The organism is Paenibacillus sp. sgz302114, from assembly GCF_056120345.1.
In genome coordinates, this window is sequence record NZ_JBVYOI010000019.1 from 1 (window position 1) to 55,348 (window position 55,348).

Consider the following 55,348-nt stretch of genomic DNA (forward strand, 5'->3'; position numbering starts at 1 on the left):
CCCGATCTTACAGGCAGGTTGCCTACGTGTTACTCACCCGTCCGCCGCTAACCTTGTCCCGAAGGACAAGATCCGCTCGACTTGCATGTATTAGGCACGCCGCCAGCGTTCGTCCTGAGCCAGGATCAAACTCTCCATAATAGGCGAAATGGCAGAGCCATTTGCGCCAAATGAATTTGCTTGTTAGCTCATTCAAAAAACTAGCTCGTCAGAAACACTTTCGCCAGATGGCGATCGTCGTTCCGACGTATTTTTATGACCTTTTGACAGGTCGCTCATTGTTCAGTTTTCAAGGAACAAATTAATTCTTTTATCGCTTGTCTGCCGTATGTCTCAGCGGCGACTTGATTAATATATCACACCGCCCACAAACAATGCAATACTTATTTTCATTTTTTTTATGCACATGTGAATTACCCTATAAATCAGCGGTAAGTACGCATATTAAGCGCGTAACGGGACAGTTCTTTCGGGGAGGCCATGCGGGCATACATCCTAAAAATCACTTTATAACGTTTAGCAATTGCAGTCTTGATGTCACCGTCTAGCCGGGAATCGTTCAAATCGAGCAGCATTTCGTCTAGTTCTTTGCGAAGTACATAGTCTAGTTCTTTACATTCTTTGTCGTTGAACAATATTCCGAGCATAACGTGTTGCGGCCTCCTTCATTAACTAGCCCAAGTGAAAACGGCTGTCGCCGTCCGACCTTCGGAGGCAAAAGCTAACGTTTCACGGAAAAATCTAAGAAGGTATATCAATTCTTAGATTTGATGCAAAACGGCGGCTATCGCATGTCGCGATAACCGCCGCCTTATTGTTATGCTCAAAAATTGGAAATTTTATTACTTACCCAATAACCAGACCGTCACGGTGCTCTCGATCACCGCTGCAAGAGCAAGCATAACGGTGAGTAAAACCATGACCGGCAGTGTGCGCATCACGAACCCCTCGAGCTGCTGCGACCAGCCTGGCCTTCTGGTTAGGACCGAACCCAGGCCTTGTAACATTATTTTCCCAAAACGCAGTCCGTATGCGCATGCAATGACAATCGCGGAGAGCTCAATAACTCCGTGTGGCAGTAACCCTTTGAAGATGATCGTAAATACCGCATCCCCGCCCTGCTCCGCAGTCTTATGAACCAAGTAGCCAAGAATCATCCCATTAATCGCTAGGAATATGATGGGCACAATGCCGAAGATAGCGCCTATGTACATAACCAGTATCGCTTTAATGACGTTATTGAAGAAAATAAACACCATTAAGAATAGTGTCGGATGGTTGCTGGAGTCGATATTTTGCGCAACATTCTTTAGCCCGTTCAGTTGTCCGTGGACAAAAGCATCAAGATCCGGATTCGTAGCTCCTACAACCATCCCGGCGAGCAGAAAGATCGTGCTAAATGCAATATAATGACGCATCGTCTTCAAATGGCGGAATATCTCTGTAGGGGTAAACATGACGCTATCGTCACCTCTTTGAGCAGATTTTGGGCCGAGCTGTAATAAGTTGATGGTACGAGCATATCTTGTACTAGAACAAGCCTAATTAGAGAGGAGTGTACGAAAATAATGAATATGTTTTATGTGATGAACGGACGAAAGCTTAAACGTTATTTTCTGTTGACAGTCGGAATTATCTTTGCTGCCGGCGTTATTTACGCTGAGAAGGACAATATTACGGTGTTTGCCCCTGATCAGCCTGCGGCCATCTACAGTGTCCCGACGGATAAGAAGGTTGTCGCGCTTACGTTCGACATTAGCTGGGGAGAAAAACGGACTGAGCCGATCCTTGAGGTGCTGAAGCAAAAAGGGGTTAAAAACGTGACCTTCTTCCTCTCCTCCCCTTGGAGCCAGACACATCCTGACATTGTGAAGAAGATCGTCGATGCAGGGTATGAAATCGGCAGCCACGGCCATAAGCACGGCAATTACAGCACGTTCAGCGATGAGGAAATCCGCACGCAGATCGAGACGGCTCAGAATATCCTCACACAGGTAACCGGTAAAACGCCAAGCCTCATTCGTATGCCTAACGGTGATTTTGATAAACGGGTGCTTCGTATCGCGGAGCAAATGAATTATAAAGTGATTCAGTGGGATACGGATTCACTTGATTGGATGAACATCGGTACGGAAAAAATTATTAATCGCGTCGTGAGTAAAGCTCACCCTGGCGATATTATTCTGATGCATGCCAGCGATTCGGTAAAACAAACGCATGAAGCGCTTCCGGCCATCATCGACCAGCTGCGCAGCAAGGGTTATGAATTCGTGACTGTATCTGAGCTTATTGCTCAAACGGAGCTGCAAGGCAAAACGGTGCAGGATAAAGCAACGATGTACCATCAGCAGCTCGACGCTTCAGCAGAAAATTAATACCGAGCATTTAATACGGATCATTAAACGGCTGGTTTCGCACTCGATGCGGAATCAGCTGTTTGCTCTTTGCGAACGAGGCGGTGCAGAAGCAGCACTTGATAAGCGTTGCACGCAAACATCGGCACAACCATGAAGATCATGGCATTCACGTTGGCTCCCTCGCCTTGGAGCGCTTTCCAGGATTCAATTACAGTAACTACAATTTGCAGGAACAGAGTTGGAATAAAAGCGTTATTATTCGTCAACTTGGACTTGTAATACGCAACCCCGTAAGCACCAGTCGCCAAGCCTAGCGGCAGCACCCAGAAAATCCAGTCATTGTTTAAGCTTGTCCGATCCTGGTACAGCAAATAACCGACGCCTCCTAGGGCGAATAGTGCTGTATATGCTTGCAGCGCATTCCAAAGGTAGCTCTTGCGCAAGACGCTCAGCGCAATGTAATTCAGCGTCAGGTAAGAGAAGAAGCCCATCTGGCTGAAAGCGCCGAACAGCAGGCCCACTAGTGCCATCATTCCAGCATTAAAGCCCGCTGCTTCCACGCCTATAAATCCGAACGAGCGGTCAGTCCACTGCATCAAGCTGCCGACAACGGTTGTCACGACGGCGCCGACTGCCATTGTGCTCCAGAATAAGAAAAACCATTTTCGTAAATTCACGTTAATTCAGCTCCTAAACAATTTGTGCGAAACGCATCTCGAACCGTTCATACGGCTCTATTTTCACGCAAGTTTAATCATCCTTCATTGTACCACGCCACTTTCAAAAAGCTACGTGCCGTCCATGATAATACGATGAACATTGTCGCATACTACAGCTAGAAGAATGCCGCATTTCCAGAAGGGAGACAGTGCCATTATGCTCAAACGTTTGTCATGGGTTGGTACCATCGCCATCATAGCATCGTTGCTATCCGGCTGCGGATCCGAGCCATCAAGCTCATCAAGCCAGCCAATAAGTTATAAAGACATGAAATCGATGGTTATCGACATACTTAAAACAGAGGATGCCCAAAAGGCGCTTCAAGAATCAGCATCAGCGACTACTGGGAATAACGGTAGCAGCGCGCGAATTCTGTCCGTACAAGACCAAGAGCAAATGCGGATGGCTGTAAAAGAAACGCTAGTCGCACCGGAATACAGTAAAACCATTGAGAAGCTGATGACCGACCCCCGCTTCGCCGGCGATTTTGCAAAGGCGGTTAATAAGCAGAATAAGCAGATCCACAAGGATTTACTTAAGGACCCGACTTATCAAAAGGATCTTATCCAAGTGATGAAGAGCCCTGAGATGGATAAAATGATTTTGGAAGTGCTGCAAAGCACGCAATATCGCAAGCAAGTCATGTCGATTATGACGGAATCCATGCAAAGCCCGCTCTACCGGTTGGAAATTCTCGATTTGCTCAAAAAGGCGGTTCAGGAAGAGCTTAAGCCGAAGCCTGATGAGAAAGTGACCAAGCAGAAGGATAGCGGCGGTGGCGACAGTGGCGGTGATCAAGGCGGCCAAGGTGATGGCGGCGATAGCGGTGACGGAATGGGTGACTCCGGTGGCGGCGGTTAATAAGTTTGATCGCTTAGCAGGATAAGTGGATAAGTACGGTACAGTGAACAAGTGATGCGGGCTAATGAGTGGATAAATGAGGGAATGAAAAAAGAAGCCAACATTTTATGCACAGTTGTGCAGAATGTTGGCTTCTTTGTGTGATGTGGCACTAAGGGCGTTCGCTTATGCTTCGCATTTCGCGATAACTGCGTCTGCCACATCCAAATAAATACGGCCTGTATCTGTATCGGCTTTATAGACCGAAGGTGCAAAATCCGGTTCTGTTGCTAAGTTATCCGGAGCACCGAGCGGGATTTGCGCAAGCAGATCGGCATTCAGCGACTCAGCCAATCTGCCTCCTCCTCCACGGCCAAACACGTATTCGCGCTCGCCGCTCTTGCTGATATAGTAGGACATGTTCTCTACGATACCAATAATCTCGTGTTCGGTCTTAATGGCCATTGCGCCAGCTCGAGCAGCAACGAAGGCTGCTGTCGCATGCGGCGTTGTTACGATGATCTCTTTGCTCTGCGGGATCATTTGGTGGACATCAAGCGCTACGTCGCCAGTGCCCGGAGGCAGATCCAGCAGCAGATATTCCAGCTCGCCCCATGCAATCTCCGCAAAGAAATTGCGGAGCATCTTGCCGAGCATCGGTCCACGCCATACGATTGGGGCGTTATCTTCTACGAAGAAGCCCATCGACATCACTTTAACGCCGAATTTCTCGATCGGGATTACACGCTCGTTCACGACTTCAGGGCGTTCTTCAATGCCCATCATATCGGGCACACTGAAGCCATAGATGTCGGCGTCGATAATGCCGACACGCTTGCCCTTGCGGGCTAAGGCGACCGCGAGATTGACGGTCACCGTGGACTTGCCGACGCCGCCCTTGCCGCTCGCGACGGCGATGAAGTGCGTCCCGCTGCTCTCGCTTAGCAGCGGGTTCGCCTCAAGCCCGGCCCCGTGACCGCGTACGGGGCCCGCGGCGGCGGAAGCGCCGGCAGCGCTTGCTGCGCCAGCGCTAGCGCTGCTCGCCGCCTGCGGCGCGGCCTCGCTGGTCCGAAACCGGAAATGCACGGTTTCGGCGCCAGCTGCGGCAAGCGCTTCGCGCAAGCTCGCCTCAAGCGCGCGCTCCGCGCTCGCGGCTGCACCGATGACCGTCATCGATACATGACGGTCTTTCACTACAACATCGCGGAAGGCTAAGCTAACGCCTTCCGTTTTATGAGGAGCCGCCACAATCTCGGCGGCTTCAATTACGTTCTCACGGGTCAACATGTATTCTCGTCTCCTCTTGTCCCTGAATTCGTTCCTGTTACAGCTAAAGGACATGTACTGGCTCTATTATAACAAGACAATGCCTACCATCCAACCTCCATAAGCGCGTTAGATGAATAAGTTAGCTCTACCCCTTAGGCGAAGCTCCCCATTTCTCGCCTGCTGTGAAACGCAGAACGCCCTGATAGATCGACGCAGCCACCTTCTTCTGATACTCAGTATCTGCAAGCCTGGAGGCCTCCCCTGGGTTCGATAAGAAGCCCACCTCGACAAGCGCACTAGGCACGTCCTTCATTGCCTTAAGCAAATAGATCGTATTCACCGTTGCAGCTAATCGGTCCGTGTTTGCGAGATTGCGCCGGATTTCATCCTGAATAAGCGAAGCTAGAACAGCATTATCCGGCAGACTCGGATAGAAGAATGTCTGCGCGCCAGACCACCTTGGTGATGGGATGCTGTTCATGTGGATGCTAAGCAGCAAGCTTGCTTTCTTGTCCTTCACAAACTGCGCTCGTTTCACCAAGTCCTCTGTCTTACGCCGGCTTATCTTAGCGGTTCCTTCATCCGCAAGATCGTAATCGCCTTCTCTGGTCATGACAACGATGGCGCCGGCTTGCTGCAGATAATCCCGAAGCTGCAGAGCAATCGCAAGATTCAGGTCTTTCTCAACGAGCCCCTGCTTACTGACTGCCCCTCCATCTACTCCGCCATGTCCTGCATCAATGGCGATCACTTTGCCGGATAACGGTAAGGTCCAATACGTCCAGGTGCGCGTAGCCGGCACCTCCTGCGTAAGCAGAATCACAGTCAGCATAACAGCTACGACACCTAGCGTGATTCGCATCGCACCCCGATACGTGATCCAGACAACGAATCGTTTCCGAACTCTGGTCATACAAAAAGCCACCCCAATCTCCATCCGATGATCATGCACAGATTGTCCTGTGCTCTTTATCATCCTATGGGACGAGGTGACCTGTTATGCGAACAACTAAGCAAAAACGCCCTTGCCGTCTTGAAACGGACAAAAGCGTTTTGTAGGGTAAGCTCTGTTAATTCACAGGTTGCTCCGCCATGCCTTCAATAAGGATCTTAGCAACCTCTGGACGGGAGAATTCCGGCGGCGGGCATACGCCATCACGCAATAGTGCGCGAACTTTCGTACCGGACAGCGTCAGATGATCCGCTTTATCGTGTGGGCACGTCTTGCTCGAAGCCATATTGCCGCACTTCGTGCAGAAGAAGCTGTGTTCAAAATAAAGCGGGATAATACCCAGCTCATCCGCTGTGAACGAACGGAGCAGCTCCTGTGCTTCATACGTACCGTAGTAGTCGCCTACACCGGCATGATCACGGCCAACGATGAAATGCGTGCAGCCGTAGTTTTTGCGAACCATCGCATGGAAAATCGCTTCACGAGGTCCTGCATAGCGCATTGCTGCCGGGAATACACCGAGGAACGTACGATCCGCCGGGTAGTAGTTCTCAAGCAGCGCGATGTAGCTCTTCATACGTACATTCGCTGGAACGTCATCGGATTTCGTTTCGCCAACAAGCGGGTTCAAGAAGAGCGCGTCAACGATCTCCATCGCAGCCTTCTGAATGTATTCATGAGCACGGTGGACCGGATTACGAGTCTGGAAGCCAACGACTGTGCGCCAGCCCTTCTCTTCGAAGATCTGTCTCGTTTGAGAAGGATCAAAATAAAATTCGTTAAATTTCTCCGGCACTGGACGGTTCAACACTGTAATCGGACCACCTACATAGGTAGAAGGGCGCTCGAGAAGCTTCGCTACGCCTGGGTGCTCGATATCATCAGTCTTAAACACGTTCACAGCTTCATGCTTCTGATCAACGCTGTAGATGCTCTCGATATCAATCACACCGTACACCGTATTGTCTTCGCCAATAAGTGCTGCACGCTGCCCTGTGGACAGCTCAGCTGCCTTTGCTTCTTCAACAGCAAGTGTAATTGGAATACTCCACACAGTGCCATCTGCAAGGCGCATACGCTCTACAACCGAGCGGTAGTCCGATTCATTCAAGAAACCTGTAAGCGGCGAGAACGCACCTACGCCAATTAGATCCAAATCCGAAATTGCCCATGTCTTCACGATAATGACTGGTAAGGATGCTGCTTCTGTTAGAAGCGCATCGCGTTCGACGCCTGTTGCGATTCGGTTGACGAGTGCGCCGCCATGCGGCTTAATGCTGGTCATGTATGGCCTCCTGTAATAGGGAGTTTGACGGAGTCAAACTCTCACTGCTATTGGTAATTCTGCTTTTTTATTTATGCAATCCGCACTCTGTTTTCTCTTGACCCGACCAACGTCCTGCACGAGGGTCTTCGCCCGGCATTACTTGACGTGTGCAGTATTCGCAACCGATGCTTGGGTAGTGATTATCATGAAGCGGATTGTAGTATACATTGTTCTCACGGATGTATGCCCAAACATCTTCCGATGTCCAGTTTGCAATTGGATTGAATTTCACGAGACCAAACTTCGTATCGTATTCAATCTTCTTCGCGTTCGCACGGGTCGGCGCTTGGTCACGACGAATGCCAGTAATCCATGCTTCATATTTGGATAGGATTTGAGTAAGTGGATCTACTTTACGAATGTTGCAGCATTGAGTTGCATCCGACTTCCACAGCTCCTCACCGAATTGAGCAGCTTGCTCTTCAGGTGTAATAGCCGGCTTCACTTCTACGAACTTCAAATTGTAGATTTCTGCCATCTTATCACGCGTTTCATACGTTTCTTTGAAGTGAAAGTCTGTATCCAGATAGAAAATATCTGTATTCGGACTGATCTTCTGCAGCATATCAACCAGTACGACATCTTCCGCACCAAAACTGCATGCAAATGTAATGTTCGGGAATGTTTCTACTGCAAACTTCAAGATCTCCTGCGGCGTTGCATTTTCCAATAGCTCAGCTTGCTCTTTAATGAGCGCTTCTTTTTCAAAAAGATTCATGATGATTTCCTCCATCTCTTAATTCCTAGTAAACTAATCTACATTAAATTATACGTCCATTAATCAAATTGTTCAATAATTATAAATACGCAAAAACATGAAAAATGCCTTCTCCGCATAAGCAGAGAAGGCATTGTGAGAAAAATATTAACGTTTCGAGAATTGTGGTGCACGACGAGCTGCTTTAAGACCGTATTTTTTACGCTCTTTCATACGTGGGTCACGAGTCAAGAACCCAGCACGTTTCAAAGCTGGACGGAATTCTGGGTCAGCTTTGAGCAATGCACGGGAAATACCGTGGCGAATTGCGCCCGCTTGTCCGGAGATACCGCCACCGTGTGCGATAACCAAGATGTCGTATTTGCTTGCAGTCTCAGTAAGAGCAAGCGGTTGTTTCACGATCAGCTTCAGTGTTTCCAAACCGAAGTAATCACTCAGATCACGTTTGTTAATAATGATTCGTCCTTCACCCGGCACGAGACGTACACGTGCTACAGAGTGTTTACGACGACCGGTTCCATAGTATTGAACTTGTGCCATGAACCTGTCCTCCCTCTAATTAACCGCGAAGTTCGTAAACTTCTGGATTTTGTGCTTGATGTGGATGTTCCGAACCTGCATAAACTTTAAGCTTCATCTTCATTTTGTCGCCAAGGCGATTTTTAGGAAGCATACCGTGAATCGCTTGCTCCAGAACTTGCTCTGGTTTGTTCTTGATCATGTCTTGGGCTGGAGTAACTTTCAATCCGCCTTGGTACATGGAGTGACGGTAGTACATTTTGTTTTGCAGCTTCTTACCTGTCAGGTGGATCTTCTCAGCGTTGATGACAACAACGAAATCACCAGTGTCAACGTGAGGTGTAAATTGTGGTTTGTGTTTGCCGCGGATCAGGGCTGCAGCTTCGCTCGCAAGACGACCAAGCGTTTTGCCTTCTGCGTCAATGACGTACCATTTGCGTTCAACTTCATTTGGCTTAGCCATATAGGTAATGCGCATGGATGTTCCTCCTTCTTCATTCAAACAATCGGTTCATGTATGATGTTATGTGACCTTTACAGATGATGCTGAATCGACCATCGGTCTCCTCGAGCCAATCATCTCTAAACGGCTCGATTACTCTTTTAATTGCTAGTGTTTATACGGCGATCTCAGTCGGGGCTGTGGGAGAGCCACTAAGAAAGCACAAGTTATATTCTACTACAACGAATAGGCAAGTGCAAGTGATTTCTTTGGACACGATACATGTGATTAGCTGGTAATGCTCGTCAATTATCGTATTCCACTTCCCACAGCGTGAGGCCGTGAGCCATAGCCGTAGGCCCAGCCTTGGTTCGGTCCTTCGCAGCCAGAATGCGGACAACATCATCCACAGTAAGCCTGCCTTCACCTACCCGCAGAAGGGTCCCTACAATGATTCGAACCATGTTGTACAGGAAGCCATTCCCCGTAATAAAGAGATCCAGCTTCCCTTCGCTCTCGTCCAACCGAGCTTTGAGTACCGTTCGCACATGGGTGCGTTTCGTCGATCGTTGCGATGCGAATGACGTAAAGTCATGCTGGCCCACCAGCTTCGCAAGCGCAGCTCTCATCTCTGACAGATGAAGAGGCATGGGATAATGAAACCGATAATGCCGTTCAAACACATCCGCAAACTTGTTCGTATCAATGGAGTATCGATACGTTTTCCGTTTAGCACTATAACTGGCGTGAAAATCAAGGGGAACTTCATCCGCTCTCAACACAGAGATATCATCCGGCAATCTAGAGTTGATTGCCAACGCCCACCGATGCACTGGAATTGGTGAAGACGTCAGGAAGTTAATGACTTGCCCACGAGCGTGAACACCGGCATCTGTTCTTCCCGACGCTGTAATATTTACGTTTTCCCCTGTTAACGCGACAATCGCCTGCTCCAGAATATCTTGAACCGTATTACCGATCGGCTGTGTCTGAAAGCCATGGTAGGAAGTACCTACATAGCTGATGACCATCCGAATGTTTCTCATCCCATATCTCCTCTCTACCCTAGACGTCAACCCATGGGCAACAAAAAAAGGTGGCCGCAAGGTCCACCCTTCGTTTGCTACGCGCGGTCTACCAGTTCCAAGTAAACCATAGGCGCCGCGTCACCGCGACGAGGTCCTAGTTTCAAGATACGCGTATAACCGCCTGGACGCTCCGAGTAACGAGTAGCCAGTTCGGAGAACAATTTTTGGATTGCATCTTGCTCACCCGCAACAAGAGACTCACGGCGAACGAAAGCTGCTACTTGACGACGCGCATGAAGGTCACCACGCTTAGCAAGCGTGATCAGCTTCTCAGCGATTGGACGAAGTTCTTTCGCTTTCGCCTCAGTCGTTTGAATACGCTCATACAAGAACAAGTCAGTAACGAGGTCGCGGAACAATGCTTTCCGGGAGCTAGCGTCACGGCTCAATTTTGAATATGCCATTCGAATTTCCCCTCCTTAAAACAGTCTATAGACATCTAGTCTGCGCTGCTTTTTATTCTTCCATGCGGAGGCCAAGACCGAGTTCCTCAAGCTTCTCTTGAACTTCTTCCAAAGACTTGCGTCCGAGGTTGCGGACTTTCATCATGTCTTCTTCCGTCTTCGTGATCAGCTCTTGAACGGTATTGATACCTGCACGTTTGAGACAGTTATAAGAACGCACGGACAGATCGAGTTCTTCGATCGTCATCTCGAGCACTTTCTCTTTCTTGTCTTCTTCTTTTTCAACCATGATCTCAGCATCTTTCGCTTCGTCAGTCAAACCAACGAATAGATCCAGATGCTCAGTCAAAATTTTGGCGCCGAGGCTTACAGCCTCTTCCGGACGAATGCTTCCGTCGGTCCAAACCTCAAGTGTGAGCTTATCGTAGTTAGTCACTTGACCAACACGAGTGTTCTCAACTGAGTAGTTCACACGAGTAATCGGCGTGTAGATCGAATCAACAGGGATGACGCCAATTGGCTGATCTTCCCGTTTGTTACGATCTGCTTGCACATAACCGCGTCCGCGATTAGCGAATACTCGCATGTGGAGACGTGCACCGGAGGCCAGCGTCGCGATATGAAGATCAGGGCTTAAAATCTCGACATCGCTGTCTGCGCGAATATCGCCAGCCGTAACGTTGCCTTCGCCTTCCGCATCAATTTCCAATACCTTCTCTTCGTCGGAATGGATTTTTAGCGAGAGGCCTTTGAGATTCAGGATGATTTCAGTTACGTCTTCCATCACACCTGGAACCGTAGAGAACTCATGAAGTACACCGTCGATTTGAACAGAGGTTACCGCTGCACCAGGCAGCGACGACAACAGAATTCTACGCAGGGAATTCCCTAGCGTTGCTCCGTATCCGCGTTCAAGCGGTTCAACGACGAACCTTCCGTACGTGCCATCCTCATTCAGTTCTACGGTTTCGATTTTCGGCTTTTCGATCTCAATCACTAATAGAACCCTCCCTCAAAACGTCGCTCCGTTACCATTATCGCGGTTGCAGTCAAATCATGTAGTATGGCAAACCTTCACAACCATTATTCACAAGTTGGATTAATTTGATACCACAAATATTGACTATACGCGACGACGTTTTGGCGGGCGGCATCCGTTGTGTGGAACCGGAGTTACGTCTTTAATAAGGTTAACTTCTAGACCAGTTGCTTGAAGTGAACGAATTGCTGCTTCACGACCTGCGCCTGGGCCTTTAACCATTACTTCGACAGTTTTCATTCCGTGTTCCATTGCCGCTTTAGCTGCGGATTCTGCAGCCATTTGAGCTGCGTAAGGCGTGCTCTTACGGGAACCTTTAAAGCCGAGGTTACCCGAGCTTGCCCAAGAAATCGCGTTTCCGTGCGGATCTGTGATCGTTACGATCGTATTATTGAATGTCGAGCGGATATGCGCTACGCCAGTATCAATATTTTTACGGTCACGACGTTTCGTACGCACCACTTTTTTTGGTTTTGCCATTATCGGTTATCCCTCCTTCTTATTTCTTCTTGTTCGCTACAGTCCGACGAGGACCTTTACGAGTACGAGCATTTGTTTTAGTCCGTTGACCACGAACCGGAAGACCACGACGGTGACGAACGCCACGGTAGCAACCGATCTCGATCAGACGCTTGATGTTAAGCGAGATCTCACGACGAAGGTCGCCTTCTACTTTAACAGTCTTGTCGATTGTTTCGCGAAGTTGGCTAACTTCATCTTCAGTCAGATCGCGTACACGAGTATTTTCGCTAATACCAGTCGCTTCCAAGATCTTGTTAGCAGTTGTTCTGCCAATACCGAAGATGTATGTCAGAGCGATGACAACGCGCTTATCACGCGGTAAGTCTACACCAGAAATACGTGCCATGTATCGTTATCCCTCCTTTATCCTTGTTTTTGTTTGTGTTTCGGATTTTCACAAATAACCATAACATTGCCTTTGCGGCGAATGACTTTACATTTCTCGCAAATCGGCTTGACCGAAGGTCTTACCTTCATTGTGATTACCTCCCGATATCTTTCGTGGGTAGACCGCTTAGCAGCCTACTTCCGATAGGTAATGCGTCCTCTAGACAAATCATAAGGCGACAACTGAATGACTACTTTATCTCCAGTCAGAATACGGATGAAATGCATTCTGAGCTTGCCCGATACATGAGCGAGAATCTGATGTCCGTTCTCCAGCTCCACCTTGAACATAGCGTTTGGTAGTGGTTCAATAACCGTACCTTCGACTTCAATGACGTCTTCTTTAGCCAAAGTCAGTCTCCTTTCCCTTGCAAAGCCTTCTGAATAGCATAACGCATTTTTGCGTTTGTTACACGGCCGGTTTCCCGCATGCTGTCAGCCACTTCTGAGCTGACTTCCGGTTGCATCAGAAGATGCAGTACGTTCTTCTTCTTCGATTGATCGAAGCGCCGCTTGTCACCATCTGCCACAAGAACAAAACGTTCATCCAGAATCTGAATGATAACGGCAAATGTGCCTGCGTCCTTCCCCCGAAGCACCTTCACAAGTCGGCCGATCTCCGGCATATATTCCAATGCGCTCAACCTGCCTGCTCTCTGGATAGGGTTAATATCTCGCAGCCATCTGCAGTGACAGCCACCGTATGCTCGAAGTGAGCACACCATGTACCGTCCTCAGTAACGACTGTCCAATTATCCACCAGCGTACGCACATATCGCTCACCGATGTTGGCCATCGGCTCAATCGCCAGAACCATTCCTGGTTTAAGACGCGGTCCGCGATCGGGTAATCCATAGTTCGGAATTTGCGGTTCTTCGTGCAATTCTGCACCAATGCCATGCCCCACAAACTCACGAACGACAGAGAAACCAGCAGCTTCGATCACTTGTTGAATCGCATGCGAGATGGTAAACAAACGAACATCCGGCTTCACGAGTGCGAGCCCTGCATACAGTGACTTCTCTGTAATGTCGAGTAGCCTCTGGGACTCTTCACTTATCTCGCCCACACCATAGGTCCAAGCCGAATCGCCATGAAACCCTTTATACTGTGCGCCGATATCAATGCTGATGATGTCACCATCGTTCAGCTTGCGTGGTCCAGGAATGCCGTGTACCAGCTCATTGTTTACAGAAGCGCAGATGCTGGCAGGAAATTGATTGTACCCTTTGAAAGAAGGTGTGGCGTCCTGACTGCGAATGTACGATTCAGCAATGTCGTCCAATTCTTTGGTTGTTACACCGGGACGAATCGCTTGTTTAAGCACTTGATGCGTTTCCGCAACAATTTGACCAGCTCTTCTCATATATTGCAATTCCGACTCGGATTTGCATATGATCATTCCGCTGTTCCCCGTAGGCAGCTTACGATATCAGTCGTAACTTCGTCGATTTCCTTCTCGCCGTCTACTTCACACAAAACGCCTTTGCTCGAGTAGTACTCAAGCAGTGGAGCAGTTTTGGAGATGTATTCGTCAAGACGCGTGCCTACTTTTGCTTCCGTATCGTCTGACCGCTGATACAGCTCACCGCCGCATTTATCACAAACGCCTTCTTGCTTCGGCGGGTTGAACATAACATGGTAAGTGGAGCCGCATGATTTACAAATGCGACGACCGGTCAGACGCGCAAGCAGTAGACCGCGGTCAACTTTGAGGTTAACGACGTGATCGATACTGCGTCCCATTTCAGCCAACATCCCGTCCAGTGCCTCAGCTTGCTGAAGCGTGCGTGGAAAACCGTCAAGCAGGAAGCCTCCGTTGCAATCCTCTTGCGCAAGACGATCACGAACGATGCCGTTCGTAATTTCATCGGGAACAAGTAGACCTTGATCTACGAATTCCTTTGCCTTTACACCAAGTGGAGTACCTTGCTTCATTGCTAAACGGAAAGCATCACCAGTGGAGATATGAGGTACTTTGAAAGTATCTACAATACGTTCCGCCTGTGTGCCTTTACCTGCACCTGGAGGGCCCATGAATAAGATGTTCATTAGCGTGTTCCTCGCTTTAAACATAATAGGCTCGGCCGGGTCCCGCCACATGCTACATGCGCGGAAGCCCGCTAGCGAACCTACAGTTATTTATTGATAAACCCTTTGTAGTGGCGCTTGATCAATTGCGTCTCGATCTGCTTCATCGTATCCAGTGCTACACCGATTACGATTAGCAGCGAGGTGCCGCCTAGCTTCACGTCACGAGGCAGATCTGCGAGCGTACCGAACAGAACCGGCAAGATCGAGATAAGCGATAAGAAAATCGCACCGCTGAGCGTGATTCGCGACATAACGCGTGTAATGTAGGAAGAAGTCGGTTTGCCCGGACGAATGCCTGGGATATATCCGCCATTCTTCTTCATTTGATCAGCCATCTGCACCGGATTGATTTGCACGAACGTGTAGAAGAACGTGAAAGCGATAATCAGGATTACGTACAACACCATACCAAGTGGTTTGTCATACGGCATGTGTTCTTGAACCCATTTAGCCCAAGCGTGCGTCGACCAGAAGTTCGCGATCGTGATCGGGAACATCAGAAGCGATACTGCAAAGATTACAGGAATAACACCTGCACCGTTTACTTTGAGCGGAATGTGAGTCGATTGACCACCGTACATTTTCCGACCAACGACGCGTTTAGCGTATTGAACCGGAATTTTACGAATCCCTTGTTGAACGAAGATAACTCCGACTACGATTGCAATGATTGCAACGATAATCGCAACTACCTTTATGATGCTGAGGAAAATCGAACCTTGCACATCCACGAACTCTTGTTGGTAAATCGAACGTGCATGTGAAGGAATTCTAGCTACGATCCCGGCAAAGATCAGGACCGAGATCCCGTTACCGATGCCTCTCTCTGTGATTTGCTCTCCGAGCCACATGAGGAAGGCAGTTCCTGCCGTAAGGATTATCGCAATCATAATATAATCCGTAGAAGTTGCATTCGGGATCATATCGAGCGAATATAGCCGATTAAAACCGATCGCTGTACCGAAACCTTGGATCAAACCAAGAATAACGGTACCGTACCGAGTGATTTGAGCAAGCTTACGTTTTCCGTTCTCGCCTTCCTTCGCCCATTCAGCGAATTTAGGGATTACGTCCATCGACAACAATTGTACGATGATCGACGAGGTGATGTAAGGCATGATCCCGATCGCGAAAATCGAGAACTGGAACAGTGCCCCACCGGAAAACGTATTGAGCAAACCAAACAACTCAGAACCGGCCTGATCAGTTTGCGTAAATACATCTTTGTTAACACCAGGAACCGGGATGAATGAACCGATCCGGTAGACCAACAAGATGAACAACGTGAACAGGATCCGTCTGCGAAGGTCTTCCACTTTCCAAATGTTGGACACGGTCTTGAACAATTAGATCACCTCGGTTTTACCGCCGGCAGCCTGGATTTTCTCTACCGCAGATTGAGAGAACTTGCTTGCTTTTACCGTAAGCTGAACAGTGATTTCGCCATTACCCAAGATCTTGATTCCGCTCTGTGGGTTTTTAACGATACCTTGCTCAAGCAGTAGCTCAGGAGTTACCTCTGTGCCAGCTGCAAAGCTATTCAACTCATCGATGTTCACAATCGCATACTCTTTACGGAACGGGTTGTTAAAGCCGCGTTTAGGCAAACGACGGTACAATGGGTTTTGACCGCCCTCGAATCCTGGGCGAACACCGCCGCCGGAACGAGCATTTTGACCTTTGTGACCGCGACCCGCAGTTTTACCGTTACCGCTACCGATACCACGGCCTTTGCGGAAACCCTCTTTACGAGAGCCCTCAGCTGGTTTGAGATCATGCAGTTTCATCGTGCGTTGCACCTCCTTAATGTTTTGCGGTGTCTTGCGACATCACTTGTTACTACAATATTGCTACGCCCTGTATGGCGATTAAGCTTGTACTTCTTCCACTTTAATCAAGTGGCTGACATGAGTAATCATGCCACGGATAGCCGGGCTGTCACTGTGGACAACCGATTGACGAATTTTGCGAAGACCAAGCGTAGCAACTGTCGCACGCTGCTTCTCGTTACGACCGATCAGGCTGCGAACGAGGGTGATTTGCAATTTTGCCATCGTATTCTCCTCCTTAGCCCAAAAGCTCTTTCACGGTTTTACCACGAAGTTTAGCAACGTCCTCGGCACGTTTCAGACGGGAAAGTCCTTCCAGTGTCGCGTTAACCATATTCATGGAGTTTGAAGAACCAAGCGATTTGGTCAGAATGTCGCCAACACCAGCAAGCTCAAGAACGGCACGAACCGGTCCGCCTGCAATTACTCCAGTACCTTCAGAAGCTGGTTTCAGCAATACGCGGCCAGCGCCGAAGTGTCCAAGTACTTGGTGTGGAATTGTTGTTTTCACGAGTGGAACATGAATCAGGTTTTTCTTAGCGTCCTCGATACCTTTGCGAATTGCATCAGGTACTTCGCCCGCTTTACCGATTCCTGCGCCAACATATCCTTTACCGTCGCCTACAACTACTAGAGCGCTAAAGCTGAAACGGCGTCCGCCTTTTACTACTTTCGCTACACGGTTGATTTGAACTACTTTTTCAGTAAGTTCCAATGCATTGGGATCTATACGCAAGTCGAGTTACCTCCTTCATAAGTATTATCTTTTAGAATTCAAGACCTGCTTCACGAGCTGCATCAGCCAGTGCTTGAATTCTTCCGTGGTACAAGTATCCGCCGCGGTCAAATACGACTTTGTCAACGCCTTTCGCTTTAGCGCGAGAAGCAATCACTTCACCGATTTTACGAGCAGCTTCAATGTTACCACCATTGCTGAATTGTTCTGCAATTTCTTTATCGAGCGTAGACGCAGATGCGACCGTTACGCCTTGTACATCATCAATCAATTGTGCATAGATGTGCTTGGAGGAACGGAATACAGAGAGACGTGGACGCTGCGTAGTTCCGCTGATTTTCTTACGCACACGCAGGTGACGTTTAAGACGTGCTTTGTTCTTATCGCCTTTTGTAATCATTCGTTGTACACTCCTTTCTCAGTCCTTATGAAGCTATCCGATCAAGCAGCGCGGTTAAGCAGCTGCTTATTTCTTCTTACCAGCTTTACCTTCTTTACGAAGGATACGCTCGCCTTCATACTTGATACCTTTACCTTTATACGGCTCAGGCTCACGTACGGAGCGGATCTTCGCAGCAGTTGCACCAACGAGTTCTTTGTCGATACCTTTTACGATGATTTTCGTGTTCGCAGGAACTTCGAACTCGATGCCACTCTCAGGAGTGATTTCCACTGGGTGCGAGTAACCAACGTTAAGTACGATTTTCTCGCCAGTTTTGTTTGCACGGTAACCAACGCCTACTAGCTCAAGGTTCTTAACGAAGCCTTCAGTAACACCACTAACCATGTTAGCAATGACGCTGCGAGTTGTACCGTGCAGGGAACGATGCAATTTATTGTCAGAAGGACGCTCAACAGTAATGACGCTGTCCGCAACTACCACTTTCATATCCTTGTGAAGTTCGCGGCTCAGTGTACCTTTAGGTCCTTTAACAGTGATTACGCTGTTGTCCAGGTCGATGTTTACACCACCTGGAACTTGAATTGGTTTACGGCCAATACGAGACATTGTTACACCTCCAATCGTTGTGACAGTTAATTACCAAACGTAGCAGACAACTTCGCCGCCGGATTTAACTTGGCGAGCTTCTTTGTCAGTCATAATTCCTTTAGATGTGGAAATGATCGCCATTCCCAAGCCACCCAGTACGCGAGGCACTTCAGTGCTCTTCGTGTATACGCGTAGACCCGGTTTGCTGATGCGTTTCAGCCCCGTAATTACACGCTCTTGGTTCGGGCCGTATTTCAAGAAAATACGGATAATCCCTTGTTTGCTATCTTCGATAAACTCAGCATCGCGGATAAAGCCCTCGCGTTTCAAAATTTCTGCGATTTGCTTCTTAACTTTAGAAGCAGGCATTTCTACCGTCTCATGACGCACAACGTTTGCGTTGCGAATGCGTGTAAGCATATCTGCGATCGGATCAGACATAACCATTGTGTAAACCTCCTTCCCGAACTAGGCTGATTACCAGCTTGCTTTTTTAACGCCAGGTATCTGGCCTTTGTATGCTAATTCACGGAAACAAATCCGGCAAATTTTAAACTTTTGCAAAACGGAATGCGGACGGCCGCAACGTTCGCAGCGTGTATAAGCCTGCACTTTGAATTTAGGAGCACGTTGCTGCTTAACCTTCATCGAAGTTTTTGCCACTTGGTATTACACCTCCTGTGGATTACTTCGTAAACGGCATGCCCAATTGGGTCAGCAGTTCACGAGCTTCTTCGTCCGTTTTTGCCGTCGTGACGATGACGACGTCCATACCACGAACTTTATCAACTTTATCATACTCGATCTCCGGGAAGATCAATTGCTCTTTCAAGCCCAGTGTGTAGTTACCACGGCCGTCGAACGCTTTGTTCGAAACACCGCGGAAGTCACGTACGCGAGGAAGAGTAACGTTGAACAGTTTATCAAGGAAGTAGTACATACGCTCACCGCGCAGTGTTACTTTAACCCCGATTGGCATGTTTTCGCGAAGTTTGAAACCTGCGATCGACTTTTTCGAGCGAGTTACGACAGGTTTTTGACCAGCGATCAAGCGCATATCTTCAACAGCAGCGTCAAGCACTTTGGAGTTCGAAACAGCTTCACCAACACCCATGTTGATAACCACTTTCTCGATCTTAGGTACTTGCATAACTGTTGTGTAATTGAACTTCTGCATTAGAGCAGGAGTGATTTCATTAAGAAAACGATCTTTCATTCTTACTGCCATGTAACGTGAACCTCCTTTCCGTATCGGTTAATTAATCAATAACCTCGCCGGACTTCTTAGCGATCCGGACTTTTTTACCGTTATCAAGCACTTTGTAACCGATCCGAGTTACTTTACCGCTCTTAGGATCGATGTGCATAACGTTGGATACATGAATCGCCGCTTCTTGCTCGATAATGCCGCCTTGCGGATTAGCTTGCGATGGACGAGTATGTTTTTTCACCATATTGACGCCTTCGACGAGTACGCGGTTTTGACGCGGATACGCAGCAATAACGCGGCCTTTTTTGCCTTTGTCTTTACCCGTAATGACCATAACCGTGTCGTCTTTTTTAACGTGCAATTTATTGTTGTGAGATTCCAACACTTTTTTCAACCGTGGCATGAGTTACACCTCCTGCGTGCCCTGCGCCTTCAGCGCAAGATACTAATTAGATAACTTCCGGAGCAAGCGATACGATTTTCATGAAGTCGCGGTCGCGAAGTTCGCGAGCTACTGGTCCGAAAATACGTGTGCCGCGCGGGCTCTTGTCTTCTTTTACGATTACAGCTGCATTCTCATCAAATGCGATGTACGATCCGTCTTTACGGCGAACCGCGCGTTTAGTACGAACGATAACCGCTTTTACTACGTCACCCTTTTTGACAACGCCACCGGGTGTTGCTTGTTTGACGGAGCAGACGATCAGATCGCCGATGTGGCCTACACGACGTCCAGTACCACCTAGTACACGAATGCACATAAGTTCTTTCGCGCCGGAGTTGTCAGCGACGGCCAAACGCGTAAATGGTTGAATCATTTCAACGTCCTCCTTTCGAGAAAATGCTTCTTAAAGCATTCTTAGAAAATAACAGCAGCTTCAACGATTTCGACTAAACGGAACCGTTTATCTTTCGAAAGCGGGCGAGTTTCCATGACTTTGACGACATCGCCAATCTTAGCCTGGTTGTTCTCGTCATGTGCTTTGAATTTTTTCGTATATTTAATACGTTTGTGGTATAGGTCATGCTTCTTGTACGTTTCAATCGCAACTACGACTGTTTTGTCCATTTTGTCAGACACTACTTTACCGATTAGAACTTTGCGCGCATTACGTTCGCTCATGTTCATCCTCCTTCCATACATTCGTTATCGGTCACGGGTATAAGCAGATTAGCTGCTAATTCCGAGTTCTCTTTCACGAAGAACGGTTTTGGCACGAGCTATGTCCTTACGAACATCGCGGATGCGAGTTGGGTTTTCCAGTTGGCCGGTAGCCAATTGAAAACGAAGGTTGAATAGCTCTTCTTTGAATCCAGCGACTTTCTGTTCGAGTTCAACAGAGGTAAGGTTGCGGAAATCGTTAGCCTTCATTTGCTTCACCACCCACTTCTTCGCGTTTCACGAACTTCGTTTTTACTGGAAGTTTATGTGCTGCAAGACGCATAGCTTCACGTGCGATCTCTTCAGAAACGCCAGCAAGCTCGAACATTATTTTGCCCGGTTTTACGACAGCAACCCATTTTTCTACGTTACCTTTACCGCTACCCATCCGAACTTCAAGAGGCTTCTGAGTAATCGGTTTATCAGGGAAAATCTTAATCCATACTTTACCGCCACGTTTAATGTAACGAGTCATCGCGATACGCGCTGCTTCGATTTGACGGTTAGTGATCCATGAAGGCTCAAGTGCTTGCAGACCGAATTCGCCGAATACTACTTCAGCGCCGCCTTTTGCACGACCTTTCATATGACCACGTTGTTGTTTACGATGTTTGACACGTTTAGGTACCAACATGATTAGTTGCCTCCTTCCTGTGGAGCTTTCTTCTTAGTTGGAAGGATTTCACCGCGGTAGATCCATACTTTAACGCCGATACGGCCGTAAGTTGTATGAGCTTCCGCTGTTCCATAGTCAATATCCGCACGCAGCGTATGAAGAGGAACTGTACCTTCGCTATAGCTTTCCGAACGAGCGATCTCAGCGCCACCAAGACGGCCGCTAACGGCAGTTTTGATACCTTTCGCGCCAGAACGGAGCGTACGTTGGATCGATTGTTTCATTGCACGACGGAAGGAAATCCGGCGTTCAAGTTGTTGTGCAATACTTTCAGCTACGAGAACCGCATCCAGCTCAGGATGTTTAATCTCGGAGATGTTGATGTGCACTTTTTTGCCTTTAGCAATTTTCGAAAGCTCGGAACGAAGTGTTTCAACTTCGGAACCGCCTTTACCAATTACCATACCAGGCTTAGCTGTATGAATAGTAACGTTAACGCGGTTAGCTGCACGTTCGATTTCGAACTTGGAAACTGCCGCATCTTTAAGCTTGTTCTTCAGGTGCTCACGGATTTTTACGTCTTCCATAAGCAAGTCGCCGAAGTCTTTACCAGCGTACCATTTGGACTCCCAATCACGGATAATACCGATACGAAGTCCGACCGGATTTACTTTTTGTCCCACACGTTTTCCCTCCTTATTTTTCGGATACCACCAAAGTAATGTGGCTGGTTCTCTTATTAATTCGGCTAGCACGGCCCATTGCGCGCGGGCGGAAACGTTTCATTGTTGGTCCTTGGTTCACAAATACTTGTGAAATGACCAATTTGTTCACGTCCAATTGGTAGTTGTGCTCCGCGTTTGCGATAGCGGAATTCAGCAACTTCTCAACGATTGGAGATGCTGATCTTGGCGTGTGACGCAGGATAGCGATTGCTTCGCCAACTTGCTTACCACGAATCAAATCAACAACCAATTGAGCTTTACGAGGTGCAATGCGGACGTGATTAGCGAACGCTTTAGCTTGTTGCATGGATGAACCTCCTCTCAAACTTTATGACCTTAACTATTTAACCGATTAACGACGGCCTGTCTTCTTGTCGTCGTTACCGTGACCTTTATATGAACGTGTTGGCGCGAACTCACCGAGTTTGTGGCCAACCATATCTTCTGTCACATATACCGGCACGTGTTTTTTACCGTCATAAACAGCGAACGTGTGTCCGATGAATTGCGGGAAAATTGTAGAACGACGCGACCAAGTTTTGACAACAGTCTTCTTTTCCGTTTCGTTCAGAACTTCAACTTTCTTAAGCAGGTAGCCGTCGATAAACGGACCTTTCTTCAAACTGCGACCCATGGATGATCCTCCCTTCACGCTATTGTTACGTGGGCGCCGTGCGCTAAGCAGATGACGCCGAGGTGCCTATTACTTCGTACGACGACGAATAATGTATTGGCTCGATGCTTTCTTCTTCTTACGCGTTTTAGCGCCGAGAGTTGGTTTACCCCATGGCGACATAGGCGATTTACGTCCGATTGGTGCACGGCCTTCACCACCACCGTGTGGGTGATCGTTAGGGTTCATTACAACACCACGAACTTCAGGACGTTTACCCAACCAACGGGAACGGCCGGCTTTACCGATTTTCACGAGTTCGTGATCTTCGTTACCAACAGAACCGATTGTTGCACGGCATTTCTTCAGGATACGACGTACTTCACCAGACGTCAAGCGAATTGTAACGTAATGCTCTTCTTTACCAAGAAGTTGAGCATCAGTACCGGCAGCACGAACCAATTGCCCGCCTTTACCAGGTTTCAACTCGATGTTGTGGATAACTGTACCTACTGGGATGTTTTCAAGTGGCAATGCGTTGCCGATCTTGATGTCTGCACCCACGCCGGATACGACTTTATCCCCAACTTTCAAACCTTTTGGTGCGATGATGTAGGCTTTCTCGCCATCCACATAGTGGATAAGTGCGATGTTGGACGTACGGTTCGGATCGTATTCGATCGTCGCGACGTTACCTACGATACCGTCCTTATTACGTTTGAAGTCGATGATACGGTATTTACGTTTGTGGCCGCCACCGTGATGACGAACCGTAATTTTACCTTGGTTGTTACGACCAGCTTTTTTGAAAAGCGGCGCAAGAAGCGATTTCTCCGGTGTGCTTGTCGTGATCTCTTCAAATGTCGAGACGGACATACCACGACGCGCTGGAGATGTCGGTTTATACTTCTTAACTGGCACTTCGATTCCCTCCTTAACCGATATCTTGTTTAATCACGTTGACCTTATGGCCCGAACGTAAGATTAAACTGTTTCGAAAAACTCAAGTTCGTTGCTGTCAGCGCTCAGTTGCACGATCGCTTTTTTCCACTCGGACGTATATCCGCTGTGTTTGCCATAGCGCTTAGGCTTAGCTGGCATGCGAAGCGTGTTTACGCTTGTTACTTTTACTTTGAAGATCGATTGAATCGCGAGTTTGATCTCAGTCTTGTTCGCACGAAGATCAACTTCGAAAACATAGCGTTTGTTCGCCATGAAATCGCTCGTTTGTTCCGTGATAATCGGGCGCTTGATAATATCGCGTGGATTTTTCATTACGCAAGCACCTCCTGTACTTTTTCAACTGCTTCTTTAGTGATAATAAGCTTGTCGTATTTCATAACATCGAGAACATTGATGCCATCGGCTACAACGAACTTCACGTTAGGAAGGTTACGAGCGGAAAGAGCTACGTTATCTTCGTAGCTAGCTGTAACAACAAGTGCTTTACGAGCCACTTTCAGGTTGTTCAAGATCGCTGCGAATTCTTTAGTCTTAGGAGCTGCAAATGTCAGTTGATCAAGAACGATAATCTCGTTATCAATAACTTTAGATGACAATGCAGATTTGATCGCTAAGCGACGAACTTTTTTAGGAAGTTTGAAGCTGTAGCTGCGTGGAGTTGGTCCGAACACTGTACCACCGCCAACCCATTGTGGGGAGCGAATGCTACCTTGACGTGCACGACCTGTACCTTTTTGTTTCCAAGGTTTACGTCCGCCACCACGTACTTCGGAGCGGCCTTTCGTCTTGTGCGTGCCTCTGCGCTCAGAAGCTTGCTGCAACAATACTGCGCTATGCAATACGTGAACGTTAGGTTCAACACCGAATACTGCTTCGGACAATTCAACCTCGCCAACTTGCGATCCATTCACGCTAAAAAGTGCTACTTTCGGCATTTCATGTTCCTCCTTTCTTTAACGATTATTTCTTCACCGTAGATTTAACTTTAACGAAGCTATTTTTAGGGCCCGGAATGGAGCCTTTAACGAGCAATACGTTGCGTTCAACATCAACGCGTACGATTTCAAGGTTTTGAATCGTAACTGTTTCGTTACCCATGTGACCTGGAAGGTGTTTACCTTTAGGAACGCGGTTCGCTTGAATCGAACCCATCGAACCTGGTCCACGGTGATAACGGGAACCGTGCGCCATTGGACCGCGGCTTTGATTCCAACGTTTGATGTTACCTTGGAAACCTTTACCTTTGGAAGTTGCCGTTACGTCAACAAACTCGCCAGCTGCGAATACATCAGCCTTAATCTCTTGGCCAACTTCATATTCAGCGATGCCGCGGAATTCACGAACGTAGCGCTTAGGAGCCGTTTCGGCTTTTTTCGCGTGGCCGATTTCCGGCTTGTTTGCTCTGTTTACTTTCTTGTCAGAGAAACCTACTTGAACGGATACATATCCATCATTCTCTTGGTCTTTCTTCTGCAAAACAACACAAGGACCTGCTTCGATTACCGTTACTGGTACTACGTTACCTTCAGCGGTGAACACTTGCGTCATGCCAAGTTTTTTACCTAAGATACCTTTCATGTTGACACCTCATTTCCTTTCGGTTTTCAAATGTACTTTATTACAGTTTGATTTCGATATCTACACCGGATGGTAGATCCAAGCGCATCAACGCATCAACCGTTTGCGGTGTTGGGTTAACAATATCGATCAAACGCTTATGAGTGCGCATTTCGAATTGCTCCCTAGAATCCTTGTACTTGTGTACCGCACGTAGAATGGTGATGATTTGCTTCTCAGTCGGAAGCGGAATCGGCCCAGACACGCCTGCACCGGAACGTTTCGCAGTTTCAACAATCTTCTCTGCGGATTGATCCAGAATTCTATGATCGTATGCTTTCAAACGGATACGAATCTTTTGCTTTGCCATTTCAAAGTCCCTCCTTCTATCGCCCAATTTAGTATCGGACATACTCCGTAAGAAAACCCGTCACGCCCCTCATGGCAAAGGAGCCTGGTGTGTCGGCAACCTCTTACATCATCGCAACGTCACAGACCAACAGACAATATTATATCGAATTCTCTGGGCGAATGCAACTAAAATGTTTGCTTCTTTAAAAGAAATGATTGGATGACATCGTTGTGTTCCGCGCCGTGAAATATGGCCTGCGGCTGCTGTTGTTATTCTGTTGCTTCATTATAAAAGAAATTAGTGATAACAACTGAATTGCAAAGGCAGCACGTAAACTCTCCGGCTCATATTTCACTCTGCTGCACAACTCATCAAACTTCTTCATTAAACTTCGCTCAGTGAGAAAGTCATAATAAAAAGTGGCTCTAACCATCAGCCACTTTCCGATTCGATCATTGTCATTGCTGTGTTCGCTGATTGCTTTAATCAGCACGTCTTTGTCTTCACCTATAATAATGAATCCAGACCAAAACCGCAAACCTCAAATTATAGAAAAAAAACAAACCCTCACATAAGTGAGGGTTTGCTGCGATCTGCAGCTTTCGCCGCAGTTCATTATTTTTGGATGGATGCTACTGCACCTGCACCAACTGTACGACCGCCTTCACGGATCGCGAAGCGAGTACCATCTTCCAGAGCGATTGGAGCGATAAGCTCAACCGTAACTGTGATGTTGTCGCCAGGCATAACCATTTCAGTGCCTTCTGGCAAAGAGATGATACCTGTTACGTCAGTTGTACGGAAGTAGAACTGTGGACGGTAGCCTGTGAAGAAAGGCTTGTGACGGCCACCCTCTTCTTTAGTAAGAACGTAGATTTGAGCTGTAAAGTTCGTGTGTGGTTTAACGGAACCCGGCTTAGCAAGTACTTGACCACGCTCGATGTCTTTACGGTCTACACCACGAAGCAATGCGCCTACGTTGTCACCAGCTTGTGCGGAATCAAGCAATTTGCGGAACATCTCAACGCCTGTTACTACGCATTTGCGAGTTTCTTCAGCAATACCGATGATTTCAACTTCGTCAGATACTTTAACTACGCCACGCTCAACGCGTCCTGTAGCAACTGTACCACGACCTGTGATTGTGAACACGTCCTCAACTGGCATAAGGAACGGCTTGTCAGTATCACGTTGTGGAGTTGGGATGTAAGTGTCGACTTGTTCGAACAATTCAACGATTTTGTCAGCCCACTCGCCATCTGGGTTTTGAAGTGCTTCACGAGCAGCACCACGGATGATTGGAGTATCATCGCCTGGGAACTCGTATTCGCTAAGAAGGTCGCGAACTTCCATCTCAACGAGTTCAAGAAGCTCATCATCTTCAACCATGTCGCATTTGTTCAGGAATACGACGATGTAAGGTACGCCTACTTGGCGGGACAAAAGGATGTGCTCGCGAGTTTGCGGCATAGGGCCGTCAGCTGCGGATACAACCAGGATTGCGCCGTCCATTTGAGCAGCACCAGTGATCATGTTCTTAACGTAGTCGGCGTGACCTGGGCAGTCAACGTGAGCGTAGTGACGGTTAGGCGTCTCATACTCAACGTGAGCTGTCGAGATCGTGATACCGCGCTCGCGCTCTTCTGGAGCTTTGTCGATTTGGTCGAATGCTACAGCAGCACCGCCGTATCTTTTCGAAAGAACTGTAGTGATTGCAGCAGTCAACGTTGTTTTACCGTGATCGACGTGGCCGATTGTACCGATATTAACGTGTGGTTTATTACGTTCAAATTTAGCCTTAGCCATTGAACTAATTCCTCCTTAATTATAGAGAAGATTATGTGATCGGCCGGAAGGCCCCGAGTGAGGTTTATCATCCGGCCAAAGTACAACTTATATCATCCGGGCCATTAGGCTGCTATTAAGCAGAACCTTTGGACTTGGACACGATTTCTTCCGAGATCGAACGTGGTACTTCTTCATAGTGCGAAAGCTCCATGGAGAATACGCCGCGTCCTTGTGTACCGGAACGAAGAACTGTGGAATAACCAAACATCTCAGCCAGAGGCACCTTAGCACGAACGATCAACGCACCATGGCGTGTGTCCGAACCTTCGATACGTCCACGACGGGAGCTCAGCATACCCATTACGTCGCCCATGTACTCTTCTGGTACAGTTACTTCTACTTTCATGATAGGCTCAAGCAGGATTGGGTTACATTTCTCTTTCGCTGCTTTAAGCGCCATCGATCCAGCAATTTTGAACGCCATCTCCGAGGAGTCAACGTCATGGTAGGAACCGTCGACAACGACTGCTTTGATATCAACAACCGGGAAGCCGGCAACGACACCATTTTTCATCGATTCTTCGATACCTGCTTGAATTGGAGCAATGAACTCACGCGGAATCGAGCCGCCCACAGTTTTGTTTTCAAAGACAAAACCTGTACCTGGCTCAAGCGGTGAGAACTCAACCCAACAATGACCGAATTGACCGCGTCCGCCGGATTGACGAACGAATTTACCTTCGACCTTCGCAGCTGTCTTAAACGTTTCACGGTAAGCAACTTGTGGTTTACCAACGTTTGTTTCAACTTTGAATTCACGAAGCATACGGTCAACTAGAATCTCAAGGTGAAGCTCACCCATACCTGCGATGATCGTTTGGCCGGTCTCTTCGTCCGTGTGAGCACGGAACGTAGGATCTTCCTCAGACAGCTTTTGAAGAGCAATACCCATTTTGTCTTGGTCAGCTTTAGTCTTAGGCTCAACCGCGAGCTGGATAACCGGCTCAGGGAAGTTCATCGACTCAAGGATAACCGGGTTTTTCTCATCACAAAGCGTATCGCCTGTAGTTGTATCTTTCAGACCTACTGCAGCCGCGATATCACCGGAGTAAACTTCGCTGATTTCTTGACGGCTGTTAGCGTGCATCTGAAGGATACGACCGATCCGTTCACGTTTGTTTTTCGTTGCATTCACAACGTAAGAACCGGAGCTAAGTACGCCGGAGTATACGCGGAAGAACGTCAATTTACCTACGTACGGGTCAGTCATGATTTTGAACGCCAATGCTGCGAACGGTTGGTCGTCAGCAGACTTGCGAATCGTCTCTGTACCATCTTCAAGGTGACCCTTGATATCAGGAACATCGACTGGAGACGGCAAGTAGTCAACAACAGCGTCAAGCATCAATTGAACGCCTTTGTTACGGTACGAGGAACCAACGATTACTGGGAAAATCTTAACTTCGCAAACGCCTTTACGAAGTGCAGCTTTGATCTCAGCAACAGTGATTTCTTCGCCTTCGAGATATTTCATTGTAAGCTCTTCATCAAGCTCAGCAATTTTCTCGATCATTTCCAAGCGGAGTTCTTCCACTTGGTCTTTGTATTCTGCAGGGATTTCAATTTTCTCCGGATCTTTACCAAGATCGTCTTTGTATTTGTAAGCAACTTGATCAACCAAGTCGATTACGCCAACAAAGTCGTTCTCAGCACCGATCGGCAATTGAATTGCAACTGCATTTGCGTTAAGACGCAGGCGCATATCTCTAACTACGTTAAGGAAGTCTGCGCCGATAATGTCCATCTTGTTGACGTAAGCGATACGCGGTACACCGTAACGGTCAGCTTGACGCCAAACTGTTTCGGATTGCGGCTCTACGCCTTCTTTTGCACTGAATACACCTACGGCCCCGTCCAATACGCGTAGGGAACGTTCAACTTCTACTGTGAAGTCAACGTGACCTGGGGTGTCGATAATATTGATGCGGTGACCATTCCATTGAGCAGTTGTAGCAGCGGATGTAATTGTGATACCGCGCTCTTGTTCTTGCTCCATCCAGTCCATCGTAGCTGCACCTTCGTGCACCTCGCCGATTTTGTGGGTACGGCCTGTGTAGAACAGGATCCGCTCTGTAGTAGTCGTTTTACCAGCATCGATATGCGCCATGATCCCGATATTACGCGTATTTTTCAAGGAGAACTCTCTTGCCATAATTCAGTCTCCTTTCGATTAAGCAAATCCTACCAACGGTAGTGGGCGAATGCTTTGTTCGCTTCAGCCATTTTGTGCGTATCTTCGCGTTTTTTCACGGATGAACCAGTGTTATTGGAAGCATCGATGATTTCTGCTGCCAAACGCTCTTCCATCGTTTTCTCACCGCGGTTACGTGAATAGTTCACGAGCCAACGGAGACCAAGCGATGTACGACGTTCAGGTTTAACTTCGATTGGTACTTGGTAGTTCGAACCGCCTACACGGCGAGCCTTTACTTCAAGTACTGGCATGATGTTCTTAATTGCTGCTTCAAAAACTTCCATAGGGTCTTTGCTTGTACGTTCGTTGATGAGTGTAAACGCATCATACAGAATCGTTTGTGCAACACCGCGTTTACCATCGATCATGATACGGTTGATCAGACGAGTTACAAGCTTGCTGCTGTAAACCGGATCTGGCAACACGTCACGTTTCGTTACTGGACCTTTGCGTGGCATGTGGAAGTCCCCCTTTCTTCTAGTTTTACATTTTAGGATGAGGTTAACCGCGAACGGCTATGCCTTCATTATTTTTTTACTTTTGGACGTTTTGTTCCGTATTTGGAACGAGCTTGTTTACGGTTGTTAACACCAGCAGTGTCAAGCGCGCCGCGAACGATGTGGTAACGAACACCCGGAAGATCTTTTACCCGGCCGCCGCGTACCAATACTACGCTATGCTCTTGAAGGTTATGACCGATACCGCCGATGTAAGCAGTAACCTCTACGCGGTTCGTCAAACGTACACGCGCATATTTCCGCAAAGCGGAGTTCGGTTTCTTAGGAGTCATAGTACCTACACGAGTACAAACACCACGCTTTTGAGGTGAGCTTAGGTTTGTTTCTTCACGTTTCAGTGCATTGAAGCCTCTTTGCAAAGCCGGCGATTTCGATTTAACGACTTTCGCTTCACGGCCTTTACGAACGAGTTGGTTAATTGTTGGCATGTTGCATCCCCCTTCCTCACTTAGTAAAGCTTTTCAAGACATATTGGCTATTAAGCCCACAGATCCAGGCGGTTCATAAAGAGACAAACGAAAGTTTCTACCTTGTCTTCCAACTTGGTAAAAACGATATTTGCTTTATTCGATTTCCGGAATAACCGCTGCCATCGCTGCGCCAACTTCGATACCGCAGGTTTCCCCAAGGCTCTTCATTGTTTCAGACCATGTGATTGGCACTCCTGCTCTCTCGCAAAGCTGAACAATATTGTTCTTTAGCCGCGGATCTGCATCTTGCGCAACATAGACTGTAGTGGCGAGACGTTTCTCGACCATCTTCGTCGTTTGTTTACTACCTATAATAAATCGCATCATAACCATCCTTCCAGGTCAACCATTATGACAGGTGAAGAGGTTGTGCGATCAGGCACACTACGACATATTAGCACTTCGCCTAACAATATGTCAAGCATCTTACCCATGAAATTCGTGTAAATTAATGGGTGCAGAGTTTTTCAGTGCATGACGGCTCAAAGAGCGACTAAACGGATGTGTACGAATACACAGCCGCTCAGCACGCTCTTCGCCTTCATGCTTTAGATCATGCATCTAAGTCGATTATGACTCTACAGGCACGCTCTCTGCTTCTGCTTGTTGCTCTTCAGGGCTTAGCACATCATCCATACCGGCAACATGTACGCTGCGATAACGCTGCATACCTGTACCTGCTGGGATTAGCTTACCGATAATAACGTTCTCTTTGAGACCTAGCAGCTGATCGACTTTTCCTTTGATTGCTGCATCCGTCAAGACACGAGTTGTCTCTTGGAAGGAAGCTGCGGACAAGAAGGAATCTGTCTCAAGCGATGCTTTGGTAATACCAAGCAATACCGGTTTCGCAACAGCTGGCTCTTTGCCAGCTAGAATCGCTTCACGGTTATTCGCTTCGTACTCATGAATATCGACGAATGCACCTGGCAACAGCGGCGTGTCGCCTGCTTCAACGATACGAATCTTACGAAGCATTTGCTTAACCATAACTTCGATATGCTTGTCGTTGATTTCTACCCCTTGGTTCCGGTATACGCGTTGAACTTCTTGTAGAATGTAGTTCTGAACGCCACGGATACCTTTGATACGGAGCATATCCTTCGGATCGATCGAGCCGTCTGTCAGTTCATCGCCAGCTTCAATCTGTTTGCCTTTAACGGCACGGATACGCGAACCAAAGGTAACGGTGTATACCTTCGTCTCGGCTTCACCTTGGACTTCGATTTCACGGCGGTCCTTCGTCTCACGGATGTCTTTAATGACACCATCGATTTCAGAAATGATCGCTTGCCCTTTCGGGTTACGTGCTTCGAAGAGCTCCTGGATACGCGGCAAACCTTGCGTGATATCATCGCCGGCAACACCACCGGTATGGAATGTACGCATTGTGAGCTGTGTTCCTGGTTCCCCGATCGATTGCGCTGCGATAATACCGACCGCTTCACCGATTTCAACGAATTTACCTGTTGCCAGGTTACGTCCGTAACAGATCTTACATACGCCATGACGCGCACGGCAGCTGAGTACGGAACGGATTTGCAAGCTTTCAACACCTGCAGCAATTAGTTCCTCAGCTTTATTCGAGTCAATCAATTGATTGCGGGAAAGGATAACCTCACCCGTTTGCGGATTGCGAACAGTTTCGAAGGAGTAGCGGCCTTCAATACGGTCGTACAGGTCTTCGATAACCTCTTTACCGTCTTGAATTTTGCTAACTCTAAAGCCTTTATCTGTTCCGCAGTCATCCTCACGTACGATAACGTCTTGTGCAACGTCAACGAGACGACGAGTCAAGTAACCTGAGTCAGCTGTACGCAGAGCTGTATCGGCAAGACCTTTACGCGCACCATGCGTCGAGATGAAGTACTCGAGAACTGTCAGACCTTCACGGAAGTTTGATTTGATTGGCAACTCGATGATACGACCGGACGGATTGGCCATAAGACCACGCATACCGCCGAGCTGTGTAATTTGCGATTTGTTACCCCGTGCTTTGGAGTCCACCATGAGCATGATGGAGTTGTAACGATCCATCGACTTCATGAGGATATCGGTAATTTGGTCTTTCGTCTTACTCCAAATTTCGATAACACGGTCATAACGTTCTTCGTTCGTAATCAGACCGCGACGGTATTGATTCGATACGATCTTAACTTTATCTTCGGATTCTCTCAGGATTTCCTGTTTCTCCGGCGGCACGATAACGTCGGCTACCGCAACAGTAATACCCGCACGTGTCGAGTATGTGAACCCAAGTTGTTTAATGTGGTCAAGCATGATGGATGTCCGCGTTGTGTGGTACTGACGGAAACACTCAGCAATGATAAGACCGAGATATTCCTTACCTACGCCGCCAACAGTTGGCAGGCTATCCATAAACTTCAGTAAGTCAGCGCCTTTTTCATGGACAAAATACTTATCCGGAGTTCCGTTCAGCAGGTTCACCTTTGTAGGCTCATTGATGTACGGGAAGTCAGCAGGATAAATTTCGTTGAAAATGACTTTACCAACAGTTGTGCAAATCAGCGCCTTCTGCTGTGCATCAGTAAAGGACGTTTTCTTAAGCACTTTAACTGGAATAAAGATACGTGCGTGCAACGATACGATACCGCGTTGATACGAGGAAATCGCCTCGTTAACGTTAGCGAATACCGAACCTGCACCTTGCGCCTCTTTGTTATCCATTGTCAGGTAATAGCTACCTAGAACCATATCCTGGGAAGGTGTTACGACCGGCTTACCGTCTTTCGGGTTCAAAATGTTACCCGATGCGAGCATCAGCAAACGCGCTTCTGCTTGCGCTTCAGCGGAAAGCGGTACGTGAACAGCCATTTGGTCACCGTCGAAGTCAGCGTTGTAAGCTGTACAAACGAGCGGATGAAGTTTAATGGCACGGCCTTCAACAAGAATCGGTTCAAACGCTTGAATACCCAAACGGTGAAGGGTTGGGGCACGGTTCAATAGAACCGGATGCTCCCGAATTACTTCTTCAAGCACATCCCATACTTCAGGGCTCACTCGTTCAACTTTACGTTTCGCACTCTTAATATTGTGCGCGAGACCTTTGTTGACAAGCTCCTTCATTACGAACGGTTTGAAGAGCTCGAGCGCCATTTCTTTTGGCAAACCACATTGGTACATTTTCAAGCTAGGACCGACAACGATAACGGAACGACCGGAATAGTCAACCCGTTTACCGAGCAAGTTCTGACGGAAACGACCTTGTTTACCTTTAAGCATATGGCTGAGCGATTTGAGCGGACGGTTACCTGGACCCGTTACTGGGCGGCCACGGCGACCGTTATCTATTAATGCATCAACCGCTTCTTGAAGCATACGCTTCTCGTTCTGCACGATAATATCCGGCGCACCGAGATCGAGCAGACGCTTCAGACGGTTGTTACGGTTAATAACACGGCGATACAAGTCATTCAGGTCAGACGTTGCAAAACGACCGCCATCGAGTTGTACCATCGGACGAAGCTCTGGAGGAATAACAGGCAGCACATCAAGAATCATCCATTCCGGCATGTTGCCGGAGTTACGGAATGCTTCGATGACTTCAAGACGCTTAATCGCACGATTACGACGCTGGCCTTGAGCAGTACGAAGATCTTCTTTCAGTGTTTCAAGCTCACGCTCAACATCAATGTCTTGGAGCAATTTCTTAACTGCTTCAGCACCCATGCCAGCATGGAAGCCATACCCGTATTTCTCACGGTAACTGCGGTATTCTTTCTCCGAGAGCAGCTGCTTCTTCTCAAGCGGCGTATCTCCTGGATCAGTTACTACATAAGATGCAAAATAGATAATCTCTTCAAGCGAACGAGGAGACATATCTAGCGCAAGCCCCATACGGCTCGGAATTCCTTTGAAGTACCAAATATGAGATACAGGAGCTGCAAGCTCAATGTGACCCATACGCTCACGGCGAACCTTCGCACGTGTTACTTCGACGCCACAACGGTCACAAACGACGCCTTTATACCGTACACGTTTGTACTTACCGCAATGACATTCCCAGTCTTTCGTCGGCCCGAAAATCTTTTCGCAGAAAAGACCTTCTTTCTCCGGTTTCAAAGTCCTATAGTTGATCGTTTCCGGTTTCTTAACTTCTCCGCGGGACCACGATCGGATCTTATCCGGAGATGCCAATCCAATCTTCATATACTCGAAGTTGTTCACGTCCAACAAGGAGCAACCCTCCTTCGTCCTGGTTCACTTTGTTCTTGCTGCTTACATGTCTTGAGCCAGCAGAACGCCTCTATTTAGAGAGACTTCCGCCGGCTTGATCCGCCCGTGAAGAAGGATCGACATTGTTTATGACATTAAACAGTAGTGCGGCCTATGATTCAGCGCCGACCTCTGCACCTTCTAGATTGAGGTTGAGCTTGTCAGATGCTCCGTCATCCTCATCGTCCATCTCTTTCATTTCGATCTCTTCTTCGTTCTCAGATAGGATTTTAACATCCATACCTAAACTCTGAAGCTCTTTGATCAAAACTTTGAACGATTCAGGCACGCCCGGTTCTGGAACGTTCTCGCCCTTCACGATCGATTCGTACGTTTTGACACGGCCGACAACATCATCGGACTTCACTGTCAAAATCTCTTGCAGCGTATATGCAGCGCCATATGCTTCAAGCGCCCAAACTTCCATCTCCCCGAAACGCTGACCGCCGAACTGAGCTTTACCACCCAGCGGCTGTTGAGTAACGAGCGAGTATGGACCAGTGGAACGAGCATGGATTTTATCATCAACCATGTGCGCCAGTTTGATCATGTACATGACACCAACGGTAACTTCACGCTCGAACGGTTCGCCGGAGCGTCCGTCGTATAGAATTGTTTTACCGTTACGCTGCATGCCCGCCTCTTCCATAGTGTCGAATACGTCATACTCTCGAGCACCATCGAATACCGGAGTTGCAGAGTGAATACCAAGATGCTTACAAGCCATGCCAAGATGAACCTCGAGAACTTGACCGATGTTCATACGGGATGGTACGCCGAGCGGGTTAAGAACAACCTCTACTGGCGTGCCGTCTGGCAGGAACGGCATATCTTCTTCCGGAAGGATACGAGCGATGACACCTTTGTTACCGTGACGTCCCGCCATTTTGTCCCCTTCGGAGATCTTACGTTTCTGAGCAATATAGGCACGAACGAGTTGGTTAACGCCTGGTGGCAGCTCGTCACCGTTCTCGCGCGTAAATACTTTAACGTCAACGACGATACCGTCAGTACCGTGAGGTACACGGAGGCTCGTATCACGAACTTCGCGCGCCTTCTCACCGAAGATTGCATGCAGCAAACGCTCTTCAGCCGTCAGCTCTGTCACACCTTTAGGCGTTACTTTACCAACGAGAATGTCTCCGGCGCTAATCTCAGCACCGACACGGATGATGCCACGCTCGTCAAGGTTACGGAGCGCTTCTTCACCGACGTTCGGAATGTCGCGTGTAATTTCTTCAGGTCCGAGCTTCGTGTCACGCGCTTCAGACTCATATTCCTCAATATGAATCGACGTGTACACGTCCTCTTTAACGAGCTTCTCGCTAAGTAGAATCGCATCCTCGTAGTTGTAGCCTTCCCACGTCATGAACGCAACGACAACGTTACGTCCGAGCGCCAATTCGCCCATTTCTGTAGAAGGACCGTCAGCAAGGATATCGCCTTTCTTAACGATGTCGCCTTTATGGCAAAGCGGACGCTGGTTAATACATGTACCTTGGTTCGAACGCATGAACTTATGCAGCTTCATCTTCACAAGGTCGCCTGTAACCGGCTTGCCATCTACCATTTCAACACGACGCAGCCAAATCTCGTTAGCAGATACGCGTTCAATGACGCCATCGTGCTTGGCAACGATACATACGCCGGAATCCTTCGCAGACTTATGCTCCATTCCTGTGCCGACAAGCGGCGCTTTCGGAATAAGAAGAGGCACAGCCTGACGTTGCATGTTGGAACCCATGAGCGCACGGTTGGAGTCATCGTTCTCGAGGAACGGAATGAGTGCCGTCGCGACGGATACAACCTGTTTCGGCGATACGTCCATGTAGTCAACGCGTTCGGTTGGCATGGTCAAAATATTGTCCGCCTGCTTGTTGTAACGAACGATAACCGCATCATCTACGAATTTACCTTCTTCGGTAAGTTTCGCATTCGCTTGCGCGATAACGTAGTTATCCTCTTCATCAGCAGTCAGATATGCAATTTGCTCCGTTACTATAGACACCTTAGGATCAACCCAGCGGTATGGAGCTTCAATAAAGCCATATTCATTAATGCGCGCAAATGTCGACAAAGAGTTGATCAGACCGATGTTCGGTCCCTCTGGCGTCTCGATCGGACACATACGGCCATAGTGAGAGTTATGAACGTCACGAACCTCGAAGCCCGCGCGCTCACGAGTCAAACCGCCCGGTCCGAGTGCGGACAGACGACGTTTGTGCGTAAGTTCAGCAAGCGGGTTCGTTTGATCCATAAATTGCGACAATTGAGAGGATCCGAAGAACTCTTTAATCGACGCAATAACAGGACGAATGTTGATAAGCGCCTGAGGTGTAATCGCATTCGCATCCTGAATGGACATCCGCTCACGAACAACACGCTCCATACGGGACAAACCGATACGGAACTGGTTCTGGAGCAGCTCGCCAACGGAACGCAAACGACGGTTACCCAAGTGGTCGATATCATCCGTGCTACCAACACCATGAAGCAAGTCAATGAAGTAGTTGATAGATGAGATAATATCAGCAGGCGTAACATGCTTAACTGCTTTGTCAATAATACCATTTGCAATAACTTTGATGATTTTACTATCATCCAGCGGAGAGTATACGCTGATCGTCTGCAATGGAATGCTATCAGCATCAAGCACACCGTTCGCAACGTGATAGGTTTTGAAGCCTACGTTGTTCTCCAAATGTGGAATGAGATCATCCAGCAAACGACGGTCAATCATTTGGCCAGCTTCAGCGAGAATCTCTCCTGTTGCCGGATCGACTAATGTTTCCGCCAGTCGTTGGTTGAACAAACGATTCTTGATGTGAAGCTTCTTATTAATCTTGTAACGTCCAACGTTAGCCAGATCATAACGCTTCGGATCAAAGAAACGAGCTACTAGCAAGCTCTTAGCGTTATCCAATGTCGGCGGCTCGCCTGGACGAAGTCTTTCGTAAATCTCGATAAGCGCTTTTTCCGTGGAATCGGTGTTATCCTTATCCAGCGTGTTGCGGATATATTCGTCATGGCCCAGCAATTCCAAAATTTCAGCATCTGTTCCAAAACCAAGCGCACGAAGAAGAACCGTCACTGGAATTTTACGAGTACGATCGATACGGACATAGATGATGTCCTTCGCATCAGTCTCAAGTTCCAGCCAAGCACCACGGTTCGGAATCACAGTTGCTGTATAGTTTTTCTTGCCGTTTTTGTCCACTTTCGTACTAAAGTACACGCTTGGTGAACGAACCAATTGGCTGACGATAACACGTTCCGCACCATTGATAATGAATGTGCCCGTTTCGGTCATCAGCGGGAAATCGCCCATGAACACTTCTTGCTCTTTCACTTCGCCGGTTTCTTTGTTAATGAGCCGCACTTTCACACGCAGCGGAGCTGCGTAAGTAACGTCGCGTTCCTTCGACTCATCGACTGAGTACTTAGGCTCACCAAGTGAATAATCGATGAACTCAAGCATCAAATTACCTGTAAAATCCTGAATCGGCGAGATGTCTTGGAAAAGCTCAAGCAAGTCCTTCTCCAAAAACTTCTCGTACGATTTTTGTTGGATTTCAATCAGGTTCGGAACTTCGAGCACCTCGCGGATGCGGGCATAGCTTCTACGTGTGCGACGCCCATACTGAACAAGTTGTCCTGCCAACTTAACCTCACCCCTCATGTCTGCTTCACAGAAAGTGAACAATGACCTTGTATAAACAAGCTTAAACAGTTCGCTGTTACTACTCGCTCATGAATTTGACTCATTCACTCACAAGCAAGAAACATCGAACGTTTCACATTGTTAAAATCAGCTTTGCATCTTTAAGCAAAATACTGATTCAAATAAAGAAAAGCCCTTATCGAGAGTTCGAAAGAAGAGCATACCTCTGTCAGTCATACCTTTACAGCATAGACCGTAAAAGTCTCATATCAAGTAATTTTGACCCAAAATGTAAACATTATACGTCATTTGCGTGTATTCTATACGTTAAAATACCGCTTGACATTTTAGTTCACTAAAGACATTGTGCCCATTTTAATACTGACATTTTATAATGATATCACATTAGAAAAGTCAAGTCAACAAAATGTTCATTTCTATGCTAGTCTTCTTTCACCGACCTAAATATACGATAACCCTTGTCCTTGGTTACCTCTTCGACATTACCGAATATCGTTTCGAGCTTCGCTTCAGCAGATGGCGCACCTTGCTTCTTCTGAATAACCACCCACATCGCACCGCCTGGAGCTAACAACTTCGCACCTTCTTCAAAGATACGGTGGACAACATCTTTACCCGCCCGAATTGGGGGATTCGTAATGATGGTATCGAAGGATCGGCCTTGCACACTCTCATAGATATCGCTTTGCAACGCAATTGCATTCGTAACGCCATTCAGCTTCGCGTTCTCATTCGCGAGTCCGATCGCACGCTCATTGATATCAATCATCGTTACTTTACCTTTACTTGCTAGCTTCGCTGCTGTAATCCCAATCGGCCCGTAGCCGCAGCCAACGTCCAGTACATTCGCCTGCTCACCTAGCTCAAGCGCTTCAAGCAGCACTCTACTGCCATAATCGATGCCCGTCTTTGAGAATACGCCGGCATCCGTCATGAATTTCAGCTTATAACCACGGATCTCCGTCTCTAGCTGATGGCGATCATGCTCTGTACTTGGTTTGCGCGTGTAATAATGGTCTGCCACGAAAGCTTCCTCCTTCAACAGAACAGTCCTATAAATTAAGGAAACCCCTTGAAGCAAGTGCTCCAAGGGGTTCGCCCGCTAATTACGCGGATTATTACTTAACTTCTACGGAAGCGCCTGCTTCTTCAAGCTTAGCTTTAACAGCGTCAGCATCTTCTTTGGATACTTTTTCTTTAACTGCTTTAGGAGCGCCGTCAACAAGGTCTTTCGCTTCTTTCAGGCCAAGACCTGTAATTTCGCGAACTGCTTTGATAACGTTGATTTTGGAAGCACCAGCGTTGTTCAAGATTACGTCGAACTCAGTTTGCTCTTCAACAGCAGCTACTGCGCCGCCTACTGCTGCAACTGGTGCTGCAGCTGTTACGCCGAATTCTTCTTCGATTGCTTTAACCAGGTCGTTCAGTTCGAGTACGTTCATGCCTTTAATGGCTTCCAAGATTTGCTCTTTACTCATGAGATAAACCTCCAATAATTTGTTTTGTTTTTGTTGTTAAATACCGGTTCACCGGATAGGAAATTAAGCTTCTTGTTTCTCTGCAACTGCTTTAACCGCAAGGGCGAAGTTGCGCATTGGTGCTTGAAGCACGCTGAGGAGCATGGAGAGCAAACCTTCGCGGGAAGGCAGATCTGCCAATGCTTTAATTTCTTCTGCGTTGAATACTTGACCAGCGATAACGCCGCCTTTAAGTTTCAGAGCGTCGTTCTTCTTAGCGAAGTCAGCCAAGATTTTAGCAGGAGCAACAGCATCTTCTTTACTGAACGCGATTGCTGTAGGACCAGCAAGAGCGTCATCCAGTTGAGTAAGTTCTGCGTTAGCAGTTGCACGACGAACCAAGGAGTTCTTCAACACTTGGAACTCAACGTTCGCTGCGCGCAATTGCTTACGAAGCTCAGTTACTTGAGCAACGTTAAGACCACGGTAATCAGCAACAACTGTAGCGGAGCTCTCACGAAGTTTCGTTGTGATTTCTGCAACAGCAGCCTCTTTACCTTGAATGATTTTTGCGTTAGCCAAAATGTACACCTCCCGTTATGTTATCAACATCCCGATTGAAAGCAGCGGAGTCCTTTCCAGTCGGTGCATGAGAAAGGCCCCCGCAGACAGTGCGAAGGCCATGATGGTCCGTAAATCGCACCTGCCAAAGCAGGCAGCGAACAAACACGTTTATCATAACACCTCGGTAGGGAATTAAGCCGCGCAGGCACCTACTGTCTTCGGTATGCATATTCGAATTTCAAAGTTGCGTTTTCTCTTAACGGAATGCAGCTGCGTTAACACGCGCGCCAGGACCCATTGTCGAAGAAACCGCAATGTTTTTCAGGTAAACCCCTTTAGCTGCAGCCGGCTTAGCACGGTTCAGCGCATCAACCAACGATTTCAAGTTCTCGTTCAGCTTCTCAGCGTCGAACGATACTTTACCGATTGGTGCGTGGATTTGACCTGCACGGTCAAGACGGTATTCAATCTTACCAGCCTTGATCTCTTGAACGGCTTTCGTAACGTCAAACGTTACTGTACCCGCTTTAGGGTTAGGCATAAGGCCTTTACCGCCGAGGATACGACCGAGTTTACCAACTTCAGCCATCATGTCCGGAGTTGCAACGCAAACGTCGAACTCGAACCAGCCTTGTTGGATTTTTGCGATTACGTCAGCATCGCCAACATAATCTGCGCCAGCTGCTTCTGCTTCTTTAGCTTTATCGCCTTTAGCAAAAACGAGTACGCGCTTTGTTTTACCAGTGCCGTGAGGAAGTACAACTACGCCACGAACAGCTTGGTCTTGTTTCTTAGGGTCTACACCCAAACGAACTGCTACTTCAACAGTTTCGTCGAACTTTGCAGTCGAAGCTTTCTGAACGAGTTCAATAGCTTCAAGAGCTTCGTAGGTCGCTTCGGAATCAATCAGCTTTGCAGCTTCAAGATATTTCTTACCGTGTTTAGCCATTAAAATTCTCCTCCTTGTGTGGTAGTAGCGGAAAATACTCCATGCGAAATGGAGATCCTCCCACCTAAGCGGAAAACAAGTTCCGCCTAGTCAGACAACGCCATCTGGCGTGTCCTAGTTGTTGTTCATGCGAATTAGTCTTCGATGACAACGCCCATGCTGCGCGCTGTACCTTCAACCATGCGCATTGCTGCTTCTACAGAAGCTGCGTTGAGGTCAGGCATTTTTTGCTCAGCGATCTCACGAACGACCGAACGTTTAACTGTAGCCACTTTTTTCTTGTTAGGCTCGCCGGAACCTTTAGCAATCTTAGCAGCAACGCGAAGAAGTACTGCAGCCGGTGGAGTCTTCGTTTCGAAAGTGAAAGAACGATCCTCGAATACTGTGATTACAACCGGGATAATAAGACCCGCTTGATCAGCTGTACGAGCATTGAACTCTTTACAGAACGCCATGATGTTTACGCCTGCTTGACCTAGTGCTGGACCGATCGGCGGAGCCGGATTCGCTTTACCAGCTGGAACTTGCAGTTTAACCAACTTGATGACCTTTTTTGCCATGATGAACACCTCCTTGCCGTAATAATCACATGTTTGCACTAACGTTTCATCGCCGCAAGGCGATCACGTTAGGCTTGGCAGGTCTATTAAACCTTCTCTACTTGAGCGTAGTCAAGTTCAACCGGTGTTTCTCTGCCGAACATGTTGACATGCACCTTCAGCTTACTCTTGTCGAGCAGAATCTCTTCCACTGTTCCGACAAAATTAGCGAACGGCCCGACTTTAACACGTACCGTTTCCTTCAGATCGAATTCGATCTTCGGCTTAGGCTCTTCCATGCCCATATGTTTCAAAATCTGCTCCACTTCATCAGGCAAAAGTGGGGTAGGTTTCGAACCTGAGCCAGTCGAACCGACAAATCCGGTTACGCCGGGAGTGTTGCGAACGACATACCAGGAATCATCCGTCTGAACCATTTCGACGAGGACATAACCAGGGTAAACTTTACGCATGACGGTCTTTTTCTTACCGTCCTTGTTTACAACCTCTTCCTCCATCGGTACGAGCACGCGGAAGATCTTATCTTCCATGCCCATGGATTCAACACGTTTCTCCAAATTCGCTTTTACTTTGTTCTCATACCCAGAATAGGTGTGAACAACATACCATCTTTTCTCCATCGTTTCCATCTCAAGCCACCCTTGGACCCTTCTTAAACAATCAGTTCAACCAATGCGGAAATCCCGATGTCAAGAACCCAGAAGTAAATTGTCACTGCTACAATCGTAAAGAAAACTACGAGCGTATAGCTTGTCAATTCCTTGCGGCTTGGCCAGCGGACCTTCTTCAGTTCCGCGAAGCTGTCGGTTAAGAAGGAAAAAGTCGACCCGAAGCTTTGCTTCAGTTTAGCTAAAAATGCCACGTCCACACCTCCAAATTGACCTATCGAGTTTCGCGATGAGGAGTATGCTCGTTACAATACTTGCAAAACTTCTTCATCTCAATACGGTCAGGGTGATTCCGTTTGTTCTTGCTCGAAGCATAGTTTCTTTGTTTGCAGTTTGTGCAAGCCAACGTAATTATTACCCGCATTGCTGACACCTCCCGAACTTACCATAAATAAATAAATGTGATGCATGTATGTGAATCTAGCCTGATTCAGAACCCATAATAAAAAAAGACCTATTTAGGGCTACCAAAACACTTTATCACAAGCAATATTCAGTGTCAACGGAAAACTGTTCCTGCACACCGGTATATCACTCGCTTGCCGTTCACATAAGAGACATAGACGACAGAGCAAATAAGACGAACATTTCCATTTCCGCAATTGACAGTATTGTCAACGGAGAAGCACTTCAAACCACGAAATACCCTCCCATTAAAAAAAGAGCCTCGGCGGCTCCCTATTTAAGTCGGTTAGCTTCCAATATCTCGCAGTTCGAGGTAACGCTCTAACTTCCGTTTTACACGTTGCAGTGCGTTATCAATGGACTTCACATGGCGATCGAGATCAACGGCAATTTCCTGATAGGATCTCCCATCAAGATAAAGCATGAGCACCTTACGTTCAAGATCGCTCAGAATCTCCGACATCTTATCTTCAAGACCAATAAATTCCTCTTGATTGATGATCAATTCTTCCGGATCCGACACTCTAGTCCCGCAGATAACATCAAGTAACGTACGGTCAGAGTCCTCGTCGTAAATCGGCTTATCGAGTGAAACATACGAATTCAGCGGAATGTGCTTCTGGCGCGTGGCGGTCTTAATCGCCGTAATAATCTGCCTTGTAATACACAATTCAGCAAACGCCTTGAAAGAAGCGAGCTTATCTCCTTTGAAATCGCGAATCGCTTTGTAAAGACCAATCATACCTTCTTGGACGATATCCTCGCGGTCGGCCCCGATCAAGAAATAGGATCGCGCTTTAGCCCGGACAAAGTTCTTATATTTGTTTATTAAATATTCAAGAGCTTCGCTATCACCCTCGCGAACCGTCTCTACAATGTCTTCGTCCGTTCTGCAGTCATAGTCCAGCGTTTTCCATTCTCTGAGGTCGATGCTCACGAACAATCCCTCCGGCTCGAAAGGCGTACAATGCCCTTAACTATCAGTAGCATAATCTATATACCGGCGCACATTTGTTAATCCTATTAAGAGCATGCAGCAAACCTGGAAAAAATCAATCTAGCACTAGTATCCACGATGAGAAACATAGACTCAGTATACATTATGTAACCTAATACAGTCAATGATAACGGTGCCACGCGGCTGTTTATTATCTAGCAAATCTGGAATATCACACCGAATCTCAGAGGATTCGTTAACTGAAATTTCCAACCTGATTACGCCGGCTGTACACTACAATTCACCTCTGCGCATCTTTTCCAGCTTCATCCGCACATCCATCTTTAAATTGCTGTCGAGTTCATTTCTAACGTTAGTCTTCTGCTCTACTTTATGTTGAATCGCTTTGCGGCTCTGCTTGATCTCAGTTAGCAGCTCCCTTGCTGATTTACGAAGAGCGCCTTTGCCGAATATGACATGCTGCTCAATCATATCTGACGTAGCAACATGAATATTACGGCTCCGTTGCGCCATATCCGATGCAAACCGCTCAATGCAAGCATCGGCTGTTTCCTTCTCCTTCGTAAAAACGACTGTCAGCCTGCGCTGCTTGAAGGTTTTACCGATGCCTGGAACTTGATGCGCGTCAAACACGACGATAACCGTCATGCCTGTAAACCCTTGATAATCAGCGAGCATCTCGAGCAACCGGTCGCGCGCATCCTCGAAGTCCTTGTCCCGTAATGCGGCAAGCTCCGGCCAGGCGCCGATCATGTTGTACCCGTCGACAAGCAGCACATCGTCCCGCCGCTTCACCCTGTTACCTGTTCAGGCGCTGACGCAACACTTCGTACATAAGCACTCCCGCAGCAACGGAAGCATTGAGCGAATTGAGCTGTCCGTTCATCGGCAGCTTGATTAGAAAATCACACTTATCGCGAATTAATCGGCCAATGCCCTTCGCCTCGTTGCCGATGACGATTGCTAGCGGCATATCGAACTTGGTCGATGAGGAGTAAACGTCCTGCTTCGCGCCAACATCCGCTCCGGCCACCCAAATACCCGCTTCCTTCAGCTTATCAATCGTTTGAGCCATATTCGTAATACGCGCAACCGGAATGTACTCAACCGCACCGGCTGATGTTTTGGACACCGTTGCCGTTAATGACGCTGAGCGGCGCTTTGGAATAATAACGCCATGAACCCCTGTGCATTCCGCCGTCCGCAAAATGGAACCGAGGTTGTGCGGATCTTCAATCTCATCCAGCAGCAGGAAGAACGGCTGCTCCCCGCTTTCTTTCGCCCGCTCCAGCAGCTCGTCTACCTCATAATAGCGGTGAGCCGCCGCTTGAGCGACAACGCCTTGATGCGGAACGCCTTCGACCATTTGGTCCAGCTTGCGCTTATCGACCACCTGAACGATGATCCCTGCTTTCTTCGCCTCCATCATGATCGGCTGCGCGTTCTTCTGTGCTTGCTCCGCGATCCAGATCTTATTGATGTCGCGACCGGAGCGCAGCGCCTCCATAACCGGATGTTTCCCTGCAATCCATTCTTGTGATTCTTGTAATTCATCTTGTGTGCTCATGCGGATGCTGAACCTCCTCTTCTGATGTCTTTTTATTTAGTCTGCTCATCTGTATCTTCAGGTTCTTCTGGAGATTCACCGAACGCGATCGCCATAAGCTCACGTATTCGCGCAATTTGCTTCCCATAATAGAGATAGCCAATCAAGCACTCCAGTGCCGTCGCTTGCTGATAATGCGCGGGGTCGGCGTTCTTCGGCGCCGTGCCTGACTTGGCATTGCGTCCCCGGCGCACAATGTCCGCCTCAGCTTCCGTTAAGTGGGGCTGCCACTTCTCCAGCAGCATATACTGCGCCTTCGCTGAGACGAACTGCGTAGCCTGCCGATGCAGATGGTTCGGCTTATGATTCGGCAGCGAAATCAAGTATTGCCGGACGAGCACTTCAAATACGGCGTCTCCGATATAAGCGAGAACGATCGGATTCAGCAGATTGATCGGCTTCGTCGGGATATGAAACAACAGGCTATCTGATGCGAGATCGTCGATATTCATACGCTCGTTCATCATTTGCGCCGCCAACGGATGCCCTGCGACGTATCTTCCAGCACGATACCAAGCGCAGACAATTGGTCACGAATCTCGTCAGCCCGCTTCCAATCTTTGTTCGTCCGAGCTTCAGTCCGCTGTACGATAAGCGCGTCAATATCCGCGTCCAGCAGTTCCTCTTCCGTATTGAGCAGACCAAGAACGCGGTTAAACGCCTCGAACGCTTCAAGCAGCAAATTAAGTGCGGCTTGGGACACGACCGGACGCTGCAGATACAGGTTCGCTTCGCTAACGAGATCGAACAGTGCCGTAATCCCATCTGGCGTGTTGAAGTCGTCGTCCATCTTCGCATTAAACTGCGCTTTGATTTCGCTAATTCGCGCTTCCAATACGGGAACAGATTCATCCGCTTCACTGACTGCGATAGACAGGCGGTGCTTCAGATTTGCAACTGAGTTCACGATCCGCTCCACGCTATTCTCCGCCTGTGCAATCGTCTCATCGCTGAAGTTCAGCGGACTTCTATAATGCGCGGACAGCATGAAGTAGCGAATGACCTCCGGCTTGATCCGCTTCAGGATTTCCTGAACCGTAACGCCGTTGCTGAGCGACTTCGACATTTTCTCATTGTTAATGTTGATGAAGCCGTTATGCATCCAGTAGTTAGCAAGCGGTTTGCCGGTAACTGCCTCGGACTGTGCAATCTCGCACTCATGATGCGGGAACTGCAAGTCATGGCCGCCGCCGTGAATGTCGAGCGTATCACCCAGATATTTGCGCGCCATTGCCGAGCATTCTATGTGCCAGCCCGGACGGCCCGCACCCCACGGACTATCCCACTTGATCTCGCCTGGCTTCGCAGCTTTCCACAGTACAAAGTCTTGACCGCTTTCTTTGCGTTCATCCACGCCGATGCGGATACCGAGCTGCAGCTCCTCCAAGTTCTGATGCGACAGCTTGCCATAATCTGCAAATGTGCTCGTGCGATAGTAGACATCTCCACCACTCTCGTATGCGTGACCGCGATCCACAAGCTCAGCAATGAACGTGATAATCTCTTCAATGTGATCCGTAACGCGCGGATTCAGAGATGCTTTATTAATGCGGAGACCTTCAATGTTCTCCTTGAACGCCTCAATGAATCGTTCCGCTACCTCCGGCACCGTCGTGCCGAGCTGCTCTGCCTTGCGGATCAGCTTATCATCTACGTCCGTGAAATTCACGACGTATGTCACCTCATAGCCAATCGATTCCAAGTAACGGCGAACCACGTCGAAGAAAATCGCAGGACGCGCGTTGCCGATATGGATATAGTCGTATACGGTCGGTCCGCACACATACATTTTGACTTTGCCCGGCTCAAGCGGGATAAAGTCTTCTTTTTCCCGTGACAGGGTATTATAAATTCGCAGGCTCATTTTCTCGCTTCTCCTCACGCGCTTTGCGTTTCTCTTGCTCAAGCTCAAATCGCAGCTCCGACACTTCCTTCTGCATCGCTCGGAGCATCTCAATAACAGGATCCGGCAGCTGCGTATGATCTAACCGATCACTGACGCGCGCGCCATTGCGCTTCACAATTCGTCCCGGAATGCCGACTACCGTGCTGTTCGGCGGCACCTCGCGCAGAACGACAGAATTGGCGCCGATATTCACATTGTCCCCAACCTTGAAGGAGCCTAGAACTTTTGCCCCCGAAGCAATAACGACATTGTTGCCAATCGTTGGATGCCGCTTGCCCTTCTCCTTGCCCGTACCGCCGAGCGTTACGCCTTGATAAATAACGACGTTGTCGCCGATTTCACACGTCTCTCCGATGACGATGCCCATCCCGTGGTCGATAAAGAGCTTCGATCCAATGGTCGCGCCAGGATGAATCTCAATGCCTGTGAAGAACCGGCTCGTCTGTGAAATGAGGCGGGCAATTGTGAACCAATTGCGCTTGTAAAATGCATGCGCAATACGGTGTGCCCAAATCGCGTGGAGGCCTGAATACGTGAAGATGACCTCCAGCTTATTGCGGGCGGCTGGATCGTTCTCAAGAATCGTTTCTATATCGGTTCTAAAATTTCGAAACACGGCAAGGGTCCTCCTCTCGGACATGGTAAACAAAAAAGCCTCCGCAGCCAATTGGCTGCAGAGGCGTGTATACGCGGTTCCACTCTGCATCGGAAATGATTGCTGCTGTACACATGCATGCAGTCAACCATTCTCGTCTCATAAGTCCGTAACGAGGACCAAACGTCACCACCCACCCTGCCGATAACGAATCACGACAGTTCGGAGGCGCGGCTCCCAGGCGCAATGTCTATTCCGAGGAATGAGCAACTCCCAGCCATCAAGCCGTATCCGAATCATAACTAACATGCTCCGGCTCCGTTTGAAGGTCGCCCTCTCTGACAATTCCCAATTGAAATAAACGATCCTGTTCCAAGCCTTATCCATGTTTGTCAGCCTGACAGAAATTAAAGTATCTCAAGTATAGCTTAGCGCCTGAGAACTGGCAAGTAGGGCATACGCCCAAGGCCAGGTCCCGCTTCCTCGCTTAAGCTAAACGTCCTTGCAAACGCTGCTCGACTTTCGCCCGGCCAAGCAAAGCGATCGATTGATTCAAATCCGGACCATGAGTCTGGCCCGTGAGAGCAGCACGAATCGGCATGAAGAGCTGTTTGCCTTTGAAGCCGGTCGCTGTCTGAACCGCTTTAATCGCCGCTTTAATACCGTCTACATGGAATGCTTCGAGCGCCTTCACTTGCTCAAGGAACGCCTGCAGTACAACAGGCACCTGCTCCTCGGAGAGAACCGTCACCGCTTCTTCCTCATCGGCAGTTTCTGCGCTGAAGAACAGCTCCGTTAACGGTACGATATCTGCTGCAAAGCGAAGCTTATCTTGATAAAGCGCAACGAGGTCGCTAACCCAGGCGCGGTCTTCCGCACTCAGCTCAGTAGACAGGAGGCCCGCTCCCTGCAGATGTGGCACGCACATATCGACGACGCGCGGCAGTTCGGTCTTCTTCATGTACTCGTTGTTCATCCAGCTCAGCTTGTTCGTGTCGAACAGGGCCGGGCTCTTGCTAAGACGGCTCGCGTCGAACGCCTCGATCAGTTCCTCACGAGTGAAAATCTCCTGTTCGCCTTCCGGTGACCAGCCAAGAAGCGTAATGAAGTTAAAAATGGCTTCCGGCAGGTAGCCAAGCTTATCGTATTGTTCAATGAACTGGATAATGGACTCATCGCGTTTGCTGAGCTTCTTCCGGGATTCGCTCACAATCAGCGTCATGTGGCCGAATGCCGGCGGCTCCCAGCCGAACGCTTCATAGATCATGAGCTGACGCGGCGTGTTGGAGATATGGTCTTCCCCGCGCAGCACATGGCTGATCGCCATCAGGTGATCGTCGAGCGCTACCGCAAAGTTATACGTCGGAATGCCATCCTTCTTCACGATAACGAAGTCGCCGATGCCATCCGATTCAAAGCTGATCTGACCTTTCACGAGGTCGTTGAACGTATACACTTTGCCTTCCGGCACACGGAATCGGATGCTTGGGATACGGCCTTCCGCTTCGAATGCAGCGCGCTGCTCATCCGTCAGGCTGCGGTGCTTGCCCGAATAACGAGGCATTTCGCCGCGTGCAGTCTGCTCTTCCCGCTCCTGCTCCAGCTCTTCTTCTGTGCAATAGCACTTATAAGCAAGGCCTTTGTCCAGCAGCTCCTGCCAATACTCTTTATAAATATCAAGCCGCTCCGTCTGGCGGTATGGACCGTAGCCGCCGCCGATATCAACGCTCTCATCCCAGTCGATGCCGAGCCACTTGAGGTAGGTCAGCTGACTCTCTTCGCCGCCTGCCACGTTGCGCTTCACGTCGGTATCTTCGATCCGAATGATGAATTTGCCGCCTAAGTTGCGTGCAAATAAATAATTAAATAAGGCCGTTCTGGCATTGCCGATATGTAAATGTCCCGTTGGTGACGGTGCATATCGCACTCTGATTGGTTGTGACATAATGGTCAAGCTCCTTCCGTCATTCTAATCGTATTGCAGAATCATAGCACAACTTTTACAAGGCAGACAACAGACTGTGCAGCAATCCCTTCGCCGCGTCCCGTAAAGCCGAGCCACTCGGTTGTCGTTGCCTTTACATTCACTTGAGAGCTGTCTTCCGCCTCCAGTGCGCCTGCAATAATCTCGACCATTTGCGGGATATGCGGCGCCATCTTCGGCTTCTGCGCAATAATCGTTGCATCGACGTTGCCGAGCTTATATCCCCGCTCCTTCACGAGCTTCCAAATATGCTGCAGCAGCTTCAGGCTGTCCGCGTCTTTAAAGGCCGGATCCGTATCTGGAAAATGCTTGCCGATATCGCCGAGCCCGAGCGCTCCAAGCACCGCATCGCTTATAGCGTGCAGCAGCACGTCCGCATCGGAATGGCCGAGCAGCCCCTTTTCATAGGGAATCGCCACCCCGCCGATAATGCATGGACGATCCTCCACCAATTGATGCACGTCAAAACCTTGTCCTACTCGAATCATTTCTCTTTATCCCCTCTCCTGCTCCCGGCTTGCAAGCAGAAACTCTGCGTAAGGCAAGTCCTCAGGCGTAGTAATCTTAATGTTCGTATAGTCCCCTTCAGCGACGGATACTTGAATGCCTAGACGCTCAACCGCCATCGCGTCGTCCGTGCCGAGAAACTGATCTCGTGCCGCCTGCGTAAGCGCCTGCTGCAGCAAGGAACGACGAAAAGCTTGCGGCGTTTGAATCGCCCACAAGCTTCGCCGGTCCGGTGTCGCGGTAATGACGCCGGTCTCATTCACTTGCTTAATTGTATCTTTAACGGGCACAGCCAGCACTGCCGCTTCCGTCTCTTCCGCCTTCACCATACATCTGCGCACGGCATCAGCCGTCACAAGCGGCCGCACACCATCATGGACCATCGCCCATTCGATATCACTGCCGAGTGCCTGTATGCCAATCGTTACGGAATGCTGACGTTCACTGCCGCCGGCAAGCACCGATTTCACTTTATGCAAACCATATTCCGAGACGAACTGCTCACAGAGCGCTGTGTCTTCCTTGCCGACAACGAGCACTACTTCTGCAATATCATCCATCGCTTGGAATCGTTCAAGGGTATGTACAAGGATCGGCTTGTCCTGCAAAAGCAAATATTGCTTGCTCGTAGACGTTCCCATTCTCGTACCTCGGCCCGCCGCCACAACGACGACTCCCCATTTTGCACCTGCTGCTTCCATGCCCTTCAACCGCCCTTGCGTATATAGGTTCGTTCGAGCTACATGCGGATTGCCACAAAGCAGCCTATCCCCTATCATACTGCTTTAGAGCGCTTTTTCCAACAGCTTCGGCTTCGCAAAAATCATTCGGCCCGCAGACGTTTGCAGCACGCTCGTAACGAGAACCTCCATCGTCGTCCCGATGTAATCCCGTCCGCCTTCTACGACGATCATCGTGCCATCATCCAGATAAGCGACGCCTTGTCCATGCTCCTTGCCGTCTTTGATCACCTGCACGACGATCTCTTCACCAGGAAGAACGACTGGCTTCACTGCATTCGCAAGGTCGTTAATATTGAGGACCGACACGCCCTGCAGCTCGCACACCTTATTCAAGTTGAAGTCGTTCGTCACCACTTTGCCATGCAGCACTTTCGCCAGCTTCACCAGCTTGCTGTCGACTTCGCCCTCTTCCGCTTCACCTTCATAGATGAGCACCTTCACATCGAGCTCTTTCTGGATTTTGTTGAGGATATCAAGACCTCTGCGGCCTCGGTTGCGCTTGAGCAAGTCCGATGAATCGGCAATATGCTGCAGCTCTTCCAGCACGAACTCCGGAATGACCAGCGTGCCTTCAATGAATCCAGTCTTGCAAATATCGGCGATTCGGCCGTCGATAATGACACTCGTATCGAGAATCTTATGCTCTTCGTAGCTGCTCTCCTCATCCACCCGCACCTGCGCATTCGTGCGCTCGGACAGCGATTGGAACATGGATGCCAGTTCGACTTGTTTACTAAGTCCCACTCGCATTCCGATATAACCAAGAAGAATTGTCAGTGCGATCGGAACAAAGATGCCCGCGCCGGTCAAGCTAGACAGTGCCGGATAAATAAGGGCCGATAACGCCAGACCGCCAAGCAGACCACCACCGCCGGACAACAGCTCGCCTGTCGGCATCGCCGAAGCCCGCTCCGCACCTTGCTGCATCCATCTCAAGATTGGACCTGCCAAAACCGTTGCTACCGCAAAGCCGCAAATCGCGCCAATGCCGACGTTCATGTAGTAGCCGCCTGAATGCTGCATAATACCATTTGTTGATTCCATAAAGCTCATGCTCCCGTTCAAAGAGCCGTACATTTGAGCACCTAGAAATCCGCCGAACAAAAAACCCATTAGTTGAATCATTCGCTTCATCATATAAATCCACCTCCACTAACAATTATGTGCCAATTATTGTCACGTTAATCGCCTGCGGTCCCAATCCATTAGAATTTATTAACTTAGCCCGTAATTCGGACAAAATCGTATAAATCGGTTTTGAAAAGAGAGCCGAGGAGGCTTATAATAAAAGTAAGCAATCCCAATCCTGAAATGAGGTGGTACCCGATGAATGCACCAACATTGGAGCAGTTTCAGAAGCAAGTTTCGGAGCTGCTGCTGCGACATCGCAGCTTGCTAGACGTCATGTCTAAGTACGGCCAATCCGGCACTTCCGTGAATCGCGCGGTAGCGAAGGCTGTTACAGAATGCGGATGTATTGAATTAAACGCGCGGAAGCAGCAGTTTGCAGACGACTTTAATCTCGAGCAGGCCAAAACCAAACTTCACCATCACATTTCAGGCGATCTTTGCGAGCACTGCAAGGAAGCCATTCAAAACGAGCTTGGACGCAATATGTTCTATATGTCCGCAATGTGTAATCTACTCGACATTCAGCTTGCCGACGTCATTGACCGGGAATCTGATAAATGCAGCACGCTTGGGCTATTTAATTTAACGTAAATGATCCCCATAACAAAAACCGCCTCGTCAAATGACGAGGCGGTTTCTTTTGTTTAAGCACATGAACTATGCGCTATGTTCGCTATGAACAGCTTCCTCTTGAAGCTTATTTTCCAGCATTCTCTTCCGTTTCCGGCTGGGGAGACGGCGATCAACGTTTTTTTTTAAGCCATAGAGCGCGTAGATCACGAGCGGGATGAAAATAATCTTCGATAGATGGTGCGGGAACAGAATACCGAGCACAACCGCAACTGCTACGACGATCGGCACGACCCATATCGCATTCTTCGGAATGCCCACTTTCTTGAAGTTCGGATAACGGACTGTGCTCACCATTAGGAACGAGAGAACAAGTGTACTGATCATTAGAACAGAAACAGTAATATCCTTGTGGAACAGAGCAAGTGTTGCAAGCACGCCGCCTGCTGCCGGAATCGGCAAACCGATGAAGTAACCTGGCATTCCGGAAACAACATTGAACCTTGCGAGCCGCAGCGCTCCGCAGATCGGGAACAGTGCTGTAATAATCCACGCAGGAGCTGGATTAAGCTCTTGGAAAGCAACGCTGTACATGATAAAAGCTGGTGCAACCCCGAAGGAAATGACATCGGACAAGGAATCAAGCTCTTTGCCGAATTCACTTTGGGCGTTAAGCGCACGCGCCACCCGACCATCAACGCCATCCATCAGCATTGCGATAATGACCATCATCGCAGCTACTTCAGGCTTTGCATTTTCGGGGAATATAAGAATGATGGCGACGATGCCTAGAAATAAGTTCGCCACGGTAAAAAGACTCGGTATTGACTTCGTGATCATTTTGCTCCACCTCATCTTTACTATGCCCCAAAACCGCAATTTGCAGTATCGACGGCAAACTGAGAAAAAAACTTCCTGCGAAGTTTTTGAAAGGATGCATAAAACGGTTCAATTGTAAGTAATACCCAAATGTGATTTGTCTGCATTCCTTCATTGTATGAGATTTAGATTTGTCTGTCAATGAACATCTGCTCTTGTATCCGTTTGAGGCCTTCTTTAATCGCACGCGCCCTCACTTCACCAATACCATCCACAGAGTCGAGCTCTTCAATTGTCGCCATCAAAATATGAGGCAAGTAGCCGAACCGTTCAACCAGATTGTACATAATGACTGCCGGCAGCCGTGGAATACGGCTCAGCAGACGATAGCCGCGCGGTGCAACCATCTCTTCAGATGCAGCGCTAAAGCCGCTATAGCCAAGCAGCTTAATGATCTGCGGCAGCTCCAGCAGCTCTTCGGAGCTAAGCTTGCGAATGCTGGCACGGATTTCACGAATGCGATCCTCATGCGGGTCTTTGACGTAGTCTTTGAGCAAGAACCATGCTTCTTCCTCTACGCCGCCGACGAGCTCTTCCATCTGCATCGCGATAAGCCGGCCTTCGGTGCCAAGCTCATTTACATATCGCTTAATCTCCGTCTTCACTCGGATGACCATTTCAACCCGCTTAATGACGTGCGCGACTTCCTGTAGTGTAACCATCTCTTCGAATTCTAGAGCAGACAGGTTCGTGAACGACTGGTTAAGCACCACTTTGTATTTCTCAAGCGTCTGAATCGCTTGGTTTGCTTTTGTCAGAATAACGCCCATTTCCTTCAGCGAATATCTGAACTGGCCCTGGTACAGCGTAATTACGTTTCTCCGCTGGGAGATCGATACAACGAGCTTGCCGGTTTGCTTCGCGACCCGCTCCGCTGTCCGGTGACGTATTCCCGTCTCGCTGGAAGTAATGGAGCTGTTCGGAATGAGCTGTGTGTTGGCATACAAGATGCGTTTGCGATCCTCGCTAAGAATAATCGCGCCGTCCATTTTGGCCAGCTCGTATAAATAGTTCGGGGAAAAGTCGCAGTTAATGGAGAATCCGCCGTCAACGACCTCCATCACCTCCGGGCTGTAGCCGACTACGATCAGCGCTCCTGTCTTGGCGCGCAGCACGTTATCGAGCCCTTCACGGAAAGCCATACCTGGTGCGACCATCTGGAGCAGTTGATTTACGAAATCTGTCTGGTTCGTCTCTTTCATCCATTTCCCCCCTCTATCCGAATGCTGCGGACAGCGCTTGTGCGACCGTCTCTACACCGATGATTTCTATGCCTTTCGGCGGAGTCCAGCCCTTCAAGCTCTTGCTTGGCATTATGACCCGTTTGAAGCCCAGCTTATGCGCTTCTTTCACACGCTGCTCCGCACGGGATACGCCCCGCACTTCACCAGTAAGTCCAATCTCACCAAAAAATACATCGTACGGTCTTGTCGGTGCATCGCGGAAGCTTGATGCGATGCTGACTGCCGCTGCGAGATCGACGGCC

Annotated in this window: 73 protein-coding genes, 1 rRNA gene and 1 other annotated feature (1 of these 75 cut by a window edge); of the genes, 3 read left to right on the forward strand and 71 right to left on the reverse strand. The window is 48.5% G+C overall.

Going from position 1 to position 55,348, the window contains the following annotated elements:
- The 3 genes from AC0LWF_RS25855 to AC0LWF_RS25865 all read right to left on the reverse strand — a co-directional run.
- Positions 1–141 (reverse strand): 16S ribosomal RNA (locus AC0LWF_RS25855); the annotation flags it as partial.
- 284 nt (positions 142–425) lie between these two features.
- The gene (locus AC0LWF_RS25860; protein ID WP_090583299.1) at positions 426–647 is read right to left on the reverse strand and encodes a hypothetical protein; all 222 of its coding nucleotides are present in this window, start codon (positions 645–647) and stop codon (positions 426–428) included.
- A gap of 195 nt (positions 648–842) precedes the next feature.
- The gene (locus AC0LWF_RS25865; protein WP_474654406.1) at positions 843–1,457 is read right to left on the reverse strand and encodes a stage II sporulation protein M; all 615 of its coding nucleotides are present in this window, start codon (positions 1,455–1,457) and stop codon (positions 843–845) included.
- A gap of 111 nt (positions 1,458–1,568) precedes the next feature.
- Between AC0LWF_RS25865 and pdaB the strand changes: the two genes are divergently transcribed.
- Entirely contained in the window at positions 1,569–2,375 is an 807-nt protein-coding gene (pdaB, locus tag AC0LWF_RS25870; protein ID WP_474654407.1) for a polysaccharide deacetylase family sporulation protein PdaB, read from the forward strand.
- 23 nt (positions 2,376–2,398) lie between these two features.
- Here the strand turns inward: pdaB and AC0LWF_RS25875 are convergent, their stop codons facing one another.
- Positions 2,399–3,034: a KinB-signaling pathway activation protein gene (locus AC0LWF_RS25875; RefSeq protein ID WP_474654408.1), complete on the reverse strand. Its 636-nt coding sequence runs from the start codon at positions 3,032–3,034 to the stop codon at positions 2,399–2,401.
- A gap of 199 nt (positions 3,035–3,233) precedes the next feature.
- On the opposite strand from AC0LWF_RS25875, the gene gerD reads away from it, so the two are divergent.
- The gene (gene gerD, locus AC0LWF_RS25880) at positions 3,234–3,938 is read left to right on the forward strand and encodes a spore germination lipoprotein GerD (protein WP_474654409.1); all 705 of its coding nucleotides are present in this window, start codon (positions 3,234–3,236) and stop codon (positions 3,936–3,938) included.
- 165 nt (positions 3,939–4,103) lie between these two features.
- On the opposite strand, the gene AC0LWF_RS25885 is transcribed toward gerD, so the two are convergent.
- The 64 genes from AC0LWF_RS25885 to AC0LWF_RS26200 all read right to left on the reverse strand — a co-directional run bounded on the left by AC0LWF_RS25885 (position 4,104) and on the right by AC0LWF_RS26200 (position 52,419).
- Entirely contained in the window at positions 4,104–5,204 is a 1,101-nt protein-coding gene (locus AC0LWF_RS25885; RefSeq protein ID WP_474654410.1) for an Mrp/NBP35 family ATP-binding protein, read from the reverse strand.
- Positions 5,205–5,331: 127 nt separating this feature from the next.
- Positions 5,332–6,099, reverse strand: coding sequence for an N-acetylmuramoyl-L-alanine amidase CwlD (cwlD, locus tag AC0LWF_RS25890; RefSeq protein ID WP_474654411.1), 768 nt, complete (start codon positions 6,097–6,099; stop codon positions 5,332–5,334).
- A gap of 157 nt (positions 6,100–6,256) precedes the next feature.
- Positions 6,257–7,423 (reverse strand): sulfate adenylyltransferase, encoded by a 1,167-nt coding sequence (gene sat, locus AC0LWF_RS25895; RefSeq protein ID WP_474654412.1) that lies wholly within the window; start codon positions 7,421–7,423, stop codon positions 6,257–6,259.
- A gap of 67 nt (positions 7,424–7,490) precedes the next feature.
- A complete protein-coding gene (locus AC0LWF_RS25900; protein WP_474654413.1) occupies positions 7,491–8,183 on the reverse strand; it encodes a phosphoadenylyl-sulfate reductase in 693 nt (230 codons plus the stop codon).
- Positions 8,184–8,330: 147 nt separating this feature from the next.
- Positions 8,331–8,723 (reverse strand): 30S ribosomal protein S9, encoded by a 393-nt coding sequence (gene rpsI / locus AC0LWF_RS25905; protein ID WP_090583283.1) that lies wholly within the window; start codon positions 8,721–8,723, stop codon positions 8,331–8,333.
- Positions 8,724–8,742: 19 nt separating this feature from the next.
- Entirely contained in the window at positions 8,743–9,180 is a 438-nt protein-coding gene (gene rplM / locus AC0LWF_RS25910) for a 50S ribosomal protein L13 (RefSeq protein WP_474654414.1), read from the reverse strand.
- 269 nt (positions 9,181–9,449) lie between these two features.
- Positions 9,450–10,190 carry a tRNA pseudouridine(38-40) synthase TruA gene (gene truA, locus AC0LWF_RS25915; RefSeq protein WP_474654415.1) on the reverse strand — a complete coding sequence of 247 codons (741 nt, stop codon included), beginning with the start codon at positions 10,188–10,190 and terminating at the stop codon, positions 9,450–9,452.
- Positions 10,191–10,267: 77 nt separating this feature from the next.
- Entirely contained in the window at positions 10,268–10,636 is a 369-nt protein-coding gene (gene rplQ / locus AC0LWF_RS25920; RefSeq protein ID WP_090583277.1) for a 50S ribosomal protein L17, read from the reverse strand.
- 52 nt (positions 10,637–10,688) lie between these two features.
- The gene (locus AC0LWF_RS25925; RefSeq protein WP_090583274.1) at positions 10,689–11,633 is read right to left on the reverse strand and encodes a DNA-directed RNA polymerase subunit alpha; all 945 of its coding nucleotides are present in this window, start codon (positions 11,631–11,633) and stop codon (positions 10,689–10,691) included.
- Positions 11,634–11,759: 126 nt separating this feature from the next.
- The gene (gene rpsK, locus AC0LWF_RS25930; protein WP_090583272.1) at positions 11,760–12,155 is read right to left on the reverse strand and encodes a 30S ribosomal protein S11; all 396 of its coding nucleotides are present in this window, start codon (positions 12,153–12,155) and stop codon (positions 11,760–11,762) included.
- Positions 12,156–12,174: 19 nt separating this feature from the next.
- The gene (gene rpsM, locus AC0LWF_RS25935) at positions 12,175–12,543 is read right to left on the reverse strand and encodes a 30S ribosomal protein S13 (RefSeq protein ID WP_090583270.1); all 369 of its coding nucleotides are present in this window, start codon (positions 12,541–12,543) and stop codon (positions 12,175–12,177) included.
- Between the two features lie 17 nt (positions 12,544–12,560).
- On the reverse strand, positions 12,561–12,674 hold the full coding sequence (rpmJ, locus tag AC0LWF_RS25940) for a 50S ribosomal protein L36 (RefSeq protein ID WP_003333770.1): 114 nt from the start codon (positions 12,672–12,674) through the stop codon (positions 12,561–12,563).
- A gap of 45 nt (positions 12,675–12,719) precedes the next feature.
- Positions 12,720–12,935, reverse strand: a complete 216-nt coding sequence (gene infA, locus AC0LWF_RS25945; protein WP_015847200.1) for a translation initiation factor IF-1 — start codon at positions 12,933–12,935, stop codon at positions 12,720–12,722.
- A 2-nt stretch (positions 12,936–12,937) separates the two neighbouring features.
- The gene (locus AC0LWF_RS25950) at positions 12,938–13,210 is read right to left on the reverse strand and encodes a KOW motif-containing protein (protein ID WP_474654448.1); all 273 of its coding nucleotides are present in this window, start codon (positions 13,208–13,210) and stop codon (positions 12,938–12,940) included.
- Between the two features lie 14 nt (positions 13,211–13,224).
- Positions 13,225–13,986, reverse strand: a complete 762-nt coding sequence (gene map, locus AC0LWF_RS25955; RefSeq protein ID WP_474654416.1) for a type I methionyl aminopeptidase — start codon at positions 13,984–13,986, stop codon at positions 13,225–13,227.
- Positions 13,983–14,636 (reverse strand): adenylate kinase, encoded by a 654-nt coding sequence (locus AC0LWF_RS25960; protein ID WP_126011519.1) that lies wholly within the window; start codon positions 14,634–14,636, stop codon positions 13,983–13,985. Before AC0LWF_RS25960 ends, map begins: the two co-directional genes overlap by 4 nt.
- A gap of 86 nt (positions 14,637–14,722) precedes the next feature.
- The gene (gene secY / locus AC0LWF_RS25965; RefSeq protein WP_474654417.1) at positions 14,723–16,024 is read right to left on the reverse strand and encodes a preprotein translocase subunit SecY; all 1,302 of its coding nucleotides are present in this window, start codon (positions 16,022–16,024) and stop codon (positions 14,723–14,725) included.
- The gene (gene rplO / locus AC0LWF_RS25970) at positions 16,025–16,465 is read right to left on the reverse strand and encodes a 50S ribosomal protein L15 (RefSeq protein WP_090583260.1); all 441 of its coding nucleotides are present in this window, start codon (positions 16,463–16,465) and stop codon (positions 16,025–16,027) included.
- Positions 16,466–16,546: 81 nt separating this feature from the next.
- Positions 16,547–16,732, reverse strand: coding sequence for a 50S ribosomal protein L30 (rpmD, locus tag AC0LWF_RS25975; RefSeq protein ID WP_090583259.1), 186 nt, complete (start codon positions 16,730–16,732; stop codon positions 16,547–16,549).
- Between the two features lie 13 nt (positions 16,733–16,745).
- Complete coding sequence (gene rpsE, locus AC0LWF_RS25980) at positions 16,746–17,243, reverse strand: 30S ribosomal protein S5 (RefSeq protein WP_090583257.1); 498 nt, start codon at positions 17,241–17,243, stop codon at positions 16,746–16,748.
- A gap of 31 nt (positions 17,244–17,274) precedes the next feature.
- Complete coding sequence (rplR, locus tag AC0LWF_RS25985; protein ID WP_126011523.1) at positions 17,275–17,643, reverse strand: 50S ribosomal protein L18; 369 nt, start codon at positions 17,641–17,643, stop codon at positions 17,275–17,277.
- Between the two features lie 66 nt (positions 17,644–17,709).
- Positions 17,710–18,252, reverse strand: coding sequence for a 50S ribosomal protein L6 (gene rplF, locus AC0LWF_RS25990; RefSeq protein ID WP_474654418.1), 543 nt, complete (start codon positions 18,250–18,252; stop codon positions 17,710–17,712).
- Between the two features lie 30 nt (positions 18,253–18,282).
- Entirely contained in the window at positions 18,283–18,681 is a 399-nt protein-coding gene (rpsH, locus tag AC0LWF_RS25995; protein WP_090583251.1) for a 30S ribosomal protein S8, read from the reverse strand.
- Between the two features lie 30 nt (positions 18,682–18,711).
- Positions 18,712–18,897: a type Z 30S ribosomal protein S14 gene (locus AC0LWF_RS26000; RefSeq protein ID WP_090583249.1), complete on the reverse strand. Its 186-nt coding sequence runs from the start codon at positions 18,895–18,897 to the stop codon at positions 18,712–18,714.
- 22 nt (positions 18,898–18,919) lie between these two features.
- Positions 18,920–19,462, reverse strand: a complete 543-nt coding sequence (gene rplE, locus AC0LWF_RS26005) for a 50S ribosomal protein L5 (RefSeq protein WP_132491099.1) — start codon at positions 19,460–19,462, stop codon at positions 18,920–18,922.
- A gap of 31 nt (positions 19,463–19,493) precedes the next feature.
- On the reverse strand, positions 19,494–19,847 hold the full coding sequence (gene rplX, locus AC0LWF_RS26010) for a 50S ribosomal protein L24 (protein ID WP_090583246.1): 354 nt from the start codon (positions 19,845–19,847) through the stop codon (positions 19,494–19,496).
- Between the two features lie 46 nt (positions 19,848–19,893).
- Positions 19,894–20,262, reverse strand: a complete 369-nt coding sequence (rplN, locus tag AC0LWF_RS26015) for a 50S ribosomal protein L14 (RefSeq protein WP_090583243.1) — start codon at positions 20,260–20,262, stop codon at positions 19,894–19,896.
- A 41-nt stretch (positions 20,263–20,303) separates the two neighbouring features.
- Complete coding sequence (gene rpsQ, locus AC0LWF_RS26020) at positions 20,304–20,567, reverse strand: 30S ribosomal protein S17 (protein ID WP_126011527.1); 264 nt, start codon at positions 20,565–20,567, stop codon at positions 20,304–20,306.
- 48 nt (positions 20,568–20,615) lie between these two features.
- A complete protein-coding gene (gene rpmC, locus AC0LWF_RS26025) occupies positions 20,616–20,816 on the reverse strand; it encodes a 50S ribosomal protein L29 (protein ID WP_090583239.1) in 201 nt (66 codons plus the stop codon).
- A complete protein-coding gene (gene rplP / locus AC0LWF_RS26030; protein ID WP_474654419.1) occupies positions 20,806–21,240 on the reverse strand; it encodes a 50S ribosomal protein L16 in 435 nt (144 codons plus the stop codon). The genes rpmC and rplP overlap by 11 nt, the downstream gene beginning before the upstream one ends.
- A 2-nt stretch (positions 21,241–21,242) precedes the next feature.
- Complete coding sequence (gene rpsC / locus AC0LWF_RS26035; protein ID WP_090583235.1) at positions 21,243–21,905, reverse strand: 30S ribosomal protein S3; 663 nt, start codon at positions 21,903–21,905, stop codon at positions 21,243–21,245.
- A 13-nt stretch (positions 21,906–21,918) separates the two neighbouring features.
- Positions 21,919–22,254, reverse strand: a complete 336-nt coding sequence (gene rplV / locus AC0LWF_RS26040; protein ID WP_090583233.1) for a 50S ribosomal protein L22 — start codon at positions 22,252–22,254, stop codon at positions 21,919–21,921.
- Positions 22,255–22,299: 45 nt separating this feature from the next.
- Complete coding sequence (gene rpsS, locus AC0LWF_RS26045; protein ID WP_090583231.1) at positions 22,300–22,581, reverse strand: 30S ribosomal protein S19; 282 nt, start codon at positions 22,579–22,581, stop codon at positions 22,300–22,302.
- A gap of 69 nt (positions 22,582–22,650) precedes the next feature.
- On the reverse strand, positions 22,651–23,481 hold the full coding sequence (gene rplB / locus AC0LWF_RS26050) for a 50S ribosomal protein L2 (RefSeq protein WP_474654420.1): 831 nt from the start codon (positions 23,479–23,481) through the stop codon (positions 22,651–22,653).
- A 63-nt stretch (positions 23,482–23,544) separates the two neighbouring features.
- Positions 23,545–23,835 carry a 50S ribosomal protein L23 gene (rplW, locus tag AC0LWF_RS26055; RefSeq protein ID WP_126011533.1) on the reverse strand — a complete coding sequence of 97 codons (291 nt, stop codon included), beginning with the start codon at positions 23,833–23,835 and terminating at the stop codon, positions 23,545–23,547.
- Positions 23,835–24,458: a 50S ribosomal protein L4 gene (gene rplD, locus AC0LWF_RS26060; protein ID WP_474654421.1), complete on the reverse strand. Its 624-nt coding sequence runs from the start codon at positions 24,456–24,458 to the stop codon at positions 23,835–23,837. Before rplD ends, rplW begins: the two co-directional genes overlap by 1 nt.
- Before the next feature lie 25 nt (positions 24,459–24,483).
- Positions 24,484–25,101, reverse strand: a complete 618-nt coding sequence (gene rplC / locus AC0LWF_RS26065) for a 50S ribosomal protein L3 (RefSeq protein WP_474654422.1) — start codon at positions 25,099–25,101, stop codon at positions 24,484–24,486.
- 40 nt (positions 25,102–25,141) lie between these two features.
- Positions 25,142–25,450 (reverse strand): 30S ribosomal protein S10, encoded by a 309-nt coding sequence (rpsJ, locus tag AC0LWF_RS26070; protein WP_005544556.1) that lies wholly within the window; start codon positions 25,448–25,450, stop codon positions 25,142–25,144.
- 184 nt (positions 25,451–25,634) lie between these two features.
- Positions 25,635–25,925: a hypothetical protein gene (locus AC0LWF_RS26075; RefSeq protein ID WP_474654423.1), complete on the reverse strand. Its 291-nt coding sequence runs from the start codon at positions 25,923–25,925 to the stop codon at positions 25,635–25,637.
- Positions 25,926–26,047: 122 nt separating this feature from the next.
- Positions 26,048–27,238, reverse strand: coding sequence for an elongation factor Tu (gene tuf / locus AC0LWF_RS26080; RefSeq protein WP_474654424.1), 1,191 nt, complete (start codon positions 27,236–27,238; stop codon positions 26,048–26,050).
- 115 nt (positions 27,239–27,353) lie between these two features.
- Positions 27,354–29,432 (reverse strand): elongation factor G, encoded by a 2,079-nt coding sequence (fusA, locus tag AC0LWF_RS26085; RefSeq protein ID WP_474654425.1) that lies wholly within the window; start codon positions 29,430–29,432, stop codon positions 27,354–27,356.
- A 29-nt stretch (positions 29,433–29,461) separates the two neighbouring features.
- Positions 29,462–29,932, reverse strand: a complete 471-nt coding sequence (rpsG, locus tag AC0LWF_RS26090) for a 30S ribosomal protein S7 (RefSeq protein ID WP_126011543.1) — start codon at positions 29,930–29,932, stop codon at positions 29,462–29,464.
- A gap of 68 nt (positions 29,933–30,000) precedes the next feature.
- The gene (rpsL, locus tag AC0LWF_RS26095) at positions 30,001–30,420 is read right to left on the reverse strand and encodes a 30S ribosomal protein S12 (RefSeq protein WP_090583216.1); all 420 of its coding nucleotides are present in this window, start codon (positions 30,418–30,420) and stop codon (positions 30,001–30,003) included.
- A gap of 135 nt (positions 30,421–30,555) precedes the next feature.
- Entirely contained in the window at positions 30,556–30,786 is a 231-nt protein-coding gene (locus AC0LWF_RS26100) for a ribosomal L7Ae/L30e/S12e/Gadd45 family protein (RefSeq protein WP_474654449.1), read from the reverse strand.
- Between the two features lie 246 nt (positions 30,787–31,032).
- Positions 31,033–34,632, reverse strand: coding sequence for a DNA-directed RNA polymerase subunit beta' (gene rpoC, locus AC0LWF_RS26105; protein WP_474654450.1), 3,600 nt, complete (start codon positions 34,630–34,632; stop codon positions 31,033–31,035).
- A 178-nt stretch (positions 34,633–34,810) separates the two neighbouring features.
- Entirely contained in the window at positions 34,811–38,377 is a 3,567-nt protein-coding gene (rpoB, locus tag AC0LWF_RS26110; protein WP_474654426.1) for a DNA-directed RNA polymerase subunit beta, read from the reverse strand.
- A gap of 424 nt (positions 38,378–38,801) precedes the next feature.
- Complete coding sequence (locus AC0LWF_RS26115) at positions 38,802–39,404, reverse strand: class I SAM-dependent methyltransferase (RefSeq protein WP_474654427.1); 603 nt, start codon at positions 39,402–39,404, stop codon at positions 38,802–38,804.
- A gap of 94 nt (positions 39,405–39,498) precedes the next feature.
- Complete coding sequence (rplL, locus tag AC0LWF_RS26120) at positions 39,499–39,858, reverse strand: 50S ribosomal protein L7/L12 (RefSeq protein WP_474654428.1); 360 nt, start codon at positions 39,856–39,858, stop codon at positions 39,499–39,501.
- Positions 39,859–39,921: 63 nt separating this feature from the next.
- Positions 39,922–40,419, reverse strand: a complete 498-nt coding sequence (rplJ, locus tag AC0LWF_RS26125) for a 50S ribosomal protein L10 (RefSeq protein WP_474654429.1) — start codon at positions 40,417–40,419, stop codon at positions 39,922–39,924.
- Between the two features lie 60 nt (positions 40,420–40,479).
- Positions 40,480–40,641: a sequence feature (ribosomal protein L10 leader region), on the reverse strand.
- A 16-nt stretch (positions 40,642–40,657) separates the two neighbouring features.
- Positions 40,658–41,350, reverse strand: a complete 693-nt coding sequence (gene rplA, locus AC0LWF_RS26130; RefSeq protein ID WP_474654430.1) for a 50S ribosomal protein L1 — start codon at positions 41,348–41,350, stop codon at positions 40,658–40,660.
- Between the two features lie 134 nt (positions 41,351–41,484).
- Positions 41,485–41,910, reverse strand: coding sequence for a 50S ribosomal protein L11 (rplK, locus tag AC0LWF_RS26135; RefSeq protein WP_090583195.1), 426 nt, complete (start codon positions 41,908–41,910; stop codon positions 41,485–41,487).
- An 86-nt stretch (positions 41,911–41,996) separates the two neighbouring features.
- Positions 41,997–42,530 carry a transcription termination/antitermination protein NusG gene (nusG, locus tag AC0LWF_RS26140; protein WP_474654451.1) on the reverse strand — a complete coding sequence of 178 codons (534 nt, stop codon included), beginning with the start codon at positions 42,528–42,530 and terminating at the stop codon, positions 41,997–41,999.
- Positions 42,531–42,562: 32 nt separating this feature from the next.
- On the reverse strand, positions 42,563–42,772 hold the full coding sequence (secE, locus tag AC0LWF_RS26145; protein WP_090583193.1) for a preprotein translocase subunit SecE: 210 nt from the start codon (positions 42,770–42,772) through the stop codon (positions 42,563–42,565).
- 20 nt (positions 42,773–42,792) lie between these two features.
- The gene (gene rpmG, locus AC0LWF_RS26150) at positions 42,793–42,942 is read right to left on the reverse strand and encodes a 50S ribosomal protein L33 (protein ID WP_090583192.1); all 150 of its coding nucleotides are present in this window, start codon (positions 42,940–42,942) and stop codon (positions 42,793–42,795) included.
- A gap of 327 nt (positions 42,943–43,269) precedes the next feature.
- On the reverse strand, positions 43,270–43,920 hold the full coding sequence (gene sigH, locus AC0LWF_RS26155; RefSeq protein WP_090583188.1) for an RNA polymerase sporulation sigma factor SigH: 651 nt from the start codon (positions 43,918–43,920) through the stop codon (positions 43,270–43,272).
- Positions 43,921–44,214: 294 nt separating this feature from the next.
- Positions 44,215–44,736, reverse strand: a complete 522-nt coding sequence (locus tag AC0LWF_RS26160) for an NYN domain-containing protein (protein WP_474654431.1) — start codon at positions 44,734–44,736, stop codon at positions 44,215–44,217.
- A gap of 4 nt (positions 44,737–44,740) precedes the next feature.
- Positions 44,741–45,508, reverse strand: coding sequence for a 23S rRNA (guanosine(2251)-2'-O)-methyltransferase RlmB (gene rlmB, locus AC0LWF_RS26165; protein WP_474654432.1), 768 nt, complete (start codon positions 45,506–45,508; stop codon positions 44,741–44,743).
- A 32-nt stretch (positions 45,509–45,540) separates the two neighbouring features.
- The gene (locus tag AC0LWF_RS26170; RefSeq protein ID WP_474654433.1) at positions 45,541–46,014 is read right to left on the reverse strand and encodes a Mini-ribonuclease 3; all 474 of its coding nucleotides are present in this window, start codon (positions 46,012–46,014) and stop codon (positions 45,541–45,543) included.
- A complete protein-coding gene (gene cysS / locus AC0LWF_RS26175; protein WP_474654434.1) occupies positions 46,011–47,411 on the reverse strand; it encodes a cysteine--tRNA ligase in 1,401 nt (466 codons plus the stop codon). Before cysS ends, AC0LWF_RS26170 begins: the two co-directional genes overlap by 4 nt.
- On the reverse strand, positions 47,392–48,069 hold the full coding sequence (gene cysE, locus AC0LWF_RS26180; protein ID WP_474654435.1) for a serine O-acetyltransferase: 678 nt from the start codon (positions 48,067–48,069) through the stop codon (positions 47,392–47,394). The genes cysS and cysE overlap by 20 nt, the downstream gene beginning before the upstream one ends.
- 466 nt (positions 48,070–48,535) lie before the next feature.
- Positions 48,536–49,993, reverse strand: coding sequence for a glutamate--tRNA ligase (gltX, locus tag AC0LWF_RS26185; RefSeq protein WP_474654436.1), 1,458 nt, complete (start codon positions 49,991–49,993; stop codon positions 48,536–48,538).
- Between the two features lie 41 nt (positions 49,994–50,034).
- Entirely contained in the window at positions 50,035–50,520 is a 486-nt protein-coding gene (gene ispF / locus AC0LWF_RS26190; protein WP_474654437.1) for a 2-C-methyl-D-erythritol 2,4-cyclodiphosphate synthase, read from the reverse strand.
- 6 nt (positions 50,521–50,526) lie between these two features.
- Positions 50,527–51,240: a 2-C-methyl-D-erythritol 4-phosphate cytidylyltransferase gene (ispD, locus tag AC0LWF_RS26195; RefSeq protein WP_474654438.1), complete on the reverse strand. Its 714-nt coding sequence runs from the start codon at positions 51,238–51,240 to the stop codon at positions 50,527–50,529.
- An 84-nt stretch (positions 51,241–51,324) separates the two neighbouring features.
- A complete protein-coding gene (locus AC0LWF_RS26200; RefSeq protein WP_474654439.1) occupies positions 51,325–52,419 on the reverse strand; it encodes a PIN/TRAM domain-containing protein in 1,095 nt (364 codons plus the stop codon).
- A gap of 189 nt (positions 52,420–52,608) precedes the next feature.
- On the opposite strand from AC0LWF_RS26200, the gene AC0LWF_RS26205 reads away from it, so the two are divergent.
- Entirely contained in the window at positions 52,609–53,004 is a 396-nt protein-coding gene (locus AC0LWF_RS26205) for a DUF1573 domain-containing protein (RefSeq protein ID WP_474654440.1), read from the forward strand.
- Positions 53,005–53,070: 66 nt separating this feature from the next.
- Here AC0LWF_RS26205 and pssA read toward each other — a convergent pair whose 3' ends face one another.
- The 3 genes from pssA to radA all read right to left on the reverse strand — a co-directional run.
- On the reverse strand, positions 53,071–53,823 hold the full coding sequence (pssA, locus tag AC0LWF_RS26210) for a CDP-diacylglycerol--serine O-phosphatidyltransferase (protein WP_474654441.1): 753 nt from the start codon (positions 53,821–53,823) through the stop codon (positions 53,071–53,073).
- A gap of 164 nt (positions 53,824–53,987) precedes the next feature.
- Positions 53,988–55,064 carry a DNA integrity scanning diadenylate cyclase DisA gene (gene disA, locus AC0LWF_RS26215; protein WP_474654442.1) on the reverse strand — a complete coding sequence of 359 codons (1,077 nt, stop codon included), beginning with the start codon at positions 55,062–55,064 and terminating at the stop codon, positions 53,988–53,990.
- A gap of 13 nt (positions 55,065–55,077) precedes the next feature.
- Positions 55,078–55,348, reverse strand: partial view of a DNA repair protein RadA gene (radA, locus tag AC0LWF_RS26220; RefSeq protein WP_474654443.1) — the final stretch only. Its footprint extends 1,097 nt past the window's final position; 271 of the gene's 1,368 nt are visible here — the last part of the coding sequence; the start codon falls outside the window, past its right edge; it ends in the stop codon at positions 55,078–55,080.

Bases quoted from the DNA above. Each gene is read 5' to 3' on its own strand.
- AC0LWF_RS25860 (WP_090583299.1), bottom strand. From the start codon at position 647: ATGCTCGGAATATTGTTCAACGACAAAGAATGTAAAGAACTAGACTAT.
- AC0LWF_RS25865 (WP_474654406.1), bottom strand. From the start codon at position 1,457: ATGTTTACCCCTACAGAGATATTCCGCCATTTGAAGACGATGCGTCAT.
- pdaB (WP_474654407.1), top strand. From the start codon at position 1,569: ATGAATATGTTTTATGTGATGAACGGACGAAAGCTTAAACGTTATTTT.
- gerD (WP_474654409.1), top strand. From the start codon at position 3,234: ATGCTCAAACGTTTGTCATGGGTTGGTACCATCGCCATCATAGCATCG.
- AC0LWF_RS25885 (WP_474654410.1), bottom strand. From the start codon at position 5,204: ATGTTGACCCGTGAGAACGTAATTGAAGCCGCCGAGATTGTGGCGGCT.
- cwlD (WP_474654411.1), bottom strand. From the start codon at position 6,099: ATGACCAGAGTTCGGAAACGATTCGTTGTCTGGATCACGTATCGGGGT.
- sat (WP_474654412.1), bottom strand. From the start codon at position 7,423: ATGACCAGCATTAAGCCGCATGGCGGCGCACTCGTCAACCGAATCGCA.
- AC0LWF_RS25900 (WP_474654413.1), bottom strand. From the start codon at position 8,183: ATGAATCTTTTTGAAAAAGAAGCGCTCATTAAAGAGCAAGCTGAGCTA.
- rpsI (WP_090583283.1), bottom strand. From the start codon at position 8,723: ATGGCACAAGTTCAATACTATGGAACCGGTCGTCGTAAACACTCTGTA.
- rplM (WP_474654414.1), bottom strand. From the start codon at position 9,180: ATGCGCATTACCTATATGGCTAAGCCAAATGAAGTTGAACGCAAATGG.
- truA (WP_474654415.1), bottom strand. From the start codon at position 10,190: ATGAGAAACATTCGGATGGTCATCAGCTATGTAGGTACTTCCTACCAT.
- rplQ (WP_090583277.1), bottom strand. From the start codon at position 10,636: ATGGCATATTCAAAATTGAGCCGTGACGCTAGCTCCCGGAAAGCATTG.
- rpsK (WP_090583272.1), bottom strand. From the start codon at position 12,155: ATGGCAAAACCAAAAAAAGTGGTGCGTACGAAACGTCGTGACCGTAAA.
- rpsM (WP_090583270.1), bottom strand. From the start codon at position 12,543: ATGGCACGTATTTCTGGTGTAGACTTACCGCGTGATAAGCGCGTTGTC.
- rpmJ (WP_003333770.1), bottom strand. From the start codon at position 12,674: ATGAAGGTAAGACCTTCGGTCAAGCCGATTTGCGAGAAATGTAAAGTC.
- AC0LWF_RS25950 (WP_474654448.1), bottom strand. From the start codon at position 13,210: ATGCCGGAGATCGGCCGACTTGTGAAGGTGCTTCGGGGGAAGGACGCA.
- map (WP_474654416.1), bottom strand. From the start codon at position 13,986: ATGATCATATGCAAATCCGAGTCGGAATTGCAATATATGAGAAGAGCT.
- AC0LWF_RS25960 (WP_126011519.1), bottom strand. From the start codon at position 14,636: ATGAACATCTTATTCATGGGCCCTCCAGGTGCAGGTAAAGGCACACAG.
- rplO (WP_090583260.1), bottom strand. From the start codon at position 16,465: ATGAAACTGCATGATCTCAAACCAGCTGAGGGCTCTCGTAAAGAGGGT.
- rpmD (WP_090583259.1), bottom strand. From the start codon at position 16,732: ATGGCAAAATTGCAAATCACCCTCGTTCGCAGCCTGATCGGTCGTAAC.
- rplR (WP_126011523.1), bottom strand. From the start codon at position 17,643: ATGATTACAAAAGGCGATAAGAACAAAGCACGTCTTAAACGTCACCTG.
- rplF (WP_474654418.1), bottom strand. From the start codon at position 18,252: ATGTCTCGTATTGGCCGTAAACCAATTCAAGTTCCAGGTGGTGTAAAC.
- rpsH (WP_090583251.1), bottom strand. From the start codon at position 18,681: ATGGTTATGTCTGATCCGATCGCAGATATGCTTACACGCATTCGCAAC.
- rplE (WP_132491099.1), bottom strand. From the start codon at position 19,462: ATGGCAGTAAGAATGAAAGATCGTTTTCTTAATGAAATCACTCCTGCT.
- rplX (WP_090583246.1), bottom strand. From the start codon at position 19,847: ATGCCACGGTTGAAAAAAGTGTTGGAATCTCACAACAATAAATTGCAC.
- rplN (WP_090583243.1), bottom strand. From the start codon at position 20,262: ATGATTCAACCATTTACGCGTTTGGCCGTCGCTGACAACTCCGGCGCG.
- rpsQ (WP_126011527.1), bottom strand. From the start codon at position 20,567: ATGAGCGAACGTAATGCGCGCAAAGTTCTAATCGGTAAAGTAGTGTCT.
- rpmC (WP_090583239.1), bottom strand. From the start codon at position 20,816: ATGAAGGCTAACGATTTCCGCAACCTTACCTCTGTTGAACTCGAACAG.
- rplP (WP_474654419.1), bottom strand. From the start codon at position 21,240: ATGTTGGTACCTAAACGTGTCAAACATCGTAAACAACAACGTGGTCAT.
- rplV (WP_090583233.1), bottom strand. From the start codon at position 22,254: ATGCAACAAGCTAAAGCGTTCGCTAATCACGTCCGCATTGCACCTCGT.
- rpsS (WP_090583231.1), bottom strand. From the start codon at position 22,581: ATGGGTCGCAGTTTGAAGAAAGGTCCGTTTATCGACGGCTACCTGCTT.
- rplW (WP_126011533.1), bottom strand. From the start codon at position 23,835: ATGAAAAATCCACGCGATATTATCAAGCGCCCGATTATCACGGAACAA.
- rplD (WP_474654421.1), bottom strand. From the start codon at position 24,458: ATGCCGAAAGTAGCACTTTTTAGCGTGAATGGATCGCAAGTTGGCGAG.
- rplC (WP_474654422.1), bottom strand. From the start codon at position 25,101: ATGAAAGGTATCTTAGGTAAAAAACTTGGCATGACGCAAGTGTTCACC.
- rpsJ (WP_005544556.1), bottom strand. From the start codon at position 25,450: ATGGCAAAGCAAAAGATTCGTATCCGTTTGAAAGCATACGATCATAGA.
- tuf (WP_474654424.1), bottom strand. From the start codon at position 27,238: ATGGCTAAGGCTAAATTTGAACGTAATAAACCACACGTTAATATCGGT.
- fusA (WP_474654425.1), bottom strand. From the start codon at position 29,432: ATGGCAAGAGAGTTCTCCTTGAAAAATACGCGTAATATCGGGATCATG.
- rpsG (WP_126011543.1), bottom strand. From the start codon at position 29,932: ATGCCACGCAAAGGTCCAGTAACGAAACGTGACGTGTTGCCAGATCCG.
- rpsL (WP_090583216.1), bottom strand. From the start codon at position 30,420: ATGCCAACAATTAACCAACTCGTTCGTAAAGGCCGTGAAGCGAAAGTC.
- AC0LWF_RS26100 (WP_474654449.1), bottom strand. From the start codon at position 30,786: ATGCGATTTATTATAGGTAGTAAACAAACGACGAAGATGGTCGAGAAA.
- rpoC (WP_474654450.1), bottom strand. From the start codon at position 34,632: ATGAAGATTGGATTGGCATCTCCGGATAAGATCCGATCGTGGTCCCGC.
- rpoB (WP_474654426.1), bottom strand. From the start codon at position 38,377: ATGAGGGGTGAGGTTAAGTTGGCAGGACAACTTGTTCAGTATGGGCGT.
- rplL (WP_474654428.1), bottom strand. From the start codon at position 39,858: ATGAGTAAAGAGCAAATCTTGGAAGCCATTAAAGGCATGAACGTACTC.
- rplA (WP_474654430.1), bottom strand. From the start codon at position 41,350: ATGGCTAAACACGGTAAGAAATATCTTGAAGCTGCAAAGCTGATTGAT.
- rplK (WP_090583195.1), bottom strand. From the start codon at position 41,910: ATGGCAAAAAAGGTCATCAAGTTGGTTAAACTGCAAGTTCCAGCTGGT.
- nusG (WP_474654451.1), bottom strand. From the start codon at position 42,530: ATGGAGAAAAGATGGTATGTTGTTCACACCTATTCTGGGTATGAGAAC.
- rpmG (WP_090583192.1), bottom strand. From the start codon at position 42,942: ATGCGGGTAATAATTACGTTGGCTTGCACAAACTGCAAACAAAGAAAC.
- rlmB (WP_474654432.1), bottom strand. From the start codon at position 45,508: ATGAGCACACAAGATGAATTACAAGAATCACAAGAATGGATTGCAGGG.
- AC0LWF_RS26170 (WP_474654433.1), bottom strand. From the start codon at position 46,014: ATGATGAACGAGCGTATGAATATCGACGATCTCGCATCAGATAGCCTG.
- cysS (WP_474654434.1), bottom strand. From the start codon at position 47,411: ATGAGCCTGCGAATTTATAATACCCTGTCACGGGAAAAAGAAGACTTT.
- gltX (WP_474654436.1), bottom strand. From the start codon at position 49,993: ATGTCACAACCAATCAGAGTGCGATATGCACCGTCACCAACGGGACAT.
- ispF (WP_474654437.1), bottom strand. From the start codon at position 50,520: ATGATTCGAGTAGGACAAGGTTTTGACGTGCATCAATTGGTGGAGGAT.
- ispD (WP_474654438.1), bottom strand. From the start codon at position 51,240: ATGGAAGCAGCAGGTGCAAAATGGGGAGTCGTCGTTGTGGCGGCGGGC.
- AC0LWF_RS26200 (WP_474654439.1), bottom strand. From the start codon at position 52,419: ATGATGAAGCGAATGATTCAACTAATGGGTTTTTTGTTCGGCGGATTT.
- AC0LWF_RS26205 (WP_474654440.1), top strand. From the start codon at position 52,609: ATGAATGCACCAACATTGGAGCAGTTTCAGAAGCAAGTTTCGGAGCTG.
- pssA (WP_474654441.1), bottom strand. From the start codon at position 53,823: ATGATCACGAAGTCAATACCGAGTCTTTTTACCGTGGCGAACTTATTT.
- disA (WP_474654442.1), bottom strand. From the start codon at position 55,064: ATGAAAGAGACGAACCAGACAGATTTCGTAAATCAACTGCTCCAGATG.